The following is a 56,695-nucleotide window of genomic DNA, read 5'->3' as shown; positions in this document are numbered from 1 at the left end:
GTGCTCACATTGCCCTGGCTTCGGCGCTGGGTGGAAAAGTAACGTCCGCTCCTTGCCAGCGACTTTTTTTGAATCCAGACCGCCTCCGCTGTCGCAAAAAATTGTGTGAACGCACAAGCTCTGGCATGGAATCCTCTCCTCGCCCTCGGAGCCTGTGCTCTCCGACGAGCGCTCAAATCCCCCATGAGCCAGTCTGAACTCAACGATGAAGAACTGCTCCAGCGTGCTGGACGCAGGGACATGCGCGCGTTTGAGCAGCTCTACGACCGGCTGGCTCCACGCCTCCACGGGCTGCTGCGACAGATGCTCCATGATGAGCGTGAGGCAGAGGACGTGCTGCAAGACAGCTTCGTTCATCTGTGGGACCGCGCCCCTGCTTTTGCCCCCGCCCGCAGCAAGGCATTCACCTGGCTGGTGATGATCGTGCGCCACAAGGCCATCGACCGCATGCGCATGCTTGGTCGCCGCAACCGCCTCGTCGAAAGCGCCGCCCTGGAGCACTCAGCCATGGGCGGAGATTCCCCAGACTCCGCCGATGCCGAATTGGAAACGACCGAACGAGCCGCAGCCGTGCGCGAGGCCATGCGTGAACTGCCCAAAGACCAACGCCAGTTGATCGAGTTCGCCTTTTTGAAGGGACTCACGCATCATGTCATTGCCGAATCACTCAACCTGCCGCTCGGCACGGTGAAAACCCACATCCGCCGCGGGCTCCTGCGCCTGCGCGATCTGCTGAAAGGAGGCGACTGATGGACGAACGACAAGAAGAACTGGCCGCCCTGAACGCCCTCCACATGCTGGAAGGAGACGAACAACGCGCCCTGGACGGTGCCTGCGTGTCTGACAAGGAACTCCGCGCCCTCAACACCGAGTTGGAGCAAGTCGCCTTGGAACTGGCCCGTCTCATCACGCCCGTCGAGCCGCCCGCCGACATGAAGAAGCGCATCCGCGCCAAGATTCGCTCACGCGGCGGCCTTGGTGCGTTCGGAGTCTCGCGGGGTGTCATCCTGGGCACCGCAGGCTGGGCGTTGGCAGCCGGATTGGCCGTGGCCTCAGTCTGGCTCTGGAATGAACGCTCCAAACTCATCGAGCAGCATGCCTCTGCCGTGAGAGCCATCGCGACCGCCACCCCCTCCAGCAGCTCTGCTGAGGAGAAAAAAGAAGCACGTAGCCTTGAGGATGAACTCAAAAGTATCCGCGACGACTACGATAAGAAACAAGCGGCGCTAAACAGTGAGATCGAATCCCTCCGCAAACGTGAGGCCGAGGCTCAGACACGCATCACCCAGCTCACTGCCGAGACCGAGGCGCTCAAAAAGCAGGATTCTGAGGCTCAGTTGCAGATCGCCAAACTGCAGAGCAAGGTCTGGGAATACCGCCGCAGCGAGATGTCCATCGTGTGGGACGGCAGACGCAGCCAAGGCGTGATCATGCTCGAAAAAATGCCCCTTGCTGAGCCCGGCACGGATTACCAGCTCTGGGTCGTCGATCCGGGCAAGCCCGACCCCGTGAGCGCCGGTGTCATCACCGTGGATGACAAAGGCTCCGCCAAAACCGTCTTCAAAACCGTCGTTCCCGTCGGGGAGTCCGCCAAGTTTGCCCTCAGCGTCGAGAACAAAGGCGGCGTGCCCAAAAACAAGGGGCCGATTGTTTTCATCGGGCCGTAAACCGGATTCTTCCTCCGATTCACTTCACAAACCGGTAGTGGCTCACGATCCACTCCTCGCCCTCGCGGTAGCCCCACAGCTCCGCGCAGGCCATGAAGAAAATGCGCCAGTAGCACCACCACTTGACTGCCTGGTCCGCTCCATACGTCTCGCAAAACAGCGGCATGATCTCTGCCTTGTTCGCATCCATCTTCGCCAGCCACGCCTCCGAGGTCTTGCTGTAGTGCATCCCGCTCACACACCAGTGATCCTCGATCTTGAGGTGGTCTTGGAAGTAGAGCAGCAGATCATCGGACGGCATCTGGCCGCCAGTGAAGAAATACTTCGCCATCCAGTCGCCATCGCTCGTCACTTCATAGTGATAAGCATATTCGCGATGCGTGAAGATATGCACAAACAGCTTCCCACCCGGCTTCAGCCACGTCGAGACGCGCCGCAGCAGCTCCTGGTAGTTTTTCATGTGCTCAAACATCTCCACCGACACGCAGCGGTCGAAGATCCCCTCCCCCACGCCCTCAAAGTGAATCATGTTCGCCGTGATGACCGTCAGGTTCTTCAAACCGCGCCGCGCCGCCTCCGCGTCGATGTATTCCTTTTGGGTGCGTGAGTTTGAGACGCTCGTGATCTGCGCATTCGGGTAATGCTCCGCCATCCACAACGAAAGCGAGCCCCAGCCGCAGCCCAGCTCCAAAATGCGCTGTCCGTCCCCCAGCTCCGCCCGCTCGCAAGTCAGGCCCAGCATGATCGCTTCGGACTCATCAAAAGTGGTCGCATCCTCCGGCCAATAGCCGCTGCTGTACTTCAAATGCTTCCCCAGGCAAAGCTGATAAAACCTCGTCGGCACCTCATAATGCTGCTCATTCGCCTCCTGCGTCGCGATCGCCACCGGGCTCTCCTTCAGCCCCGCCACATGCATTAGCATAGCGGCTTTTTGCGCCGCTATGTTTGGCTGCTTGTGCCTGCGCAGCGTCTCCGCCAGACGCTGGCGGATGCCGAAACGGATGACCGCATCAGGAAGGATGTCTTTGGCGAGGAGGGCGTTCAAGTTGAGCATAAATGCAAGCCACTATGCGGCTCAGGCACTTCCTTGGATTCATTTTTGTGCGGCCTACCGATGTTTGATTCACCGAATTCCGCAGGATGATCGCCGCGTGAAACGGCAGGGGCACGAGAAACGTTCTCCTCGTCGCATGAAACGCCTCGCTCTCTTCCTCCTCGCCGCCCTCAGTTTGCATGCGCAGCAGCGTGTGGAGGTGTCGCGGGATTTGTGGATCTCGGCTTACTCAAAGGAGGTGGAGGGGAACAATGGCGGATCGCATCGGCTGAAGCTGAAGGGCATCCAGGAGTTCTTCCTCATTGACTTCGATCCAGCGCCGCTGCGTGGGAAGAAGATCACCAAAGCACAACTGCATGTGCATCTCGCGTCGCCGGAGGCACCGCTGCGGCGCACGACAGTGTCCACGATCTCGCAAGACTGGGTGGAAGGCACGGGCAGCAGCTACGCGAAGACGCCGGGCGCGAGTTCCTTCACGTGGGCGAAGACAGGCGAGCTGCGCTGGGGCAACAACGATCCTGACATCACCAGCGTCGTCTGCGGTGAAGGCGGATCGCTATGGGGCTTTGGCGACGCCTCCGCGCCGGATGCGGAAGGCTGGCAGATCATCCCGATCTTGCCGGAAGTGGCCCAGGCACGGCTCGATGGCCGTTCGCATGGCTTTTATGTCATCGACGACATCGGCAGCGAATATACGCGCGATGGCAACGCGGTGAAGTTCACGAATTTCGTGAATCGCTACGTGTCGAGCCGCGAGGACAAGCGCATCCACAAGCCCTACTTCACGCTGTGGCTCGAAGATGGAGCCTCTGAGGCTCCAAAAACCGTCAATAAGGTCAATCCGGTCGCCGCAGCCACTTTGCCGCCTGTTCCGGCCACTTCGGCCGTGAAGCCGAATTTGCCTTCGAAAGACGTTTTCGGCCGCGAACTGGCTTCGACGCACTTTTTTGCCGCGAAGGGCGAAACGATCGGTTTTTCGGTCGCGGGCAAGCCGCTCGTCAAAGCGCCTGATTTGGGCGTGAAGCTCTACTCGATGCCGAAAGTCGGTGGAATGCATGATCCGCTCGTGCCGGGCGATGATTCCAAAAGCGAAGACACCTTCATCGAGCTGCACGTGCCGAAAGACGCAACCGCAGGCATGCACGACGGCACAGTGACGGTGAATGGCACCGCGATGCCGTTCACGATCACGGTTTGGAACTTCACGCTGCCAGATCGCCTGTCATTCTTGCCGCAGATGAACGCCTACGGCCTGCCGGGGCATGCGCGTGACTACTACCGGCTCGCACATGAGCATCGCGTGGTGCTGAATCAGCTGCCGTATGGCTGGACGGGCAAGGTGGACGAGCCCGCGCCGAAGCTCGGTGGCGATGGGAAGTGGGATTGGACGAAGTTCGATGCCGAGTTCGGCCCGCTGCTCGATGGCAGCGCCTTTGCCGATCTGCCGCGCGGCGCGGTGCCTGTGGACGCGTATTACCTGCTGCTGAACGAGAACTGGCCGATGAAGCACGACGAGCACTTCAAAGGCGGTTACTGGATCGAAAGCGCGTTTGATGACGCCTACTGGACGCAGTTCCGCGCGATGGCGGCGGAGATCGCGAAGCATCTCGAAGCGAAGGGCTGGACCGAGCCGATGTTTGAGTTCTACCTCAACAACAAGGTGTACTTCAAAAAGGACGACTGGCGGAAGTGCACCGCGGCCTGGATTTTCGACGAACCGGTGCACACGCAGGACTTCTGGGCCATCCGTCACTACGGCCGTGAATTCTGGAACGCCGTCGCACCTTATCCGAAGGTGAATCTGACGTATCGCGCCGACATTTCCCGCCCGCAGTGGCAGCGCGAGCTGCTCGATCACTGCGTGAACGTGGAAGTCGTCAGCGGCGTGCTGCGCGACTACTGGCCGCGTATTCAGCGTCGCGCGGAAGCCTGCGGCAATCTTTACTACATGTATGGCAGCGCGAACGCCATCGGCACGCCAAACATCGCGAACGCCGCTTGGTGCGTCGAAGCCTGGTCGCTCGGCGCGGATGGTGTCGTGCCCTGGAACACCATCGGCGGCAAAGACGCGTGGCAGACACCCGATGAGCTATCGGTGCTTTACCCGACCGCGAACGGCCCCGTGCCAAGCCTGCGCCTGAAGACCTTCCGCGCCGGTCAGCAACTCGTCGAGTATCTCACCCAATACTGCGCCGTCAGCAGCGAGAGCCGCGAAGCCGTCATGGCCGCGCTGCGTGCCACACCAAGCCTTAGCGCCACCTTGGTGAAGAAGAACGAAGAAGACGCCGGCAAGTCGCAGTTCGGCAAAGACACGCAGGCCGCCTTTGAAGCGCTGCGGTTGCGCCTGGGAGCTTATCTCGATGCCAAAGCACCTGCACCGAAGGATCGCTGGCATGATCCACGGCCCGCGCGGCCGGATTTGAAGAAGGCGCGGGAGATCGTGCCGCTGGTGCCGTGATTACGATGCTTGCGTCTTCTTCCGCAGCGTGCGCAGATACGCGTTGTCCGGCACGGGCTTCACGGGACGCTCGGGGGTGGCGATCATGGTGCGGACGCGGGTTTCGCTGCTGGCGATGAGGTCGTGGATAATTTCGGCCTCGGGGAGGTTCTTCCAATACTTCATCGGCATCTCGGATTGCATGGCCTGCACCTTGAGTCGCGCGGGATTGAAGATGCTGCGGTAGTAGGTGCGCCAGAGGTCGTCGTGGGCATCGGTGGCGGGGGCGTCGTGACGGCTCATGCCGGGCATGAAGGTGAGTTTTTCGCCATCCCAGCTCACGCACTCGTCCGGGGTCAAAATGGACCAGTCCATGCTGGCGAAGCGTTTTTCGAAGAACGGCGCGGCGAGCCTTGTAATGCGATACTCGGGCTCAAACCAGGCGACGAACTGCTCGCGGCCGTTTTCCTCGTTCACGCCGACGAGTCGGAAGCGCACGAAGGCGTGCATCTTGTGAATGTCGCGGCTGACGGCCTTCGCCCACGCGTTGCACTGATGCAGGTCGCGGTCGGAAGGCATGCCGAGGAGGTGTTTTTCACCGCCGAGCGTGAGACGATGCAAAAGGCGATACAGGATGGCGAAGCGGCGTTCGTCGGTGTGGGCGCAGACGTTGGCCGCGAGTCGCAAAAAGTCGGCGGGGACCTTCACGGAGGTGTTATGAGCGGTTTGATAGGCGGTTGGCTCTTCGGCGAGTAAACTGGCGGTTTGCGAGGCGTCCACCCAATCGACGTTTTCCGGTGCCACACCCTGCCGTAGCAGCTCGCGAGCCTTGGAGCGCCAGGCTTCGAAGGTGGGCTGGATTTGGGCGGTGTGGGTCATGGCTGCTTTTTAAACCGCTAATATGACGCTGATTGGACGCTAATGGATGAAGCCTTTATCAGCGTCATGTTAGCGTCTCATCAGCGGTTCAAATCTGACCGCTAAGTGCCATGGCGGCATCAGCAGGCTTCGTCGGAGGTGGTGCGTTGAAGTTGAGTTCGAGCTGGCGGGGGCCGGGGAGGAAGTGCTGGCGGAGGTTGGTGCTTTCGAGCAGGGCGATGCGCGGGCGGTGATCGGCGGCGAGGATGAAGGGCATGACCTTTTTGAGGTTCACCCGCATGCGCTGGAGATCGGCGAGGGTGAGGCGTGACCAGCGTCGCGCGGCAAGGATGCGGGCGACATTCACGGTGCCGAGGCCGGGGATGCGCCAGAGCAGCTCTTGTGAGGCGCGATTGATGTCCACGGGGAAGACGGCGCGATAGCGCAGGGCCCAGGCGAGCTTCGGATCGAGGTCGAGATCGAGGTTCGGCTCTTCTTTGGGCAGCAACTCGTCAACGTCGAAGCCGTAGAAGCGCAGCAGCCAGTCGGCTTGATACAATCGATGCTCGCGCATGAGCGGCGGCGGTTTGATGGGCAGCAGCACGCTGGGTTCCGGGATGGGGCTGAAGCCGCTGTAGTAAACGCGGCGCAACCGCACCTCGCGATAGAGTTCATCGGCGCGATGCAACACGAGCGCGTCGCTGCTGTCGTCCGCGCCGACGATCATCTGCGTGCTTTGACCGGTGGCAAAGGCGGGCGCTTTGACTCGTGGGCGGTTCACGATCTGTCGCGCGGCTTTTTTGGCCTCCAGGCTTTCGTCGATGCGCTGGCGGATGCCGTGCATGGCCTGCTTCGTGTTCGTGAGGTTCTTTTCCGGCGCGAGCCGGTCGAGGCTCTGCTGCGAGGGCAGTTCGATGTTGATGCTGATGCGATCGGCGTAGCGTCCGGCCTTGTCGATGAGCGCCTGCGAGGCCTCGGGGATGGTTTTGAGATGGATGTAGCCGCGGAAGTGATGCACCTCGCGGAGCTGCCGCGCGACTTCGATGACCTGCTCCATGGTGTGGTCCGCGCTGCGCACGATGCCGCTGCTGAGGAAGAGTCCCTCGATGTAGTTGCGCTTATAAAAGTCGAGCGTGAGCTGCACGACCTCCTCTGGCGTGAAGCGTGCCCGCTGCACATTGCTGGAGCGGCGGTTGATGCAGTAATGGCAGTCGTAGAGGCAGGCGTTGGTGAGGAGCACCTTCAGCAGCGACACGCAGCGCCCGTCCGGCGTGTAGCTGTGGCAGATGCCCATGCCGCCGGTGGAGCCGATGCCTTTGCCATCGCGTGAATCCTTCCGCGCCGCGCCGGAGCTGGCGCAGGACGCGTCATACTTCGCCGCGTCGGCCAGGATTTCGAGTTTGCGCGTGAGGTCCATCAGTTCGTTCGAACAGTGCATGGAATACGCCGCTCGTCATGCCTGGAGCGCGGAATTTTTCTCCCGAAAAGCTCACCGCCGCCCGTGATTGAAATCGACGGGCTTCTTCACCGTCTTCACGCCGAGGTTGTGCTCGATGGTGCTGCGGGTGCAGGTGGGATCGACGACGACGGTGGCAGGCTTGTTTTGGAAGGTGTTGCCGGTGAAGACGAGATCGTGGCCGTTTGGAGCGAAGGTGACGGCTTCCTCGGGGCAGTGGTCGCCAAGTTGGAAGATGTTGTCCTTCACGATGATTGGGCCGTAGGTGGCGCCGGGTTCGTAGAGCGTGAAGTAGAGCTCGGGGAACTGGCCGGGCTTCGCGGTCTGGAAGGCGATGCGGCCGAGGCGCGGATCGGGGTCGTTCTTCGTGGTGTTGTTGATGAAGACGTTGCCGGTCATGATGAAGTTCGCAGGCTGGTTGATCCACGCGCCGCGTCCGCCGCCGCGGAAGGTGTTGCCAGTCATGGTGACATCGGTGCAGCTCTTCTCGACGCTGATGACGCGGCTGCCGTTGGTGCCATCGACGAGATTGCCGGTGATGGTGGCGTTTTGGCAGAACTCGGCCAAAAAGAACGCACCCATGCGGCTGCCGAGGATGTGGTTGTTCGCGAAGACGATGTTTCGGCAGCGCTGGATGTGCATCGTGTCGCCGATGGCGCTGATCTGGCAGCCGGTGACGCGCACATCGCGAGCACCGACAATGTCGAAGGCTCCTTTGCCGGGTCCGCTGCCGGTGGGGGCATAGGCGGCGAGGTAAGTGGCCTGAATGTTGTGAGCGAGTTGGCCGCTGCCGTCTCCCTCGAAGCGCATCTGCGTTCCATTGGGCTTTTCGGCGATTTTGATGTGCTCGGGCGTGGATTCGACGACGAAGTATTGGCGACCGCGGACGATGTTTTTCGGCAAATCGGCTCCAAGGAAGGTGAGCGCATCCTTTGGCTCGTCGGAGGCGCTTATGGCGATGGATCGCTTCGTGTTGTCGAACTTCACGAGGTCGCCGCTGAAAGTGACCTCACGCATCAGATCGGTGCGGAAGTATTTCTTCGCCTGCTCGACTTCCCATGGCTCGTAGGCCTCGGGAAAGGTCATGATCTGCCACAGGTAGCCGTAGTCCCACATGAACTTCCCGCTGCGTAAAAGCGTGCAGCTTTCGAGCGCGACACGCTCCGCATAGTGCTCGACCTCGCTCTCGCTGCTCTTGCCATACTTTCCATGCACGCCGATCACGGCAGCGGCCATGCCGTTCGACTTCACCTCGCGAAACATAATGTCATGCGTGCCACCCGCGATGGTGGTGTTGATCTCGATGCCTTTCGTGTTCGCATTTGGCTCCCAGGTGTTCTCCTGCTTCGCCGGATCAAACACATGCCCGATGAACTCGCCGCCATGCCAAGCGAAGTGCGCGATGTTTTCCCCGGCGAAAAGCACCACGCGAGCTTGATCCGGCAGCGCCTCTGGCAGGATGAAGCGAGCGCCATGCGCCATGACGGTCGTGTTCGAGCGCAGCATGATCGGCTTCGAGCCATCAAGATGATACTGACCCGCCGGAATGGTCACGAGACCGTCTTTGGCAAGCAGCGCGGCGAGTTTCGCTGAGTCATCGGCCAAGGAGGCGGTGGCGAGCAGGAGGAGGCAGGATAGCAACTTCATGACGCAGCATAACGCACCGCTTCCGTCATTCCGCACGACAATCGCTGAGTGAAATGCGACCTGCGGCGCAACCGGGCTACTTCGCAAACGCCTTGTCCTTCGCGTTCCCGCCGCTCACCAAGTAAGCGATGAGATCCAGCAACTCGTCCTGATTCAGCGAGTTGATGAGGCCGGGGGGCATCATGCTGACTTTGCGGGTGCCTTTTTTGGCGATGTCGGACTCGTTGATGGCCATGTGGTCGTTGGGGGCGAAGGGGTTGGTCATGAGGAAGACTTTTTCGTTCTCCTCGACGACGATGCGACCAATGAGGATGCTGCCGTCTTTCTTGGTGATCTCGTGGCTGTCGTACTGGTCGGAGATGACTTTGCTGGGGTCGATGATGTTCTCCAAGAGATCGCGCAGGGTGTAGCGGTTGCCGACGCCGGTAAGATCGGGGCCGATGCTGCCACCGTCCCCGTTGAAACGGTGGCAGGTGGCGCACATGATGCTGCGGTTCATGGCCTCGCCGTTGGCGAAATTGCGGCCTTTGAGGCCACCGGCGGTGAGGGCGAGCACTTCGTCGATGGTCCACGCTTTGCCGGGGCCTTTGGGGGCGACGTAGTTGGGCATGGCGGTCATGGCCTCGACTTTGTTGCTGAGAGCGTCGAGTTCGGCGAGTTCATTTTGCGGCACGAATGTCGCCATGGCGTCTTTGCGAATGTTTTCGATGAAGCCTTTGAAGCTGTTGCCGCCTTTCCAGGTGCGGGCGCGTGGGAACCAACTGAAGAAGGTTTTGCGGTGCTCGGGATTCCAGCCGGCGGTGGCATTGCGAAGCGCGAACATGTAGCTGATCTGCTGCGCGTTTGGACGGCTGCCAGCTGCAGCGCGAGCGGCGTTGGCGTAGCCGTCGTTGCGGCTCAAAACGGCATCGGTGGCGACTTCTTGGAAGTCGTCCTTTGCAGTGGCCATCAAAGCAAGGGTTTTGGAGACGACTTGCTTGGAGTCGATGGCGACGAGGATCTGGCAGAGTTCACGATTGATGAGGGGATCCTCGGCGGGATAGAGGGCGTCGAGTTTCTCCGCGACTTTGGCGCAGGTGTCGGCATCAGGCTTGCCCAGACGGATCAGAATGAGCTGGGTGGCACGCAGGGCGGCGAGTTGCTGACTGAGTGGAAGTTTCAGACCTTCGAGCTTGCCGAGGGATTTTAGCATGAGTCCCTGAAGCTCGATGTTTTCGGGCGCGACGCTGCCAATCGGCTCGGAGGAGGTGCCGGTGGGCTTGGCGGCGGGCCGGCCGCCTTCGTGGTTCGATTTGGCTCCGGTGACGCGAGCGAGGGCGATGATGCCTTCGATCAAAGCGACGGGATGTTTTTCATTGAGGGCTTTTTCTTTCCAAAGCTCGACGGGAAGTTTTTCAATGGCGACACGGGCAGCGTAGCGCACATGGCGGTCACTGTGGCTCAGATAACCCCAGGCGGTGTTAAGGGCCTTTTCAGCTTCGATTTTGCCGGTGTGATAGCTTTCAAGCGCGGCACGCATCTTGAACTCTTCATCGAGCGGCAGCGCTTTGGCGGGCGCGGTGGATTCATCGCCGACATAGGTCACGCGATAGACGCCGGACTGTGTTTTGCGGCCGCCGACGGCGAAGTACATCGCGCCATCCTGCGGATGGATGACGAGGTCGGTGAGCGGCAGCGGTTTGCCGAAGACGAATTCTTCTTTGGTGGCGGTGAAGCTCGCGCCCTTCGATTCGAGGTGGATGGCCCACATGGTGCCGTAGGTCCAGTCGTTGATGTAGATGGCGTGCTGGTATTTCGCGGGGAATTTCGCACCGGTGCCGGCGACGACGCCGGTGGGGCTGCCGGGGCCGATGTCGAGCGTGGTGGGCAGTGAATCAGGATAATAGTTCGGCCATTTGCCACTGCCGCTGCGCCATCCATAGTCCGCACCGCTGACGCAATGGTTCACGCGTGTGGGGCGATACCATGGGCTGCCGATGTCCCACTCCATGTCGGCGTCATAGGTGAAGAGCTCGCCTTGATCATTGAAGCAGATGTCGAACTCGTTGCGGAAGCCGTAACAGAACAATTCGAGGCCGCTGCCATCGGGATTCATGCTGCAGACATAACCGCCGGGGGCGAGGATGCCGCGCGCATGACCGTTGGCGTCCCAGAGACGCGGGAGGACGTGGTCTTCGCCCCAGATTTTCGCCGGGCGGCTCTCTTCGAGACCTTCAGGCAGTTTGGTGTGGTTGCCGCAGTTGAAGTAGATGCGTTTGCCATCGGGACTGACGACCATGCTGTGCAGGCCGTGCTCACCGCCGCCGGCCATGGTGTGCAGCTTGGTGGTTTTGTCGTATTGGTCGTCGCCATTGGTGTCCTGGAGGCGGTAGAGGCCGTTGTCCTTGCCGTTTTCATTCACCATGACGTAAAGGCTGTCGAAGGCGGCGAGAAGACCGTGCGCCTTGCCTATTTCGATGGCGAGTTTTTCAGGTTTGAGGTTTTCCGTCTTGCCGATGGCGGGAACGCTCATGCGATAGATGCTGCCATACTGATCGCAGGCAATGAGGCGGCCTTTGGGATCGACAGTGAGAGCCACCCAGGAGCCTTCCTGGTCTTTGGGCACATTGTAGAGTTTTTCCACTTTGAAGCCTTTCGGCACGGTGACTTCGTTTGCGGCGATGGTTTCACCCGGCGCGTTGTTGTTCCCGCCGCCGGGTTTGCCATCAAGCGCGATACCCCACGGGCCTTTGCCATACTCATTGATCACCAAAACGGGCTTCCATTCTTCTTTGCCAGTGGTCGTGGCCTCCCATTTGCCGCTGGTTTCGATGACAATGTTGGCGCGACCATCCGGCAGTTTGAGTGTGAGACGCGCGACGAGCGCGGCGGTGCCGCCTTTGTTCGTGGCGTTGACGATGATCTCGTTGCTCTCGCCGAGCTTGATGTCCTTGGTGACATCCGCCTTCACCGGCTCCTGCCAGTCGGCATTGGTGAGGACTCTTTTGCCATTGAGGCTGGCGACGGCACCGTTGTCACAAGTCAGCTCCAGCGTGGCGAGTTGCGCGTTCTGCGGAACTTCAAAGCGATGGCGGAAGGTGACTTTGTTGTCCTTGTTGCCGTCTTTGGAGAGCCAGATCCACTGAGGGGCGGCTTGTAGGCTGGTGGCGAGAAGCAGAGAAAGAATGAAAAAACGCATGGGCAGAACTATACGATCAACCCGGGCAGTCTTAGCAAGGAATTCCCCTTCCCCACCCACCTCAAGACTAGATATGCGTGCCGTTCCCGTTCAAAGGGTGCGTACCATTTCCGTTCAAACCATGCAGATGATGGACAGGCACCGATGCCACCCGGGATTTCAATTCCTTGCTAGGCTTGAATCGGACCACACAGCGGTCTGGAATCATGACCTCAGAATTTGGCTGCTTAGGGTTACGGCCAATTTTGCCCTTGGCAACCCGCAGGTCGAATGTGCCAAAGGTACGCATAGTGATCTCATCTCCAGCCGCCAAGTGCATGACTGCCAGTTCCATGAACGACTCCAGCATGAGCGTCACATCCGCGTGTTTAATCCCGGTGGTATCGCTCAGTTCGGCTATAAGTTCTTTTTTCGTGATGGTTGACATGATGTTTGGACTACCGAGCGGAGTACAGTGTCGCAACTAATTTCTATCCAGAAATTAAATTCTTACTTAAAAGTCACTAGTTGTTTTACCCGAAATAGTCGAGCTAAATACTTGGATGATTTCAGCGTAAGTCCGAAAGTGAACTTTACAGAGCTCCTGCAAAATACCCGCTCCATGCTCATCTACCATTTTGCGCGCCGATTGTTTCACCGATTCTGAAACTCCTTTGGGAAATTCCACGCCGTAACGAGCTCCCTGGGCTTTGAGCCAGCCGACAAACGCCTCACGCGCAAGGATCGAGGCGGCCGCCACGGCAGGATCACTTTCCGCCTTGGTGCGCTGCACCAGCTCAATGCCCCGCCCACGCTCCTGCAGAGCGCGTTGGAGCACGGCGGGATTGGCGAACTGGTCAGAAATGGCACGCGGACAGTCAGGCATGCGTTCGAGCAGGTTTTCGATGACCCGGGCATGCCCCCAGGCCAGCAGGCGGTTCAGATTGCCAAACTTCTCGTACAACTGGTTGTAGCGCTCTGGATGAATCGCGATCACCTCCCACGCGAGACCGCGAACTTGACGGATTTCAGCGGCGAGTTTGGCAATGCGCTCGTCGCTACCGATGCGCTTGCTGTCCACGGCACCGATCTCACGCAACCGACGAACGGCATCGCCATCGACATACACTCCGGCGATGACCAGCGGGCCAAAAAAATCCCCCTTGCCGCTTTCATCCACGCCAATGTGCGGCTGAAACATCTCCGGCTGATGCACCTCCTCGTAGCCGAGCTTTGCCTCGCCCAGGATTTCGGGTTCGAGCAGGTTCGTGACGAAATCCTCGGTCCCCTTCCCCTGCACGACGACTTTCGGCCCTTTTTCATACACAAGCACGTTCACCTTCGGCTTTGTGGCCGCGTACAGGCAGTAGGGCTTGGTCATGAACTCAAAACCGCGTTCCGCCAGCAAGGCGCGGAGTTTCTCTGCTTGGGCGGCGGTCAGGGCTTGCGTGTGGCTGGTGAGGGCGGGCATGCGCGCGCAGGATAACGATCATCCGCGTAAAGACTCATGGAAAATGTCCTCATCTGCATCATGTGACGTTACATGCCTGCCCGCATCAACTCACCCGATCCAACCCGGATGGCCTCCGCGCTCGTGGAGTGGTTCAGCCAGCACAGGCGTGACTACCCATGGCGGCGCACGCGTGATCCGTATGCCATTCTCGTCTCCGAGATCATGCTGCAGCAGACGCAGATCGCCACTGTGCTGGACCGTGGCTACTACGCCCGCTGGCTGGAGCGATTTCCTGATTTCCCAACACTCGCCTGCGCTGGCGAGGACGAGGTGCTGAAAGCCTGGGAAGGTCTCGGCTACTACCGCCGTGCGCGAAATTTGCAGCGGCTCGCCCAGGTGGTGCTCGAACAGCACGACGGCGTGTTTCCAAAGGATCACGCCGCCATGCTCGCCCTGCCCGGCATCGGCCCGTACACGGCGGGAGCAGTGGCGAGTTTCGCCTTTGGCCAGGCGCAGCCGATCGTGGATGGCAACATCGCCCGAGTGCTCTCGCGTGTTCACAACGACGCCACGCCAGTCGATTCCACCGCTGGCACGAAGCGGCTCTGGGAACGCGCAAAGGCACTCGTGGATGCGACGGACGATCCGCGCGCGCTCAACTCCGCGCTCATGGAGTTGGGGCAAACGCACTGCACCCCCACGAAACCCGCCTGCGACCTTTGCCCGGTGCGTGATCAATGCCGCGCCACCGAGCCGGAATCCCTGCCCGTGAAGGAGGCGCGGCAGGAAATCACCGCCGTGACGGAGCGCGTGATTTTTCTGCGCACGAGCCATGGCGTGCTGCTGGAGCAGGAGACTGGCAAACGCCGCACCGGCCTGTGGAAACTGCCAGCGCTGCCCGCCTCGCATGAGGACAAGCCGCCGCCCGTGCTGTTGAAAACGCAATACGGCATCACACGCTACAAAGTGACGCTGTGGGTGCATGCACCGCACGATCCGCAGGAGGAGTGGCCGGACACGCACCGCCTCATCGCTTTTGAGGAACTTGAAGCCATGGCCATGCCCGCGCCGTATCGCCGTGTGCTACGAGAGCTGTTGCAGCGCGGCGAGTTCAGGCTCGACGGCTGAGCCACACGCGGCACTTTATCGTTTACATCCTGCTCAATTCAGACTGCAATCCACTCACTCATGAAAATCCGCCTTTTGCTTTCCTGCCTCGCCTTCGCGCTCGCCGCCTGCAAGCCCGCTGAAGAGCCGGGGGCGACCACGCCTCCCGCCGCTCCAACACCCGTGGCCTCGCCCGCCGCGAAATCCACCAAGCCGCAGGTGCTCGTGGCCAATTACCCGCTGCAATACTTTGCCCAGCGCATCGCCGGAGATTCCGTGGAAGTGCGCTTCCTCGCGCCGAAAGATGAAGATCCTGCCTTCTGGCAGCCGGACGAAGCCGCCATCGCCGCGTTTCAAGGCGCGGACCTCATTCTCATGAACGGCGCCACCTACTCCAAGTGGGCAGACAAGATCACGCTGCCGGAATCCAAGGTCGTCGATACCTCCGCCGTTTTCGCTGTCAGCCTGATCCAAGTGAACGAAACCACCACACACAGCCACGGCCCTGGCGGAGAGCACAGCCACAGCGGCACCGCCTTCACCACCTGGATTGACTTCAAGCAGGCCTCCCTGCAGGCCAAAACCGTGCGCGACGTGCTCATCCGCCTGGTTCCCGCCGCCAAGGAGGCCATGGAAACGAACTACGAGAGCCTCAAGGACGAGCTGGACACACTCGATGACCGCATGAGCGCCCTCAGCCGCCGCTGGGTCAATCAGCCGCTCGTCGCCTCCCACCCCGTGTATCATTACCTCGCCCGCCGTTATGGCATGGGCTTGAAGGCGCTCCTCTGGGAGCCCGAAAACGTGCCGGACGACAAAGCCATGGCCGACTTGAACGCCATCCTCGCCGGCCATCGTGCCCGCTGGATGATCTGGGAGGGCGAACCCGCCAAGGAAAGCGTTGAAAAGCTGGAGGCTGTGGGCCTGAAAAGCGTCGTCTTCGATCCCTGTGGCAACGTGCCTGAAAGCGGAGACTTCCTGACCGTGATGAAGGCCAATGTCGAGGCGCTGGAGAAGGCGTTTCCGTGATGAATCACAAACCTAGTGGCTCAGAACAGCTAAGTCGAGGGGTGAGAAGCAGGGTGGTGGTGGTAAAAGAGGAGGATGGCCAAGAAATACCGCATCCACCTGAGTGTTGAGGAACGAGAACAACTGCAAACTTTTCAATCGTGTAGCCGGGCATGAGCTTTTGCAGCTCCTCAGCGGAAGGCGGCTCCCAGCGCCAGTTCCCGCCGGTGGTGCGCGGCGGCGGGGTTTCAGGCGTAGCAGAGGCGGGAGTGGATTCGTCGGCCATGCGGCGTGCTTTTTACGAAAGCCGGCGGGGGATGGCAAGCGTCGAATGCCGAGCGAAACAAACTTGCCACTTGGCAAATCGCCGGGACTCGCCAGCGTGGTCGTCCAACATCAAGGAACTCGTGCTGCATGTGCGAAGTCCTTCGTGCCGAAATTCCAAACTTAGGAGCTGTGCATGAATGAATTGTTGACCAAAACGACCGTACTGGTGCTGAACAGGCACTGGCAGGCCATCGACTCGAAAACGCCAATCGATGCCTTTAGCATGATGGCGGCTGGCAATGCCACCGCGCTGGACATCCACGACGGCGGCGACATGCGACCTGTGACCTGGGAGGACTGGCTGGAACTGGAAGTGCGCGAGGGCGACAACCGCATCGGCACCGTGCATGGCCCGGTGCGCGTGCCGTCCGTGCTGGTGCTGGCCCGCTTTGACAAGGTGCCAAAGCGCCGGCCGAAATTCTGCGCGAAGGCGATCTGGGAGCGTGACGGCGGCGTGTGCCAGTACACGGGGCGCAAGCTCAAGCCGAACGAGGGGAACATCGACCACATCGTGCCCATCTCCCGCGGCGGGGCCAGCACCTGGGAGAACTGCGTGCTGGCGGACCGCAAGATCAACAGCCGCAAAGGCAGCAAGCTGCCCGAGGAGGCCGGTTTGAAGCTGCTGCGCCGCCCCTTTGTGCCGCGTGAGCTTCCCGTGACGCATCTGATCAAGAACCACCATAAGGTGCGGGACTGGGAGGTCTTCCTGTCCGGCGGCAGCGGTGTGTTTGAAGTGTGATCACTTCAGCAGCGGCCCGACGACCTCTTTCCAGATGGCGTAGCCTTTGGCGTTCATGTGGAGCTGGTCCTTGAGGAAAATGTCCGGCTTTGGCATGCCATCGGGACCAAGCATGTGCGGATAGACGTTGATGAACTGAAGGCGCTTGTCGGTTTTCGTGAATTCCTCGATCAAGCGGCTGCACTCGCGCATCTGCTCGATCAAGGCCCAGCGTTTGGGATTCGGCGCGTTCGAGATGTAGCTGATGCGGCACTCGGGCAGCGCGGCATGCACACGAGCGACGAAGGCTTTGAAGTCGGCCAGCACGCGCTGCGGTGTTTTGCCGCCATTGATGTCGTTGCCGCCGGCATACATGACGATGTGCTTGGGCAGATACTGCAGCACGGTGAGGTGCGCGTAGTTGAAGGAGTCAAACACCTCGGAGCCGCCGAAACCACGGTTCATGACCGGCAGGCCGGGGAAATCGTCCGCCAGCGTCTTCCACATGCGAATGCTGGAGCTGCCGGTGAAGACGATGGGACTGGCGGGCGGCGCTTTTTCGGCGTCCTGCTTCGCGAAGGCGAGGATTTCCTTCTGCCAGCGGATCGCGGAGGTCACCACGTCGTAACCGGCCTCGCTGAAGTGCAGCTTGTCCTCGACATAAAGCTCAGGACGCGGTTTGCCGTCGGCACCGAGCAGCAGGGGGAAGATGTCGATGAATTCGACGCCGTTTTTCGCGCAGGAGGCGGAAATGAGGCGGTTCGTCGTTTTGACCAGCTCCACCTCTTCCCAGCGCGAGGGCGAGGTCGGGATCGAAAGGAAGGCGAGCTTGGTTTTCGGCAGGTCTTTTTGAACCTTGGCCACGAAGGCCTCGAACGAGGCGAGAACCTCCTCCGGCGCGCGTCCTGAGTGCAGATCGTTGCCACCGGCGTTGAGGTAGATCTGCTTCGGCTTGTACTTGGTGACGATGCGGTCGGCGAAATGCACCACATCGCTGATGTGCGAGCCGCCAAAGCCGCGGTTGAGCACCGGTGTTTTCTTGAAACGCTCCGGCAAGGACTGCCAGCGGCGGATGTTCGAGGCGCCGGTGAACAGCGTCACGTCCTTGGGCGGCGCCTTGGCCTGATCCTCGGCCTCGAAGGCCTGGATGGCCTTCTCAAAGCGGGCGGGATCGGCCGGGGCGAGCGCGTGACTCCAGGTGGCGCTCAGCAGGCATAAGCACAAAAATAGTCGGCGATAAATCATGGCGGCATGGCAAACGTTGTGCGTGATGGGCCTCATGCAGTCATTGCTCAAAAGCTGGAAACGAAGATTTGCCTCCCATTCGGCGCACACCTCTAATCATCGGGTGAGCCCCTCCGCCCCTGTTTCCTTCGACCCCTCAGACCAGCCGCTGAGTCCCGGCGTCACGCTGTTGAAAGGCGCGGCGCGCTTCGTGGTGCATTCACGGCATGCGAAAGCCGTGGATCTCTGCCTTTACGACCCGGCAGATCCCGCGCTTGAAACCGCCCGCGTGCGCATGCAGCGGGGCGAGTTCGACCTCTGGCATGCCACCGTGAACGGGATCAAACCGGGTGCGCTCTACGGCTACCGCGCCCACGGCCCCTGGCTGCCGCAGCACGCGATGCGGCACAACGCAAGGAAGCTGCTGCTCGACCCCTACGCTCGAGCCATTCATGGCGTTCCAGACGCGGCCACGCACATGCACACCACGCCGGGACCGCTGCACGCCCCCGGCTGCATCGACAACGGTGCCAAGGCGCTGAAAAGCGTGGTGATCGACGAGTCGTTTGAGTGGTCCGGCGACAAGCCTCCCCGCGTGCCGTGGCGGGACACGGTGATCTGCGAGATGCATGTGAAGGGCTTCACCCAGACGCATCCGAAGATCCCCGCCGCGCTGCGTGGCACCTACGCGGGCCTCGCCCATCCGGCGGCGGTCGGCTATCTGCGCGATCTCGGCATCACCAGCGTGCAACTGCTGCCGGTGCATCAGCACCTGGATGACCTGTTCCTGCTCGACAAGAAACTCACGAATTACTGGGGCTACAACACGATCGGCTTCTTCGCCCCGCACAACACCTACGCCGCCGCGAGCGACCCGCAGGAGCAGGTGCGCGAGTTCAAGGCGATGGTGAAGGCGCTGCACGCCGCCGGGATCGAGGTGATCCTGGACGTGGTTTACAATCACACCGCCGAGGGCAATGAACACGGCCCCACGCTGATGTTTCGCGGCCTGGATGACCACAGCTACTACCGGCATCAGTTCAGCGAGGACGGCGCGAGCTACCTGAACATGACCGGCTGCGGCAACTCGGTGGATTCCGCCAGCCTGCCGGTGCTGCGGCTCATCCTCGACAGCCTGCGCTACTGGGTCACGGAGATGCACGTCGATGGTTTCCGCTTTGACCTGGCGGTGACGGTGGCGCGGAACGAGACCCACGCCTTCCATGCGCGGTCGCAGTTCATCTGCGCCGTGGCGCAGGACCCGGTGCTCTCGCAGGTCAAATTGATCGCCGAGGCCTGGGACATCTCGTGCATGGACAGCTACCAGGTGGGCCAGTTCCCCGAGCCCTGGCGCGAACTCAACGGCAAGTACCGCGACACGGTGCGCAGTTGGTGGCGTGGCGACCGTGGCAACACCGCCGAGTTCGCCAAACGCTTCTGCGGCAGCCAGGACATCTACGGCTGGAACCAGCAGCGCCCGCCGCTGGCCAGCATTAATTTCCTCACCTCGCACGACGGCTTCACGCTGCAGGATCTCGTGAGCTACGAGCACAAGCACAACGAGGCCAACGGCGAGGACAACCGCGATGGCGACAGTTCCAACCACAGCTCCAACTGCGGCATCGAAGGCCCCACCGACGACCCCTTGATCCTGGACATGCGCGACAAGCTGCGCCGCGGCATGATCGCCACGATGATGTGCTCCCTTGGCGTGCCATTCCTGACCGCCGGCGATGAGCGCGGGCGCACCCAGAGAGGCAACAACAACGCCTACTGCCAGGACAGCGACATCAGTTGGCTGGACTGGAGCAAGGGCGACGAAGAAATGCTCGACTTCACACGCCGCATGATCGCCTTCCGCCGCAGTCACGGCAGGTTCCGTCGGCGCGTCTATTTCGACGGCCAGACCAATCCCTCCACCGGTCTGCGCGATGTCACCTGGCTGGAAGACGACGGCAGCCTGCTCTGCCACGAGGAGTGGCATAACCACGCGCGCTGCTGCTTCGGCGCATTGTTTGACGCTGACGAAGCGGACAGCAGTCCCCTGCTGCTGATCTTTAACAACAGCAAGGCGGCCCAGCCCTTCCTGCTGCCGGGAAGCGAGGACACCCGCTGGACACTCGTGTTCGACACCGGTCTCAGCCCGTCCTTCCCGACCAGCACGCCACGCCAGTACGCTGGCGCGGAAAGCCATCTACTCCTCGGACGCAGCATCGCCTGTCTGAAACTCACCGCGGGCCGCTGCGGTGAGATCGAGCCCAAAGCATGCTGAGGGCCGGGACTCTCACGCACTCCGCCACAGGCAGCAGAGGCTTGAAAAGCCAAAGCTGCGGTTTGCCGAAGTGTTTTATGGTGTTTATATTTATGTGAATGTCCACATCCCGCATTGCCCTGCCCAACCCCTTGCGAGCCTTTCTCGCCAGAGGGGCCAGGTCAGGCATGGTCTCGGGCTTCCTGCTGGTGGCCATCCTCACCTTGGTCGGAAAAATGGTGGCCTTCGCCAAGGACGCGGTCGTGGCCGCCAAAATGGGCACGGGGGACGACCTGGACGCGTTCATGCTGGTTTTCGGCTTTTTCTCCTTCGCCGCCACGGTGCTGGCAGGCGGCCTGCCGGAATCTTTTGTGCCCGCCTATGCCGAGCTGCGTGAGCGCCGCGGCCTGCGCCGTGCCGACCGTCTTGGCGTGCAGTGCGCTGTGTGGCATTTCGCGACGCTGCTGGTTTGCGGCCTGCTAATCCTGTTCGCCGCGCCCACCTTGGTGTCCTGGGCCACACACGGCTTCGAGCCGCAGAAGCAGGCGCTTGCGGTGGGCCTGGTACGCAGCCTGATGCCTTTCATGCTCTGTTTTGGGCTGTCGTATCATCTTTCCGCCTGGCTGCGGGTGGGTAAAACCTTTCTGCTGGCCACATCGACTCCGATGCTGGTGCCGCTGGGCATCGTGACCGCCCTGCTGCTGGCCGGAGACAAAGTCCACGCGGGCACGCTTGTGGCTGGCACCGTCTGGGGCTCGGCGGCGCACATGCTGTTGCTGTTCATCGCCGTGCTCCGCCGTCTGCCGCGCTCCCGGCGGTGGTGGCGCGTCACTTTGCGCCACACTGAGCCAGGATTTGGCGCGATTCTGCGCAACGGACTGCCCTTTCTCATCGGCGGCGTCGCTTTCGGCAGCGCCAGCGTGGTGGATCAAACGATGGCCGCCTGGCTCACCGCCGGTTCCGTGGCCGTGCTCAGCTATGCCGACAAACTGTGCGCCATCGTGCTCGCCGTCACCGCCGGACCAGCGTCGGACGTGCTGTTCCCGCATTTCGTCGAACTCGTCGCCAAGCGTGACTGGGTCGGCCTGCGCAAGCGCTTGCTGGCCAGCGCCGGCATCATCATGAGCCTGGCGCTGCCCATGACGTTGTTTTTGTGCCTCATGGCGCCGTGGATCGTCCGCGTGCTGTTTGAGCGCGGAGCTTTCGGCCCGCAGGACACCCAGCGCGTGGCCGAAGTGCTGCGCTTCGCCGCCTTCCAGATTCCCTTCTACATCCTCGGCACCGTGGCCGCCCGCGTGGTCGTGTCCCTGCAGGCCTCGCGCTTCATGCTCGTGACGTCGTTGTGCGCCCTCGTGCTCAACGCCTCCCTCAACGGGCTGTTCATGTACCGCCTCGGCGCGGCTGGCATCGCGCTCTCGACCGTCATTGTTCACTTCCTCTCGGCCACCGCCGCCTGTGTCATGTGCCTTGTGCTGATCCGCAGGAAGGAGGCGGAATGAACGCCACACCCGCCATGGCGGTGAACCCGTCGCTCATGCGGGCTGCCATGCGGCGGCGCGGGCGGCTGGAGCAGTTCCTCATCATCGCCGCGCTCGCGCTGCTCGTCCCCGCCATGACCAAGGCGCTCGTCTGGGCCGGCGAGGCCGGCATGCTGCCGGTCAAACCGCGTGACTACACGCTGCTCACGCTGGCCGGCGCGGGGCTGATGGTGATGCTGAACCGCCCCAGCTTCTGCCCGCCGGCCTTTCTCATGCTGCTCGTGCCGCTGGCGCGTGTGCTCGACGTCGCCTTCCTTCAGCGCTTCAGCGTCACAGACCTTGGGGATCACAGCGTCGTCGTGATGACCCTGATCTCGAATTTTCTCGTCACCTTCACCGCTGTGCTGCTGCTCTCGGTGGAGTCATGGCGTCGCGTGGCCCTCTGGGTCGCCGTGGTCACCGCGCTCGTCTCCGCCGGCTGCGTTTATTACGAATGGCTCGGGTTTCGCAGCTTCACGCGCATTTCAGGCCGCATGTCCGGCTTCCCCACCGACCCGAACGACCCGCCGATCATCATCACCCTGATGCTGGCCGTCGTCTTCTCCCTGAACCCGCGTTTCTGGCGCAATGTCACGCTCATCGCGCTGGTCGCCCCAGCCATCGCCCTCACGCTCAGCCGCAGCGGCATGGCCGTGTTCTCCTGCCTGCTGCTATGCTACTTCGCCGCCAATCTGCGCCGTCATTTCATGGGCATGCTGCTCATCACCGCCATCAGCATCCCGCTCGCCATCAGCGGCGTGGCCATTCTTTCCCAGACCTCCACCAAGCAGGGAGTGATGACCGACAAGAACACCACGGACCGCCTCAAGGCCATCTTCGAGCTCGACTTCGAGCGCATCAAATCACCCGAACGTGGCAAGGACCTTCAGGACGGCTGGGAGGCCGTCGGTAAAAAGCCCGTCTTCGGCCACGGCAGCGGCGCCGGCACCAGCCTGTGGAAGCCGCACAACCAGGTCGTCGCCCTCTGGATCGACATCGGGGTCTTCGGCGTGCTGTTTTTCGTCCTCGGGCTTCTTGTGCTGACCTTCCGCAGTTTCATGCTGAAGCTGAGCGGCTTCTACTGCCTGGTGCCGCTCTGGTTGTTCGTCCCTTGCAGCCAGATCCTCGTCGAATCGCCGCACTACTGGTTCACCGCTGCGGTGTGCTGCAACCTCGTCTTCACCAGACGCTTCCGCCTCGTGCTCTCCGCGCCTACTAGGAAGGCCTTTCCTCCGCAGACACCTCTGCCGCAGTCATGAGGCTCGCCTTCATCATTCGTGACCTCGGCCACGGCGGCGCACAACGCCAGCTCGTCACCCTGGCCCGAGGGCTCGTGCGCGAGGGGCTTCCGGTCAGCGTCATCCACTTTTACGACGGTGCCTTCCGGACCGAACTCGAAGCCGCGGGCGTTCATACCGTCTGCGTCGGTAAAAAAAGCCGCTGGGACCTGCTCGGCTTTTTCTTCCGCCTCGTCCAAGCCGTGCGCAGTGTGCGTCCCGAAGTCCTGCACGGCTATCTTGCCGAATCCAACCTCATGGCGCTGTGCTTGAAGCCGTTTTGCGGCTTCCCACGCGTCGTCTGGGGCGTACGCGACTCGCAAACGGACGCGCATCTCTGGGGCCTCCTCGGCAGGCTCAGTTTCCGCCTCAACTGCCTCCTCGCGCGTTTCGCCGATGTCATCATCTGCAACTCCAAGGCCGGACGGGATTACTACTCCGCCCGAGGTTATCCACAGGCGAAGATGCACGTCATTCCCAACGGCATCGACGTGGAGCGCTTCAAACCCTCGCCTCACGAGCATCCGCTCACCTTCGGACTCGTCGGCCGACTCAGTCCGATGAAGGATCTCGCGACTTTCATCAAAGCCGCCGCGCTCGTGTCCGAGGCTCGTTTTGTCATCGTTGGCAGCGGTGATGAAGCCTACGCTCGGCAAATGCGCGACCTCGCCACCGCGCTCGGCGTTTCGGTGACCTGGATGCCGGCGCAGAGCGACATGCCTTCCGTCTATGCCACCTTCGACTGCCTGGTGAACTCCAGCGCCTTCGGCGAAGGGTTTTCCAATGTCATCGGCGAGGCGATGGCCTGCGGTGTCCCCTGCATCGCCAGCGATGTCGGAGACAGCGCCTGGATCATCGGCAATCCGGCTCAAATTTTCCCCACAGGCGATCACGAGGCTCTCGCGAAGTGCATGCGCGACTTCAAGCCAAGCGAAACACGCCAGCGCATCGTCGAGGAGTTCAGCATCGAGAAACTCATCGAACGTACCCGCCGTCTGCTCGCCAAGAAAGTGCTCTGGATCACCACCGGGCTCGGCAGCGGTGGCGCGGAGATGATGCTGGCGCAGCTCGTCAACGGCCTGCCTCAGTTCCAGCACGTCGTCGTTTCGCTCACCTCGGGTGGCAAGCACGCCGCGTCACTGCCTGAGGTCCACAGCCTCGACATGCCCGCTGGCAGGCCCACGCTGCGCGCCTTATGGCGCTTGTTCAAAATCGTGCGTCAAACACAGCCCGACGTGCTCATGGGCTGGATGTATCACGGCTGCCTCGTCGCCACGCTGGCGAAATGCATGCGCATCAAACGCGTGCCGATGATCTGGAACATCCGCCAGAGCCTCTACGACCTGAAGCTCGAAAAACGCGGCTCCGCGCTCGTCATTCGTGCCCTTGCGAAGCTCTCGTGGCTGCCACAACGCATCACCTACAATTCCCAGCTCAGCGCGAAACAGCACGAGGCCGTCGGCTACCGCGCGGCGAAGACTTTGCTCATCCCAAACGGCTTTGATCTCGCCAAATGGCAGCCTGCAACGCCCACGCGTGCGCTTATCGGCCGTTTTGGCCGCAACGCGCTGATGAAGGACTACCCGACCTTCATCGAGGCCGCGAAACTCATCCACGCAAAGCATCCTGAGGCCCGATTCATCATCGTCGGAGCTGAAACCGAAAAGCTCGACGTTCCTGCCTTCATCGAAGTCCTCGGCGAACGCCATGATCTGCCTGCGCTCACCGCGTCACTGAACATCGCGGTGTCCTCCTCCGCCTATGGTGAAGGCTTCCCCAACGTCGTCGGCGAGGCCATGGCCTGCGCGGTGCCCGTCGTCGCCACCGACATCGGCGACACGCGCTGGGTCATGGGCGAGACGGGCCGCATCGTCCCGCCACATGATCCACAGGCCCTCGCTGACGCCTGCGTTCAAATCCTCGATCAAAACATCACCACCGATCTCGCCGCCCGTCGGCGCATTGAGGAGCATTTTTCGCTGACCAGCGTCCTCCGTCAGTTCGCAGATCTTCTCACGACTCCCGTCCCACCTCTCACCACTTCCTGAACCATGTGTGGCATCGCCGGTTTCTTCACACCTTCCAAATCTCGACCTGCGCACGAGATGAACGCCATCGTCACTGCGATGACCGACGCCATCATCCTGCGCGGCCCGGATGACTCAGGCGCGTGGGTGGATTCGACCAGCGGTATCGCCCTGGGGCATCGCCGCCTCTCCATCCTCGATCTCTCACCGCTCGGTCATCAGCCGATGACCAGCGCGGACGGGCGTTTCATCATCGTGTTCAACGGTGAGGTGTACAACTTCCAAGATCTCCGCGCCGAACTCGAAAAACACGGCCACTCGTGGCGCGGACACTCGGACACCGAGATCATGCTGGCCGCGTTTCGCCAATGGGGCGTCGTGCAGGCCACGAAACGCTTCAACGGCATGTTCGCCTTCGCTGTTTGGGACAAGCAGGAGCGCGTGTTGCATCTCGGACGTGACCGTCTTGGCGAAAAACCGCTCTACTACGGCTGGGTGGGCGAAACATTCGTCTTCGCCTCCGAATTGAAGGCCATCCAGCGATTCCCCGGCTTCAACGCTTCGATTGATCGCGAGGCGCTGACCTCGCTGCTGCGTTTCAATTACATCCCCGACCCGCTCTGCATCTACCGGGGATTCAAGAAGCTCCCGCCTGCCGCGATGCTTAGCTTACGTTCACCCTCAGAGCGTCCGCAGCCCGGTTGGTATTGGAGCTTGCCGCAGGTCGTTGAACGAGGTCTCGACAACCCGTTCACCGGCACTGAAGCCGAAGCCATCGACACCTTTGAAGCGATGCTCAAGAAAGCCGTGGGCATGCGCATGGTCTCGGATGTATCGCTGGGCGCATTCTTGAGCGGCGGCGTCGATTCCTCGCTCATCGTGTCGATGATGCAGAAGCAAAGCACGCGGCCCGTGCGCACATTCACGATTGGGTTTCATGAAAAGGAGCACAACGAGGCCGAGTTCGCCAAGGATGTCGCCAAGCACCTCGGCACCGATCACACTGAGATGTATGTCACTGGTGAGGACGCGCTCAATGTCATCCCGCAGCTCCCCTCGCTCTACGACGAGCCGTTTTCCGACTACTCGCAGATCCCGACGTATCTCGTGTGCAAAATGGCCCGCCAGCATGTCACGGTCGCCTTGAGCGGTGATGCCGGTGATGAACTGTTCGGCGGCTACGAGCGCTACTTCGTGGGCCGCAGTTTGTGGAATAAAATATCCTGGATGCCGCCGGCCATGAAGAAGATGACCGCATCGGCACTCACCGCGCTACCACCAAGGGTGCTGAATGGACTCGGCGCCAAAGTGCTGCCCAAACGCCTGCGCCATATCCCGCTCGGCGACAAACTGCACAAGCTCGCCGAGGTCGTAGCCGCGCCTGGCATGGAGACGCTTTACCTCAATCTCATGTCTCACTGGAAAAAGCCGCAGGAGATCGTGATCGACGGCAAGGATCCTGTCACAGCGATCACTAACACCGCCTCATGGCCGCGCGTGAGTGATTTCACGCACCGCATGATGCATCTCGACATGGAGACCTACCTGCCGGGCGATATTCTCGTCAAAGTGGACCGCGCTGCGATGGGCGTGAGCCTCGAAGGCCGCATTCCGCTGCTGGACCACGATCTGATCGAGTTCGCGTGGCGCGTGCCGTTCTCGATGAAGGTGCGCGATGGCAAAGGCAAGTGGCTGATGCGCGAGACGCTTTATCGTCATGTGCCGAAGGCGCTCATTGACCGACCGAAACGCGGCTTCGGCATCCCGCTCGATGTCTGGCTGCGCGGTCCGTTGCGTGCGTGGGCGGAGGATTTGCTCAGCGAGTCGCGCCTGAAACGCGAAGGCTTCTTCCATGCCGCGCCGATCCGGCAGAAGTGGCAGGAGCACCTCAGCGGCACGCGAAACTGGCATTTCTACCTCTGGGACGTGCTCATGTTCCAGGCCTGGCTCCAGGCAAGCAAGGTTTAGGCCGTTTTACAAACCTGAAGGCACGGCACGAACGACTTTTGAGCTCGTGCCGGGGAGCAAACTCGGCCCGTAGGACGAGTGTAGCGCAAGCCCGCTCGTCTTCAGCGGTTTCGAAATGCGAGTGCGCCTCATACCCGCCAAGAAGTTGCCTGGGGAGGCAGAAGATGGCATGAACGGATCGTACGCGGTGAAGCCGGGCGGGCTGTCGCCACACCCTGCCTACGAAAACACGGCTTAGGTGGAGCGGCGCATCTTGTCGCGAATCCAACGCATCGCCGGTCTTTCAATCGTGATGGAGATGAGCCAGGCCAGCACGATGCAGCCTGCCGTGGTGATGCTGAAGCTCAGCCAGCCTGAGTGAGTCACGTCATGCAGCTTGCCCAAGGCGATGAGACCGATGTTTTGATGGATCAAATACAGCGGATATGAGACAGCGCCCAAAAAGAGCAGTGGACGCGCGTTGAGCCAGGGCAGACGACCGGTGGTGGCGAGGTGCAGCAGCAGGCCAAAGCCCAGCACGATGGCGAGGTGCATCTGGCTTTGCGCCTTCCACAACGCCACGGCCCCGCAGGCAACGAGAACGAGTGCATGGCCGATGCTCCAGGCGCGACGACGATGCGCGTCATACAAAATCATGCCGACGCCGAAGAAGTGAATGTAATCGAGGCTGGTGACGGCCTTGATCTTCCCGGTGAGGCGGTAAACGAGTGATTCAGGGTTGCCATGTGTGAGGATGCCATGCGCCACCGCCGCAGCGGCCAGCCAAAGCAGCAGCGCGGGCACCGTCAGCTTCCGAAACGCCCCCAGCCGGTGCAGGAAGAGCATGCCGATGTAAAACAGCAGCTCATACTCTAGCGACCAGTACGCGCCGTCGATCATCTTCGCGCGAGCAAAACGCGGCAGCATGGTGATGTTCCAAAGCGCATCACGCGCGCCCACCTCCATGCCGGGGAGGCCGTAAAAACACACGACAACGAAAGTCACGAGCGCACAGGCCCAGAACGTGGGAAACAGGCGTGAAAAGCGCCCCACCGCGAAGCTGGCGGCCGATTTGGCGCGATCCAGCGTCATGAAGATGACAAAGCCGCTGATCATGAAAAACAAGTCCACGCCATCGTTCCCGTAAGGGAACGGGAAAGGCACGTCGTAGATGTGATAGCCCCAGTTTTTGGCGATGCTGCTGGTGAAGTGGAAAACGATCACCGCCATGGCGGCCAGGCCGCGCAGGGCGTCCAGCTCGGCGATGCGTGTCGTGGGCGCGGGAGTGCTCATGGCAGATGAAGCGCGGAGGCGAGTCCGCGTGTGAGGACGATGTAGCCGGCCTTGGTGAGATGTAGATGATCTTCCGTGTAGAGCTGGCGGCGTTGATTGCCGTCTGGTTCAAGAAATTCGGCCGAGAGGTCGATGAACTCGGTCTTCTGCGTGCCGTGGCGTTGTTTGAGTCGTGTGTTGATCTCGCCAATCCAGGCGCGGATGGGCGACTTGGCCTCATACACCGGCAGCAGGCCCAGCAGCAGGATGCGGGACTCGGGATGACGCTGGTGGATGCGCTCCACGATGGTTTCAATGCCACGCGCGGTGTCGGCGGCGGTGAACTCACGCCAGAAGTTGTTGATGCCGATCATGAGGACGAAGGCCTCGGGCGAAGCACCTTCGAGCAGACCGTGCTCGATGCGCCAGAGAACATGCTGAGGCCCGTCGCCGCCGATGCCGAAGTTGTGAGCGCCTGCGGAAGCGATGCGTGTTTTCCATACATCCTCATCCCAGCCCTCGATGATCGAATCGCCGATGAAGATGAGTCGGGCCGGCTTCTGCTTCATCATTTGCGCCTGCTCCTTCACGCTTTCCGGCCATGAGGCCGGCTCTGCGCGTGCCGCCGGTTTCCAGGGAACCTCCTGGCCGTTCACCGTGAGGAGAAGGCTGAAAAAGACGAGTGCGCGGCTGAAAAATGACATGTGCGGCGAAACGCTAAGCGCCTGCGCACAAGAGATCAAGCCGTGGGCTATTCTTCCTCGCTCGAATCCGCCTTGCCGCCGGGAATGATGCCGCGCTTGGTGCTAGCGACGAAATCGACGAAGGCGGCGGCCTCGGGCGTGAGCTCGGTGGCACGAAGCTCCTCGATGGCCTGGGCGTTGTTCAAACCGCTGCGGTAGATCTTGCGGAAGGCGTTGCGGATGGAGCGCATTTGATCGCGGCTAAAACCGGCGCGTTGCAGCCCGACGATGTTTAGGCCGCGCGCACGCGCCGGATTGCCGTCGGCGGTGCAGAAGGGCGGGATGTCCTGCACCACCTTGGCGCAGCCACCGGTGATGGAACGCGTGCCGATGCGGCAGAACTGATGCACAGCGGTGAGACCGCCGATGATGACGTGATCCTCGACGACCACATGCCCGGCGAGTGTGCCGTTGTTGGAGAAGATGACGTAATTGCCCACCACGCAGTCGTGCGCGATGTGGACGTAGCTGAGGAAGTGGTTGTGGCTGCCGATGACCGTCTTGTCATGCGGCGCGGTGGCGCGGTGGACACTGCAAAACTCGCGGAAGGTGTTGTTGTCCCCCACTTCGAGCCAGGTCGGCTCGGTCTTGTATTTCAAATCCTGTGTCTGCTGGCCGATGGAGCCGTAGGCGAAGAATTTGTTGTTCTTCCCGATCTTGGACGGCCCCATGATGGTGACGTGATGCTGGAGCCAGCAGCCGTCCCCCAGCTCCACGTCCGCGCCGATGATGCAGTAGGGACCGACGGTCACATCCGCGCCAAGTTTGGCCGAGGGATCAATGATGGCGGTGGGGTGGATCACGAAAAATGACGAATGTTGAAATGACGAATGAGAAAACTGACCGCAGGCGGCGGATCAGCGGTCCACGAGGCTGAACATCAGCTCGGCCTCGGAGGCGAGCTGGCCGTTGACCGTGCAGCGGCCCAGGGCGCTGGCGATGCTGCGCTTGGTTTTGAGGATCTCGGTCTCGATGACGATGGTGTCCCCAGGGAGAACCGGCCTGCGCCACTTCACTTTGTCCGCGCTCATGAAGTAGCCGATCTTGCCCTGGTTCCCTGGCATGCGCAGCAGCACGATGCTGGCGACCTGCGCCATGGCCTCAAGCTGAAGCACGCCAGGCATGATGGGATGACCGGGGAAGTGGCCCTGGAAGAACGGTTCGTTGATGGTGACGTTCTTGATGCCGGTGCATTTCGTCTCGCCCTCGAATCCGATGATGCGGTCCACCATGAGGAAGGGATAGCGGTGAGGCAGGATGTTCATCACCTCGTTGATGTCGAGCACGGCGTCGCCAGACGGAATGTTGATGACGGCGGGCATCATGCTGCGCATCGTCTCGTACTGCTTCACGATGGAGCGTGCCAGCTCGGTGTTCGGCCCATGTCCAGGACGCACGGCGATGACGTGGCCGAGGATGCGCTTCCCTGAGAGCATCAGGTCGCCGACGATGTCGAGGATCTTGTGGCGGACGAACTCGTCGGCAAAGCGCAGCGGCTGCTTGGAAAGCAGCGTGTCACCACGAATGACGACGGCGGCTTCGAGCGTGCCGCCTTTGATGAGGCCCTTTTCCATCAGCGGGGCGATGTCCTCGTAATACACAAAGGTGCGAGCGGCGGCGATTTCCTTCTCGTAGGTCTCGGGGGTGATCTCCGTGCTGAAATACTGCGTGAAGCGGCCGTTCGGGCCGACGTTGGTGCAGGAGATGCGGAATTTCTTGTCGGGAACGATGGTGAGGATGGTGCCATCACGCGTTTCCTGGTAGATCGGCTCACGCACCTCAAACACACTGCGCGCGGCGCTTTGCTCCTGCAATCCGGCGGACTTGATCAGCTCCACGAAGGGCATCGAGCTGCCGTCGGCGATGGGCGGCTCGTTGGCGTCCATCTCGATGATCGCATTGTCCACGCCCATGCCCGCGAGAGCGGAGATGACGTGCTCGACGGTGTGAACATTGACGCCGCCCTCGGCGATGGTGGTGGCGCGCTCGACTTTCTGCACTTTCTCGACCAGCGCGGGGATGAAGGGCTTGTCCTCCAGGTCGATGCGGCGGAATTTGAAGCCAAAGTTTTCAGGCGCAGGCTGCAGGGTGAGTGTGACCTGTTCGCCGGTGTGCAGCGAAGTCCCCGTCATGGAGACGGATTTGGCGAGAGTGTGCTGACGGTCGGAGGCCATAGTTCGGGGCGGGAGGCGCGTTCGTTAGCGTCTCGCCCCGGTGGGGTCAAAGGGAAATGCGGGGGGGCGGCGCGGTGTCTAGCCTCCAGCCGTCACTACCGCTTCCCAATGCACCACAGGTTCTTGTAACCACGGATGAAAAGCTGCCCGTCGCTCACGGCGATGGAGCCGATGATCTTTTCACCGAGCGTGTTGGTGGCCAGCAGTTCGAACTTGGGCGCGGCTTTAAAGACGAAACAGTCACCGCCCTGGTTCGCGGCATAGCATTTGCCATCGGCACTGAGCACGAGAGAGGACCAGTTCTGGCCTGTGGGTCCGGGGCCTTTGATGCGCTCGTTGAAGACGAGCTCCCCAGTTTTGATGTTCCGGCACTCGACGATACCGCCGTCGGTCAGGATGTAGTGATGCCCTTCATGAATCACCCCGCTGCCGATGCGCTGCTGCACGCGAGGCAGGTGCCACACGCGGTTCTTTTCCGTCACATCGCCACTGCCACCTATTTTCACCGCCATCGCCGCGCCGCCGTAGCCGCACATGAAAATGCCCAGGCCGTCCACAAACAGCGGCGAGTTATAAACCAGCGGCGTGAGTCCGCCGCAGGTCCACAGCTCCTTGCCGGACATCGGATCAAAGGCGCAGGCGCGTCCAGGATAAGACATGAGTAGCTCGTAACGGCTGCCGGCCTTGCGCAGCAGCGGATCGCTCCAGGAGCCGAGCCAGGTCTTGTTTCCGGCCTCACCCGAGGCACCGCCGGGTTCTTTGTGCTCCCAAAGCGTCTTGCCCGTCTTTTTATCAAAGGCGTAGAGCACGGTGTTTTCACCGGGGCCAAAGTTCAGGAACACGCGATCTCCGGCAATCACCGGCGAGGTGCCGCAGCCCCAGATGTGATGCAGCTTGCCCAGGTCCGTGCGCTTCCACAATTCCTTGCCGTTCAAGTCATAGCAAAACACACCCGCCGAGGCATGAAACACGATCACCCGCTCGCCATCCGTGGCCGGTGAGGCGGCGCAGTAAGGGTTCGTGGCATGCGTCAGTTCCTTCTCCTTGTAGATCGTGCCCGCGTCCCATAGTTGCTTGCCCGTTTTTTTGTCAAAGCACAGCAGCAGGCGCTTGCCTTCCTTCTCGATGGCCTGGGTGAGGAAAACCTTGTCTCCCCACACCACCGGGGTCGAATTGCCACGATCCGGCAACGCCACCTTCCAAGCCACATTCTCCTCCATGCCCCACTTCTCTGGCAGCTTGGACTCGGCGCAGGTCCCATCCCCGTTCACTCCGCGCCACATGGGCCAGTTGTCGGCGGAAGCGGGGAGCAGCGGACAAACAGCGAGGAGCAGGGTGAGCGTGCGTTTCATGGTGGTCGGGTTGGTTGCGTGATGAAACGTGCCCCGGCACCTCAAACCTTCACCACGAGTAATGCACCGTGTAGGTAAGCGTCTTTTCCTCGCCAGGCTTCAAGGCGACGCGTAACTCGATGGTCTGGGCGTCTTTTTTCTCGAAGGCGTTAGAAGGCTCGCGGATTTCCCAGTTCGTCCAGCGATAGAGATGCTCGACGACGCGGATTTCGACAGGTTCGTCCTGCTTGCGATTACGGACTTTGATCTCGAAGGATTCGTCGATCCAATGGTTGCTGGAATCTACCCTGATGTTGGTGCGCTTGCGTTCGCCGACGAGATCGAAGGCGTTGCCGGTGTAGAGGCGCAGAGTTTCGTCGCGGGCGGTGTGGTCGATGACGTCCTCGCCGACGAATTGCAGCTTCCCATCGTCGTCCTGGCGGTAGAAGCGCACTTTGCCCTTCGGCAACGGCATGCCGATCTTGTTATCCTCGCTGTTCTTGATCTCACGCATGACCCAGACCTTGGGATTGCTCTGCGTGCCGTAGCTTTCGTCGTTGCGAATGTTGTCGTACGTCCAGCCGCGATAACGGTTTTGATCAATGGTGACGCCGTCGTAGATGAACAGGCGCTGCGACTTCACTCCGGCGGCGCGTAGGAATTCGACCTGCTTCGTCTCGCGGTCATGCAGGGTGGTGGCGAGCGGCAGGGAGTAGAGATGATATTCGTCGAAGGCTTTTTCGGTGACAGCGGGGGCGTCTGCGCCCGGCTTATCGGAGTAATAGGCCTGGAAGTTGTGACGGGGTTGCATGTTTTGCTCATTCACTTTCGCCACATCGCCGGCGATCAATTGCAACTTCGCGTCCTTGAAGGTCTTGCCGCACTGGTTGTCGATGGTGACCCAGCCGGTGAGGTCCATGACATCGCCTTTTTCAGGTGAGACGACGTTGTAATCCGCCTCCCAACTCATGCCGCCGGTGACGTAGCAGAGCTCGGCGTCGAGTTTGGCGGGTTTGTCAGCGTGGATGCGCCAGTCGAGCGTGGGCTTGAGGATGGTGTCATCGGCGAGGGCAGGAAAACGCGGCTCGCCGGGCAGGGAGAACTGCAACTGGCCTCCCACCTCGATGACCGGCTGCGCGGTGCCCTGCGCCATGGCCATCTGGCTCTGGTAGTAATTGTTGCCATAGCGTTGCATGGCCGCCTGATTGTGCGGTGTGTAGCCGCTGCGGATGACCTTGCCCTTCACGACGCGGTCGGGCTTGTTCACCTCGCGCACGAAAAACTCGATCTCCTTGCCTTCGTTCAAACTCAGCAGCAGGCCGGAGGAGATGGGATCGGCGCGGTAGTTTTGTTCCAGGATGCTGAGCTTCACGCCGGACTTCGGATCGCGCAGGATGACGGAGTCTGGCTCCAGATGCGCGGTGGTGTCGGCAAAGCGCACCTGGTTGACGCCCTGCTGAAGATCCAAGGGAACGACGTCGCGCACGACGCCGAAGTTTTGATTGTAGATGGTCAGCGAGGTTTCCGCATGAGCCTGGGCAAGCAATGCGGCGAGGACGAGGCAGAATGAGGTGATTTTCATGGCTGCGCACAGCATAGCCGGGATGGCGGGGGGTCTGTCAACGCTGCGTAAAGAAACAGGCAGCCAGCGGCTCAAGGCGTGGCCGCCGAGTTGGTCACGGGCGCGGAGCCGGAGGTGATCACGCCTGCGGCGCTTTCCTTCAGCGCTCTCACGGAAGGCGCGGTCTTGAGTTTCGCCAGCTCCGCCGCCACGACCTCGGCCAGCCTGGCTGCCTCCGTTTTTCCGGCAGCGGCACGTTCTTTGGCCTTTTCCACCACGAGCGCGCACTGCGCCGCGCGCATTTTTTCGGCGGCGGCATCGGCCTGCGCCTGGATCGCGCCGATCTGCGCGTTGTAGGCTTGTCGCAGGGTGGACAGAGCGGGCGGCCAGGTATCGGCAGGCTCGTTTAAAGGCTCATGATTGGCGGCGTGGGAAATCTCGCTCAACACATGGTCGCGCTGCTCGGGCGTGAGACCGATGAGGCTGCGCTGGAGCGCGGGGATGTATTTGGCGGCCAGATCACGCCGCTCCAGCTCGGTGTCGAGCACGTCGTTGGCCGCCCATTCCTGGCCAAACGCCGCCACGAGCTGCGCCAGCTCAGGATCGCGCTCCTCCAGTCGCCGGATCGCTTCCAGCGGGGTTTCCGGTGCTGGAGCAGGCGGTTTGACGGGCGCAGGCGCGACGGTCATCGCCGGTGTGGGAGGCGTTGGCTTGGCGGCTTTTTTCTCCGGCGCCGGCGGCGGCATCACCACGACAGGCTCCGACTTTTTCTCCAGTTCTTCGACCTTCGGCGGTTCCGGCTTCGATTCAGGACGTTTTTCCTCCGTGGCTTGTTGCTGGACGATTGCATCGGGCCTTTCCGGCTCGGGTTTGGCCAACGTCCCGATCACAATCCCCAGCACGACCACCAACCCCGCGCCAATCATGGCGAAGTGCATCGGCGCAAGCGCCTTTTTCACAGGCACCGCCACCGCCTCCGCGACAACCTCCGCCACCGGCACGACCGCCACCGCTTCCGCCGCCTGCGTGATCACCTGGGAGATGCGGGCGCGCAGATCCAGCGCGTCCTGAATACGTTTGGTCGGATCTGGATGCGTGGCCTGGTCGATCAATTCATCCCACCGCTTGGACACAGGCGCGTATTCCGTCACCGAGCGGCGTGGGTTCTTCGGCACACGGCCGGTGAGCATTTCATAAAGGACCACACCGGCGGCGAAGATGTCCGCGCGTTGATCCACCGCCTGCCTGGCCATGATCTCCGGCGCGGCGTAATCCGGCGTGCCAAAGGGGTTTTCCTCCGCCTCCCCGGTGATCGGACGCGCCAGGCCGAAATCCGCCACCTTCACCTGATCATCCTGGTTGATCATGATGTTCCCCGGCTTGATGTCGCGGTGCAGGATCTTGTGGCTGTGCGCATAGGCCAGCGCGTCGCAGAGCTGCATGCCGAGGTGGGCGACCTTGCGCACGGGAATGCTGCCTTTGTGAATCAGTTCATGCAGGGTGGGGCCCTCGATCCACTCCATCACCAAATACAAATGGCCGCCCGTGGTGATCCCAAAATCATATACCCCCACCACATTCGTGTGATTGAGCTTTGCCATCGCCCGGGCCTCGCTCTTGAAGCGCTCGGCGAACGTCAGCTCCGCGCCAAACTCCGGTGGCAGGATTTTGATGGCCACCGGCCGGTCCAGGCTGCGCTGCCGCCCCTTGAACACCGCCCCCATGCCGCCATAGGCCGCCAGCTTCTCAAACGCATACTGCGGCAAAAGCGCGTTCATCTCCTCGACGCTGGGAACGTCAAACGGCGGCGGATGATGATGCGGGGTTTCTTCGCTCATGAAAAATGCGGCGGACCATTAACGATACGCCACGCTACGGCGAGTAAAATCAACGCGTTGCGGGTTCCATGCCAAAAAGCAGGTGAATCCACAGCGCCCGCAGGAGCGAAGAAGGAGGAGTCTTTCTTCCCGCATGTCTCGCCCTCGTCTCGCCATCATTGGAACCGGCATTTCCGGCCTCGGCTGTGCTCATTTCCTGCACCGCCGCTTCGACATCACCATGTTCGAGGCGAATGGCTACATCGGCGGGCACACGAACACCGTCACGGTAAAGGAGGATGGCCGCGATTTGCCCATCGACACCGGTTTCATGGTCTTCAACCACCAGACCTATCCCCTGCTCTGCCGCTTGTTCCGGGAACTCGGTGTCGAGACCAAGCGCACGGACATGTCCTTCAGCCTCGCCCATCTGGAAACCGGCTACGAGTGGAATGGTGGCAGCCTCGATCAGATCTTCGGCCAGCGCAAAAACCTCCTCAGCCCACGCTTTTGGCGCTTCATGCTCCAGATCAACCGCTTCAACCAGGAAACCATCGAGGCGATGAACGATCCGCGCTTCGAGCGCATGACGCTCGGAGAGTACGCCATCGCCCGCGACTACGGCCAGGATTTCCTCGATTTGTACGTCATCCCCATGGGCAGCGCCGTATGGTCCACGCCGCCGGAGCTCATGCTCCAGTTCCCCGCCCGCACGCTGATGCATTTTTGGTTCAACCACGGCTTCCTCGGCATGAAAACACGCCATCCGTGGTGGACCGTCGTCGATGGCGCGCGGCAATACGTCCGCAAAATCACCCCCCCCTTCCAGGACTGCATCCGCCTCAACTCACCGGTCGCCAGAATCGAGCGCGGCGCCCAGGGCGTGAAGATTTATCCGAAGGACGGCCCGCCTGAGACCTTCGACAAGGTCATCCTCGCCACGCACGCGCCCACCTCGCTCGCCCTGCTGGCCGATCCCACCCCGCTGGAGCAGGAACTCCTGCCGCACTTCAAATACCAGCCCAATCTCGCCACCCTGCACACCGACGAACGATTCATGCCGAAAACACGGCGCTGCTGGGCCGCGTGGAATTACCGAGTGAAGGTCGAGGCCGGTGGCCGCATCAATCCAAGCACGCATTACTGGATGAACCGCCTCCAGGGCGTCTCCGAAAAAACAAACTACTTTGTCTCCATCAACGGTGCCGAGGACATTGACCCCGCCAAGGTCATCCAACGCATCCGCTACGAGCACCCGCTCTTCGACCTGCCCGCCATCGACGCGCAAAAACGCCTCCCCGAGCTGAATCAAATCTACCGCGACCAGACCACCTACCACTGCGGTGCCTGGTTCCGCTACGGCTTCCACGAAGACGGCTTCATGTCCGCCGTGAACCTCTGCCGCGACCTGCTCGGGGAGGAGCCGTGGTGAGATGAACTCCGCCCTCTACGAGTGCCACGTCATGCATCACCGGCTCGCGCCGAAGGTGCATCGCTTCGAGTACGAGGTCTTTTATCTCTGGCTCGATCTCGATGAGATCGACGCGCTCTCCGAACGGCTCCGCCTCTTCAAACGCAACCGCTGGTCCCTGTTCTCCTTCTTCGACGCCGACCACATCGTCAAAGACGGCCGTGATGTGAAGGAAAACGTGCTGCAAATCCTGCGCGAGCAGCAGATCGACACCGCACCCATCACCAGCATCCGCCTGCTGACGTTTCCACGCGTTCTCGGCTACATTTTCAATCCCGTCTGCTTCTATTACTGCTTCGACGTCGAAGGAAAGCCGCTCTGCGCCGTCGCCGAGGTCACCAACACCTACAAGGAGCAGAAACCCTATGTGATTCGCGATCTGGAGGCCGATGGCCGCCTGCGCCTCACCACGCCGAAGCATTTTTATGTCTCGCCGTTTTTTGGCCTCGAACTCAGCTTTGACTTCAAGCTGCGCATCCCCGGCAAGCACCTCGAAATCCACATCGACGACCATGATGGCGACGACCGCGTGCTGCTGACCAGCCTCACCGGCAAACGGCGCAAATTAGATGACTCCGCCCTGCTGGCCTGCGCCGTAAAGTATCCGCTCCTCACGCTCCGGGTCATCTTTCTCATCCACTGGCATGCCTTGCTGCTGTGGCTGAAAAAACTGCCCGTGCACCGCAAAGCCGCCGAACCGCATCTTCAACGCGATCTCTACCGCCCGCACCGCTCCATCTCCCCCACGAAGCCATGAACACCGACTCGCTCACGCTCGACACAGACCTTGACGCCGCTCCTGCTCGCAAATCAGGCTTCTACGAGACGCTGGTGATGCGGGCCTTCAGCCAATTCAACCACGGCGGCCTGCGCATGACCTGGCCGGACGGTCACAGCCGCGTGTTCGGCGCTCCCGGAGCCGCGATCACCGCTGAAATCCGCGTGCGCGACCCCGGTTTCTTCAAACACATCGCGCTTTTTGGAAACGTCGGCTTCGGAGAATCCTATGTGCATGGAGATTGGGACACGGATGACATCGCCGCCGTCATTGCGTGGTTCATCGGGAGTCTGGTCAAAGCGCAAGGCGCCAAAGCCTCCTCCACCAAGGTCGCGGGCCTGAACCTGCTCAAAACCTGGAACCGCATCCTTCATAAACTGCGGCCCAACAGCATCACCAACAGCCGCCGCAACATTGCCGAGCACTACGACCTCGGAAACGAGTTCTACTCTCTCTGGCTAGACCAGACGATGACCTACTCCGCCGCGCGCTTTGAAAGCGAAGGCCAGAGCCTGGAAGAAGCGCAGCACTCGAAATACGACGCGCTCTGCCAGAAGCTCCATCTCAAACCCAGCGACCACGTCCTCGAAATCGGCTGCGGCTGGGGCGGTTTCTGCACGCATGCCGCAAAGCATTACGGCAGCCGCGTCACCGCCGTCACCATCTCGCAGGAGCAGCACAAGTTCGCCACCGAGCGCGTGAAGCGTGAAGGTCTTGACCACCTCGTCGAAGTTCGTCTCCAGGATTACCGCCACATTACCGGCCAGTTCGACAAAATCGCCTCCATCGAGATGCTGGAGGCCGTCGGTGACGAATACCTCGAAGTCTGGTTCGCCAAATGCCACGAAGTGCTCAAGCCCGACGGCCTGCTCGCCTTCCAGGCCATCACCACGCCCGACTGCCGGCACAAAAACCTGCGCAAAGGCGTCGATTGGATTCAAAAGCACATTTTCCCCGGCTCCCTGCTGCTCAGCGTGAACCGCCTCAACGAGGCCGCCAATCGCACCGGCGACCTGTTCATGCACGCCCTCGAAGATCTCGGCACTGGTTATGCCAAAACACTGCGCCTCTGGTTCGAGCGCTTCAACGCACGCCTGGATGAGGTGAAGGCCCTCGGCTTCGACGAGCGCTTCATCCGCAAATGGAACTTCTACCTTCAGTATTGCGAGGCCGCTTTCGCCACCCGCAACATCAGCGTCATCCAGGCCACCTACACCCGCCCAAACAACGCCACCCTGCACCGCGCCTGGTAACATGATCGTCACTCTCCGCATCTTCTTCCTCATCGTGCTCATCTCCATGCTCGCCGTCACGAGTTGGGCCAGCGTTCAATGCGCTCTGTGGAAGACGCCGCGTGAGGTCGTGACGCATCCGTGGTTCATCGCCACCTTGTTTGACACCTACTGGGCGTTTTTGACCTTCTACTGCTGGGTGGTTTACAAGGAGGTCTCCTGGATCGCCCGCACCGCGTGGCTGCTCGGCATCTTGCTGCTCGGAAACATCGCCATGGCCGTTTACATGCTCATCCAGCTCTTCCGTGTGCCGGTGAATGCGCGCATTGAGGACGTGCTACTCAGAAGGACCGCCGCATGACCGAATCCTCGCCATGGAAACGCTGGGTCGTCCAACCCATCGTCCAGCAGCTCACGCAGGGCACCAGTCCGCCGAAAATTGCTCAGGCAGTGTCTTATGGCATCACGCTGGGCATCTTTCCCATCATCGGTTCCACCACGCTGCTCTCGTTGCTCATCGGTGTGCCGATGAAGCTCAACCAGCCGGTGCTGCAGGCTTTCAAAACGCTCGCTTATCCGCTGCAATGGTCGCTCGTGCTCGGCTTCTATCGCGTGGGTGAAATGCTTTACGGCGCGCCGCATGTCTCGCTCTCGATTCCAAAGATGATCCAGCGCTTCTTTGCCGAACCCGGTCCGTTTTTTCGTGATTACGGCATGACCGCCCTCTACGGCATCACCGTCTGGTGCCTCATCGCCCCTCTGCTCATTTTTCTGCTTTATGTCAGCACCCGCCCGCTGATCCAGGGCCTGGCCGATCAAATCCAACGCCGTCGTCATGCCGCCCTTTGAACCCTGGCTCATCATCAGCGCCAGTGCCGCGCTGCTCGCGGCGCTTTTCCTGCTCACCTGGCGGCTCAGCGTCAAACTCGACAACTATTCGTTCGTCGATGTCACCTGGGCGCTTAGTTTCGCGCCTGTCGCGATTCTTCTCGCCTGCATGAGCGATGGCTGGCTCCCACGCCGCATTGCCATCGCCACGCTCGTCGGTGCCTGGAGCCTGCGACTCGGGCTTTATCTCTGGAAACGCGTCGCCAGTCATCATCCGCAGGAAGACGTGCGCTACGCCGTGCTGCGTGAAAAGTGGAAAGCCAATCCACCAAAGGCATTCCTCTATTTCTTTCTCGCTCAGGCCGTGCTGGTCTGGCTGCTCATGCTGCCGGTGTTCCTCATCACACAGCAGCCTGCCACGAACTTTCACTGGCTCGAAATCGCGGGGCTGGCGCTCTGGTTCATCGCCCTGCTCGGTGAAGGCATTGCCGATGCCCAGCTCGCCCGCTTCAAAGGGACCAACACCGATCCCAAGGCCATCTGCCAGGTCGGGCTGTGGCGTTTCAGCCGCCATCCGAACTACTTTTTCCAATCCCTCCTCTGGTGGGGCCTGTTCCTTATGGCCCTGCCCGCCCCGTGGGGCTGGACCGCGGTCATCGCGCCTGCGGCCATGCTGCACTTCCTCCTCAACGTCACCGGCATCCCGCTCACCGAAAAGCTCTCCGTCGAAAAGCGTGGCGATGTCTATCGCGAGTATCAGCGCACCACGAGCGCTTTTGTGCCGTGGTTCCGCAAGGTTTGAGCACATCACGCCCTTGCGTGCGCAAAGTTCGCGGCGAAACGATGCCGCATGTTCCGCCTAGCCTGCTTCCTCCTTCTCGTTTCTTCCCTCTCCGCCGCCGACCTCGTTTTGAAGCCCGGCAACATTGCCGCCGTGCTCGAAGAGGTTCGCAAGGCTCCGAAACCCGTGCGCATCATTGTGGAGGACGGCGTGCATCCGATCACGGAAACGATCATGCTGGGCAAAGACGACTCACAGGTGACCTGGAGCGGCAAGAAAGCCGTCTTCATGGCTGGCAAACCGATCACCGGCTGGACGAAAGCCGAGGGCGGATTGTGGAAAGCTCCGCTGCCGGACAAGGCGTGGAAGTTTGAGCAACTCTGGATCAATGGCCGCCGCGCCACGCTGGCCCGCTCGCCGAACAAAGGCTACCACCACATCACCGAGGCCGTCGGCGCGGGTGTGTTCCCGGACTTGAAGGTGAATATGAACTTCCACGCCTTCAGCATCGCTCAGCCGGAGTATGACGTGCTCAAAGCGATCCCGCAGCCCGAGCGTGACGACGTGTTGCTCACCGTGACTCATGCCTGGGCCGTGGGGCAGTGCCGCATCAAGGCACTGAATGAAGAAGTGCTCGCCGTGCAGATTAAAGGGCGGGCACGGTATCCCTTTGTCGAGTTCGAGCCGGATCAGCGCTTCTGGATGGAGAACTACCGCGCCGCGCTGGATGCGCCGGGCGAGTGGTTTCTCGACAAGGCGAGGGGTGAGGTGCTTTACCTGCCGTTACCCGGCGAGGACATGACGAAGGCAGAGGTCATCGCGCCGGTGGTGACGAAGTTCATCGTCATCAAAGGCGCTCACGACGTGCGCTTTGAAGGCATCTCGTTTCAATTCAGCCAGCATTTGTATCCAGCGGACGGTTTGCACGACGGCCAGGCAGCGACGACGAGCGATGGCTGCATCGAGATCGAGGACTCGCGCGGCATTCACTTCGAGAACTGCGAAATCGCGCACACCGGCCTGCACGCCATCTGGTTCAAAAACGGCTGCGCGGACTCGTCGGTGAAGCATTGCCACCTCCACGACCTCGGCGGCGGCGGTGTGTATGTCGGCGAGACGGGTCGGCCCAATGAAGAGCGCGTGAATCATCACCTCGTCGTCGATGACTGCATCATCCAGCACGGCGGGCGGCTGCACCCCAGCGCTTGCGGCGTGGTCTTCACGCACACGCAGCACTGCGCGGTCACGCATTGCGACATCGGCGACTTTTACTACACGGGAATCAGCGCCGGATGGAACTGGGGCTATGGCGACACCGCTTCGCGCGAGACGCTCGTCGAGAACAACCACATCCATCATCTCGGCTGGGCGTATTTGAGCGACATGGGCGGCTTTTACGGTCTCGGCACCTCGCCGGGCACGATCATTCGCGGCAATCACGTCCATCACATCGCCAGCCATCGCTACGGCGGCTGGGGGCTCTACAATGACGAAGGTGCCACGGACACGCTGATGGAAAACAACCTCGTGCACGACACCTGGAACGCGGGCTTTCACCAGCACTACGGCTACTTCAACACCGTGCGGAACAACATCTTCGCGTTTGGCAACTCCGCGCAGATACAGGCCTCGCGAAACGAGGCGCGGCTGCGTTTCCGCTACCTGAACAACATCGTCGTGTGGGAACCTGCGTCGCCGCTGCTCGATGGCGGCGAGTGGAACTGGAAGTTCTTCGACAAGATCGATCGCGGCGATCCCAAGGACAGCCTCATCTTCCGCAAAAACATCTACTGGCCTACCGACGGCAAGATCCCCGCGAAGCTCACCAAAAGCCACTTCACCTGGGATGAATGGCGCAAGATGGGCCGCGACAACGGCAGCCAGTTTGCCGATCCGATGTTCGAAGACATCGCCAAACGCGATTTCCGCCTCAAACCCGGCTCACCGGCCGAAAAGATCGGCTTCAAGCCCTGGGATCTCACTTTGGCCGGAGTCCGCAAAGCCGACGCTGCATGGCATGCACTTGCTGCGAAGGGTCACGACTATCCAAACTGGGATACCGATGCCAAACCGTGGCCCGCGCCGCCTTACCAAGTCGATCAAAGCTTCGAGCGTGCCTCTCTCGGCACGCTGGGCATTCGCAATGCCAAATACTCCACCGAAAACAAAGGCGAAAGCATCGGTGTCACCGATGAAACCGGCTCCCCCATCGGCGGAGCCTCCAAACGCAGCCTCAAAGTGCAGGACGCCCCCAGCTTGAAGCACAGCTACGATCCCGTGCTCGACATCTACCCGAAGTGGTCCGAGTCCGGCACCTACCACGTGAGCTTTGACATCATGGCGCAGCCCGGTGCCGACTGGTTCTTCGAGATGCGCAACAAAGGCGGCGAGTTCGCCGCAGGGCCTTATCTGCGCTGGCAGAAAGGCACGCTTGTGGCCAACAACACCGCCAGCCCGAAACTCGCCGACGTGAAACCCGGCGAATGGCTCCGCATCGACCTCACCGCCACTACCGGAGCCGCCAAGTATGACGTGACACTCACCCGGCAGGACGGCACCAAGACCGAATTCAAAGCCATCCCCTGCAAGCCCACGTGGGATACCGCCACCTACCTCCTCTTCAGCGCCCTCGGCACGACGAAGACCGCGTTCTTCATCGATAACGTGAAGCTGGAACAACGGTGAGGCATTGCAATGCCATCAAACAAAAGCCAGCACTTTCTTCCGCAGCACTACCTGAAGCTTTTTAGCGTTGATGGTGGCAAGAACATCGCGATCGCTCGGCTTGAGCCGTTCAAGTTCGTCACTGGTTCTATCAAAGGGCAGTGCCAAGAGGATTGGTTCTATCGGGATGATGGCCAGCTCGATGATTGGCTGAAAGAGACAGAGACGGCTTATGGCGAAATGCTTCCTGAAGTCATTAAAACAAGAAAGCTAAATGGCGAGCAGTTGGTTGGGTGTAGATTTTTGGCCGCGCTATTTAGCATACGAACCAAAAAGGCCGCAGAGATACATGGCCTCCTTTCGAGAGGGATGTTCTTTGATGTCGTCAACGAGGGCATTAAAAACGGCAAAGTTCCTCCCCCTCCGCCTGATTGGTCAATGAAAACTGTCGGCGTGACAGGTGTATCTGGCTTTCTAGTAAAGAACGGCCTGCTGCAATGCTTCTTCGAGATGGCGACGCTCCAATGTAAGCTTTTGGAGCCTACTGAGAAATCCAAATTCATTACGAGTGACCATCCGGTCATCTGTATGAATCAATTGTTTGGAGAAGAAGCAGAGACGAGCAATCGCTCATATTCCGGCTTTTCACGTTCTGGTTTTCAACTGATCCTCCCAATCACCCCTGTGTTGTGTCTGTTTTTCTATGATCCCAAAGTGTATAAAGTCGGCAATAAACGAGATAACTTGGTGGGTTTGAACGATAAAGACGTCGAGTTGGTGAACTCATTGCAGGTTCAGAATGCTGGTCAATGTCTCTATTCTTCGGAGCAAGACTCTCTGCTAATGGAGGGGCTCGTTGATCGATTCGGCCGATTGAGAAAGCCCACCTCCGATTTGTTGCAGGTGAAACAAACTAGCGATTCAGCGGACATGTATCATGTCAGATCACCAAATCCCAAACTGCAGCAGCTCTGGTCGTTCTGTCAGCTTCAAAGAAGCCCTCGTGTTCCCGACTCGCGGCGGCGCAATCCTGCATGGACCGACGTCGTTCAGGCTTTTGCTCAGCATTCAGATGGAATGAAGTCGCAAGACCTTATGGGAGACTTTGCGCGTTTCGTTGAGAATTACGTAACACGACCCTTCTGACAACGAAGTTAGTCGCAATGGCCTTGAAGACACCGATGGCGGCATCCACGTTGCGTGCTCATGAACCGCCGCACTTTTATCGCCTCAACCCTCGCCGCATCTGCTTTTCGTCCCCTCGTTGCCGCAGATGCTGCATTAGCGGCTGAAGTTGCTCACAAGGAGATCTGGCGTCGGTTCATCGACAAGTACGGCATCATGATCGACTTCGCAGACATGGATGGCAATGTCTCGCTGCCGACACCGGAGGAGTGCAAGGCGGGCAAGCCGAACGCGCTGGGCTGGTGGGCGCCGATTGAGAACGGGGCGATGTTCAACGGCCTCTACATGGACGCGGCGGTGAACCGCTGGAAGCGCACGAAGTCCGACGAAGACGCCACCAAGGCCCGCAAGCTGATGGAAGGACTGCTTTTGCTGAACTCCATCAGTGAAGTGAAGGGCTTCGTGGGGCGCGGCGTGACCACGGATGGGAAGTCACACTATCCGATGGGCTCGAATGATCAGTCGTCGCCCTGGTTCCTCGGCCTATGGCGCTATTATGATTCCGGCCTCGCTACCGAAACCGAGAAGGCTCGGATCACAAAGCATCTCGTTGATACAGCGGATGCCATTGTGGCTATGAAGTGGGCGATGCCGGCTGAGCAACCCTTCGGACGGCGTGGCGGATTTTCAGGCTTCAGCTTCGACAGCGCACCACGCATGTTGCTTGTGTGTAAGGTGCTTCATGCGGTGACGGGAGATGAGAAGTGGCACAAGATGTATCAGTCGGCTCTGGCAGAGCGTGGTGGAAAAGAGAACAAGACCCGACTGGAGATCTGTGAGCACGGGATGGTCTTTGAGTATGCGAAGTATCACACCTGGACCTCCTGCACCTGCGTCAGCGCCGTTCGGGTGCTGTGGGAGATGGAAAAGGATGAAACCATCCGCGCCGCGTATGCCAAAGGGCTACAAGCCAGCGCCGATCTCGCCTTCAAGAGCCTGCCGATGGCGCAGCAATTCGACAACGCGGACAAGAGCTACTTTGAGATGGACTGGCGTGTGATGAACAAAGACTGGAAGCCGCAGCAGACGGAGCAGGAGGCGCAGGACCTGGCGCACGTGCAGTTGAAGAACTTCATGAAGCTGGCTCCGCGTCGCGGCAAGGAGACCGCCTTTGTGCGCGAGCCCACAGCAGCCGCGTGGGTCGTCACGCTGGCACCTGACGCCGCCCTTTTGAAGCAACGCCGCGCCGAGGTGGAGAAAGTGATCTCCCACTACGACTACACGAAGCTCTACTACTCCCAGTTCTTCTGGGTAGACGCGGCGTGGGAGCGGCTGTTGCAGCTCAACCATGATTGACCATGAGCACCACACCCCTGTTCCAACCCGGTGCCAACATTGCTATGAAAGTGCCAGCGGCGGCCTTTGATGCCACGGTGGCGTTTTATAGCGAGACACTCGGATTCCGTGTCGAAAGCCGCGACGCATCAAGCATGGTGATCGACTTTGGTGGCAAGCACCTGTGGATTGATCGCGTGGAGACGATCGAAAAGTCAGAGGTGTGGCTTGAGGTTGCGACTCACGACCTTGCTTCCGCATTGTCCCATCTCGCGGCAAAGGGAGTGGAGCGCTGTGATGAGGTGGAGGCGCTGCCAGAGGGCATGGCTGCATTTTGGATCAAGAATCCGGCCGCCGCAGTGCATCTGGTCACTGAAACGGCACCATGAGCCATGCGCTACCAAGTTGTCCCACACGATCCGGTTTGGATACATCAGTATGCCTGCGAGGCGGAACTGATCTCTGGCGTGTTGAACGACATGACAGCAAGGCTGCATCACATCGGCAGCACGGCCATTCCCGACATCGCTGCCAAGCCGATCATCGACATCTTGATCGAGGTCGCTGACCTCCGCGAACTCGACGCACGCTCATCTTCGATGGAGCAGCTCGGCTACGAAGTGATGGGCGAGTTTGGCATTCCTGGCCGCCGTTATTTTCGCAAAAACGACGCCATGGGTAACCGCACGCACCAGATCCATGCGTTTGAGGCCGGAAGCTCAGGTGCTGTGCGTCATCTGGCCTTTCGCGACTACATGATCGCCCACCCCGAGGCGGCGCAGGCGTATGGCGCAATGAAGGAACAGCTTGCGGCGCAGCATCCCGACGATTTCGAAGCCTACATGGATGAAAAGGATGCCTTCATCAAAGAAAATGAGGCCAAGGCTGTGGTTTGGGTTCAGCAACGTCGTCGCGAATGATTGCGCAAACTCACGACTCATTTTTCGTCCAGGTCGGCACCGGCATTAACTCAGTCTTCAGAGCCAGTCCCTTGCCATCTCGTTCCTTTGCAAAATCCACCCTACTAACGGCACGATTTGGCTGCCTTTTTGCCCGCTTTCTTCACCGGTTTGGCCTCCTCCATGACCGGCGGAATCACCACCGTGCCCAGATCAATGCCAAAGATCGCCGACAAGTCCGCTCCAGCGAGATCGCCTTCCTTCGCCGAGAGGTCAATAATGGCGGCGCTGCTCGCATTGGAAAGCAATTCCGCCTGATCCACGCCACGCAGCGTGAACAGCAGCTCCGGCCGCGTGTCCAGCAGCACGCCCACGCCATACAGCACGGCGGACACATGCTTGCACATGTCCGCATGATCGGGACACGAGCAATCGAAGCGAATCTCCTTCGGTTTCGGAAACAAGCCGTCCTGCGGGTCGGTGAGCAGGCGCATGAGTCCGTCGCCCAGTTTCCCCGCCAGCAGGTCCAGCATCGACCCCACCTGCCCCGCGCCCGCTTTCACGATCTGCTGCCACTGCTTCTTCGGCAGCGGCTGGATGTGGATGCTCGTGTCATACAGCTCCGATCCCGCCACCACCGCGCCGAGCTGTCCCGCCTCGATTTCGAGGTTGTACACGTTCCCCTGCCGCAAATAGCTGCGCCCGCGCGGCAGCCGTGACTCATACTGCTGATACGACTCCAGATTCCGGCACCAAGCCTGTCCCCAGAACGTCGCGCAGAGCTTCTTCTGCCCTGGCGGGGCCGCTAGCGGCTCAAACTTCTCCCCACGCTTCTTCCGCTTCGCGATCTCGCGCTGCAGCCGCTCTTTTTGTTCACGCACGTCTTCGTAGGACCACCACATGCGGTGGTTTTACACGATGGCTGAATTCACATCAAGCGAGACAAAACTGAGCAACTCATCGCTGCTCATCGCGGTGAGCAGTTTTTCGGCTCCTGCTCCATCACCGATCAAATCCTGGGCCAGGAGCATCTTCTCCTCGATCAATGAGTCAATGCGCTCCTCAATCGTGCCTTGGCAGACGAATTTGTGAACAAAGACGTTCTTCTTCTGACCGATGCGGAAGGCGCGGTCGGTGGCTTGATTTTCCACCGCTGGGTTCCACCAGCGGTCGAAGTGGATGACGTGGCTGGCGGCGGTGAGGTTGAGGCCCGTGCCGCCGGCTTTGACGCTGATGACCATGAAGGGCGGGCCGCCGGGCTGCTGGAAGGCTTCGACAAGCTCGGGGCGCTTCTTCACGCTGGTGCCGCCGTGCAGGATGAGACCTTCGCGACCAAACACGGTGGCGAGGAAGCGGGCGAGCGGATCGCAGGTCTCGGCAAACTGCGTGAAGATGAGCGCGCGTTCGCGGCGCTCGGCGAGTTCGCTGCAAATCTCGGCGAGGCGCGTGAATTTGCCGCTGTCCTCGGGATGCCACGCGCCATCGCCGTTCCAATGGCTCGGATGATTGCAGATCTGCTTGAACTTGAGCAGGAAACCAAGCACGAGGCCCTGGCGCTTGATCGGCTCCATGTCTTTGTCGGCCAGCATCTTCGCGAGTTGATCGACGAGCTTGGCATAAATCGTCGCCTGGCGCTTCGTGAGGCCGCAGAAGGCTTTGGTTTCGATCTTGTCGGGCAGATCGGTGATGATGCTCTTGTCCGTCTTCATCCGGCGCAGGATGTAAGGCTTCACCAGTCGCCGCAGCGGCGCGAAGCCTTCGCTCGACTTCGCGCAGCGCTTCACGGCATCGGAGAAGGCGCCGGACCCGCCGAGCAGACCGGGATTGAGGAAGTCGAAGAGGCTCCACAGATCGCCGGGACGGTTTTCGACGGGCGTGCCGGTCAACGCGATGCGTGTGGAGGCTTGCAGACGCTTCACGGCCTTCGTGCTGGCGCTGCCAGGGTTCTTAATGGCCTGCGCTTCATCGAGAATGACAACGCTCCATGGATGCGACTGCCAAGCCTCGGTGCGTTGGAGAAATTGATACGTCGTGAGCATCGCATCACAGCCGCGCAGGGCCTCGGTGGTGTGTTTCACGGCCAGGTCTAGCTGCTCGCGTGAGGTTTGGGATGGATGCGCGATGAACAGCTTCAAATCCGGCGCAAACCTCGCGACCTCGGCCTTCCAGTTTCCAACGAGGGAGGCGGGAACGACGAGCAGCCCAGGAGCGCGGACGCCCTTGTCCGCTTTCTTTGCCAACAGCAATGCGATCACCTGAATCGTCTTCCCCAAACCCATGTCATCCGCCAGACAGGCACCGAGGCCGAGACGTGTCATGAATTGCAGCCAGGCGAAGCCTTTGAGCTGATACGGACGCATGGTGGCGCACAGATTCGGCGGCGGTGCCGCTTCAGCCGGTTCGCGCATCTGATCGAGCAGTTGCGCGAGATTTTTACCCGCCACGATGTCGCTCCAATCATGCACCCTCTCGGTGCTTTCCTCTTCCGCCGCCAGTTGGCGTGGATCGAAACCCGCGAGCAGCCGCATGCCATCAAGAAAGCCGATGCCGCCCTCTCCGGTGGCGTTCTGCACCTTTTTCCAGTGCTCCATGACCTGCTGCAACTGAGCGCCATCGACCTCGATCCACTTCCCACGCAGCGAAACGAGGCCAGTGTCGGCGCTGAGCAGTTTTTCCCATTCAGCGTCGGTCAGCGGCTCGCCTTCGAGGCTGGCGGCCATTTTAAAGCTCAGCAGCGTCCCGGCATGCAGGGAGGTTTTCTTCGGCGCGTCAATCGTCACCGACACCGCAGGGCGCGGCCCTTTGCCACTGCGCCACCAGTCCGGCAGCTTCATGACGATGCCGCTTTCCTGAAACACCGCTGTCTCCCGCAGCACGCGAAACGCTTCCTGCGGCGACATCGCCATCGGCTGAAACAAGCGCCGTGTCTCCAGCCACTCACGCAGCAGCTTCGACTTATCCGCCGCCATGCGCACCGGCTCCAAAAGCGCGTTGAGCGCGGTTTGATCCTTCTGCCCGGCATAAAGCTGCAAGGCGCGCGCCAGCGGCAGATGCTGCGGCTGGCCGGTGGCGCTGAGTTTCTCGGTGAACGTCGCGAGGAAGGCAAAAGGCCGCTGCGTGTCCGTCTTGTTCTCGGCCAGATGAAATGTCACGCGTCCGACGACATGCCACGCGGGGCATTCCTCACGCAGCCAGGCTTCGACACCGTTCGTGGCCGCCTGCGTGATGTGATCTGCCAAAGCGAGCCACCAACGTTCTAAAACTTCCGGCGTGAGGTATTCCGCACCCACAAACGGCGGCGCTGCGGCCATGAAGGCCACGCGTTCCTCCACCGACGGCACGTTGACCGCTGAAGCGTCCTTCGTCTGGCACAGGCGCGTGAAAAACTGCCGCGACCACTCGCGCAGCCAGCAAAACGGCGGATCAAGCTCCGCGGTGTGCAAACCAGCCGCCAGCAAGCACAGCAACGCCCCCGTGCCGCTAGTGGCCGCAAGCTGGCGCTCCACGGCATTCTCCGCCTGGCCTTCGAGCGTGAGGATTCCTTCGGGGGTGATAACCGGAGCGAGCATCCGCGTTGTATGCCAAGGATGCGTCACCGGGCAACGACTGAACCGTCCAAACACCGCCGCTTCTCCATTCTCGCCGCCATGAAACATCTCCTCCCATTTTTCCTCTTCGTCGCATCAGCAGCCCTCTCCCAAGACCTGGCCGCAAAGAAACAAAGCGTCGTAAAAATCGCCGCAACCAGCGAGGTCGAAGTCCGGCTCGACCAGCCCTACGCAGGCAATGATAACCCAAAGCAGCAGGTCGATCTCTACCTGCCAAACAAACGCAACAGCGACAAGCCCCTGCCCGTTGTCGCTCTCATCCACGGCGGCGGCTGGGTGAATGGCGACCGCCTCGGCTACGCGGCTGCGGCGATCCAGTTCGCCCGCACCGGCGACTACGCGGCGGTCGGAGTCGGCTACCGGCTCACCAAGGAAGCGAAGTGGCCCGCGCAGGTGTACGACTGCAAAGCCGCCATCCGTTGGATTCGGGCGCATGCGAAGGAGTTCAATCTCGATCCCGACAAGATCGCCGTCATGGGCAGCTCCGCAGGAGGCCATCTCTCCTCTCTCCTCGGCACCAGCGGCGATGTGAAAGAACTGGAGGGCGATCTCGGCCCCAACACAAGCTTCAGCAGCCGTGTGCAGTGTGTGGTGAATCTTTGCGGCCCCGAGGATTTCACAAAGGCGCTCATGTTTGACCAGGAAGGCAAACCCATCCTCAAAGACGACGCAGTCATCGGTCTGCTCGGCGGGAACTGCGAGGAGAAGCATGCCGAGGCCGTCGCCGCCTCGCCCGTGTCCCATGTCAGCAAGGACGACCCGCCGTTCATCACCTTCCATGGCACGAAGGACATGCGCGTGGCATATCTGCATGCCGAGGCCATTCACGCCGCACTGGGAAAGGCAGGCATGCCATCGCTGCTCGTCCCCATCACCGACGGCGGCCACGGCTCCGTGAGTCATCCGGAGGTCATCAAGCGTGGTCGCGAGTTCGTTGGCAAAATACTGCGCGGCATCGACTCCACCATCGACACCACGCCGATCCCCGCGCTGCCCGAGCCGAAGAAAAAGTAGCCGCGAAGGACACACTTCATCTGGAGCGTATCCCTGGCGCATGAAACTTATCCTCCCGCTCTTGCTGAGTGCCTCATTGGCCTCCGCCGCCGAAGCCCCCAAACCAAAACCCAAGCCGGAGTTTCAGTATCAGTCGGGTGACATCCGCGTGACTATTCCAAGCGCGGACGAGCCTCGCGTGGCCCAATTTGGCGCGGAGTCGGTCAAGGCGGCGGCGAAGTATCTAGAAGAGGGCGCGATCTCGTGGGTGCGGGAAAAGTCCTGCGTGAACTGCCACACCACCGGCCCCTACCTCACGGAGCGGCCCGCGTTGATCCCGCTGCTCGGCAAGGCGAACGAGGAGATCGTAGCGGACTTCATCGACTTCGTGCCAAAGGAGACCAAGGAGGTGAAGGAGACGGCGACCAAAAGCGGCCACAAGCACTATCCCGCCGCCTTCACCAGCGTGTGGCGCTCTTTGGGCCTCGCGGAATGGGACAAGCACGTCACGCGCCAAACTTCAGAGCACACGGAAAAGTCGCTGCGGGACATGTTTGAGCGCCAGTCAGCCAGCGGAGCCTTCGTGAGCCACGGCGAGGTGGAGATCCCACACATCACGACCGACTTCGAGCTCTCGCTGCAAGCCGCCCGCGCCATCACGGCAGCTCCCGGCTGGCTTTCAGACCTCAAGGACGAAAAAATCATCGCCAAGGTCGGAAAGCTCAAAGCGTGGCTGAAACAGCCCGAGCTCAAAAACGACTTTGACCGCGTGTTGCGGCTCCAACTGGCCTTTTATCTGCCTGAGCTCGTTCCTGCATCGGAACGCGAATCTGCTCTCGCGCTGCTTGCCTCCAGGCAGCATGCAGATGGCGGCTGGAGCACGCGGGACTTTTCCGCGCTGAACGACTGGCACTTCGAGATCAGCGAGACAGTCTCCAAGCTCATCACCAGCCTGCCCGACGCCCCGAAGCCGGAAAGCGATGCCTACATGACCGCCATCGCCATCGTGCTGATGCGGCAAAACAACGTGCCGGTGAAGGACGAGCGCATCCAGCGTGGCGTTGCCTGGCTCAAAAAAGAGCAGCGCGTGAGCGGCCGCTGGTGGATGCATTCGCTCTATCGCGGGAACTACCACTACATCACCTACATCGCGACGTGCCAGGCCCTGAAGGCCCTCGCGCTGTGCGATGAGCTGCAATAGTGGTCCGCACAGTCCCCTGTGCGGCGCTCCGCAAGCTCTCTGACCTCCTGATGTCAGATACACTCCTACTATCCGAGGTTTTTGTAGCTCAACACGCCCACCAGCCTTCAATGCGCCGCACAGAGGACTGTGCGGACCACTTTAAACGCGCATCCGCCGATAGGCCGCAGGCGATTCGCCCATCCGCTTGCGAAAATGCTGCGTGAAACTGCTCGCATCCACAAAGCCGCACTGCTGCGCGATCTCGCTGGCCGTGAGGCTTGTCTCCTCCAACAAGCGCACGGCCGCCAACACACGCGTCTTGAGCAAAAATTCCTGCGGTGTGATGCCAAACGCGCTCTGAAACCGCCGCTGAAGCTGCCGCAACGATTGTCCGCACGATTTGGCCACGTCTTCGATCAAAAGCGGCTTTGAGAAGTCGCGACGGATGATCTCCACAGCTTGCGCCACCGTTTGAAACACCGGCAGCCGTCGTTCTGCCTCATCCGGTCGGCGCAGCGTGCCCATCACGCCTTGCACACGGCGGCGTTTGTCAAAGAGCGGCAGCTTCGTCACCAAAAACCAGTCTGGAATGCCCTGCGAGTCCCACCACAGCTCGATGCGCTCGATCACCTCCGCCTTGCCCGCAAGCAGACGCTTGTCGTCATCCACATAGGCCTGCGCCATCGTGTCGGGATTGATGTCGAAGTCCGTGCGCCCGATGAACTCCGAGTCGTCGCGCATCTGATAGCGTTGCAGCAGGCCCTTGCCGGCAAACATGAGATGCCCCGTCTTGTTCTTGGCGAAGAAATACACGCCGGGGATGTGATCAAACAGCCGCTGAAACAGCAGCGTCGGCTCCAGCGCGGCCATCCACGCGTTGCGATCCCTGCGCCAGCGGGCAATTTCCGCCGCCGGGCGCTGTGGGCGCTCGCGGGGTTTCAGAGGTGTCGCATTTCGCATCATCTTTGTCGTGACGATGGTGCATGCTTCTGCGTTAATCTGCAACCCTCCAGCCAGTCATGAAACCCATCGTCCAAATCTCTCTCGACCTCACCAACATCGACGAAGCGCTCGAAACCGCCGCGCTCGCCATGCGCGCCGGCGTGGACTGGCTCGAAGCAGGCACCCCGCTCATCCTTGCCGAAGGTTTGCATGGCGTGCGTGCGCTGCGGAAAGCTTTTCCGAGCACGCCCATCGTCGCCGACCTCAAAACGATGGATGGCGGTTACCTGGAGGCTGAAATGATGGCCAAGGCCGGGGCCACGCATGTCGTCGTGATGGCTCGTGCGCACGCGGAGACCGTGAAATGCGTCGTGAAAGCCGGGAAGGACTTCGGCTGCAAGGTGATGGGCGACAACATGATCTGCGAGGACATGGTCGCGGGAGCGAAATGGCTCGAAGACCTTGGCTGCGACTACATCATTCATCACATCGGCTACGACGAACGCCGCGGCATCGCCGCCGCCGGCCACCGCATGCCCAGCCCGCTCGACAAGCTCCGCGAAGTCGTCCAGGCCGTGAAAGTGCCCGTGCAAGCCGTCGGCGGTTTGAGCCTGGAGCAGGCGATTCAGTGCCCGAAGTACGGTGCACCGCTCGTTGTGCTCGGAGCGCCACTCACCATCGACGCGGATGCCTTTAAAACCGCCGATGGCAATCTCGAAGCCTCGCTGCGCATGATCTGCGAGGCCGTGCATGCCCAGGACGTTCCCGCTTTCACCTGATTGAAATTCATTCTTGTCATTCGCGGATATTCGCGACCATTCGCGTTGAAATCCCAACTCTAAATCATGAACTTCAACGACTGCACCCACGACATTATCGGCTGCGCCATGCATGTTCATAACGCACTGGGGCCGGGCCTGCGCGAGAAGCCCTATGAGAATGCGCTGGTCATTGCTTTGCGGGAGAAGCGACTTCTGGCCGAAGCACAGAAGGCTTACCCGATCCGTTATCTGAACCAGATCGTAGGCGACTGCATCCCCGACATCACCGTAAATGAAAATGTGCTGGTGGATGCGAAATCAATCGACGCCATCGGCGAAAACGAAATCGCGCAAATGTTGAACTATCTGCGGATATCTTGCCTCGAAATCGGTCTTATCATCAACTTCAAGAATCCCAAGCTCGAATGGGTTCGAAAAGTGAAATCACAAACTCCCTGAATTCCTCCAACGCGAATGAGCACGAATACCCGCGAATCATCACGAATTACCGACCTCTGGCATTCGTGCAAATTTGCGGACGTTACCGGTTATTCGCGTTAAAATATCTCTACCAGCAATCACCATGAAATCCGCCGCCGTTGTCAACTTCGCGCCTGAAAAAGGCTCCGTCGAAATCCGTGAAATCGAAAAGCCGTCCATCGGAGCCGAGGATGTGCTCCTTGAAGTCGCCAATGTCGGCGTCTGCGGCTCGGATCTGCATCAATGGACTGCCGATCATTCCTGGCCGGTGAATTACCCCGTCGTACTCGGTCACGAGTTCGGTGGGAACATTATTGAGGTCGGCAAGGACGTGGAAGGCTGGAAGGAAGGCGACCGCGTCGTCTCCGAGACCGCCGCGATCATTTCCAAAGACAACCCGATGACCCGTCGCGGCCTATACAACCTCGACAACACCCGCAAAGGATTTGGCTACGGCGTGAACGGCGCGATGACGAAGTATGTGCGCGTCCCGAGCCGCATCCTGCATCACGTCCCCGATCAGCTTCCCTTTGAGCAGGCCTGCCTCACCGAACCCTGCTGCGTGGCTTACAATGCGGTGGTCAAAAATGCCCGCATCGAGCCTGGTGATCGTGTGGTCGTGCTCGGGCCCGGCACCATCGGCATCCTCTGCGCCGCCATGGCGAAACAATGCGGCGCACAAGTCGCCATCGTCGGTCTGCAACAAGACGCGCATCGTCTTGAACTCGCCCGCAAGCACTACGGCTGCGAAGTCATCATCGGCGACGCCAAACCTTGGGCGATGGAACGCGACGGCCTAGGCTGCGACGGCGTCATCGATGCCGCCGGTGCCAGCATCACGCTCAAAATCGCGCTCGAACTCGTGCGCCCCGCCGGCTGGATCTCCAAAGTCGGCTGGGGCCCGCAACCGCTCGGCTTCAACATCGACCCGCTCGTGCAGAAGAACATCACGCTGCAAGGCAGCTTCAGCCACAACTGGCCCATCTGGGAACGCGTCATCGCCCTCATGAGCAGCGGTCAGTTCGATGTGAAACCCATCATCGGCGGCGTCTGGCCCGTCACCGAATGGCACGAGGCCTTTGAAAAGATGCACAAAGGCGAAGTAGTGAAGAGCGTGCTGCGACCGGTGTGAGTTCTCTGAAGGTTTCTGGGGACTGGGGCGTTCACATCGCCTCATGAAAACACTGCTCGCCTTCGCTTTCCTCGCCACCACCGCCTTTGCCGCTGATTACCCGCGCGTCATTTTCTCCGACGATTTTAGCGCCGAGGGCTTCGGACCGCGCTGGGGGCACTACAAGAGCAGCAGCGTCGTCAAAGGCGGCGTGCTCGTCGGCATCACCGCGCCGACCTCCGACCACAGCGCCGTGGACCACATCCGCCTCGAAGGCGAGCGCGACCTCCAGGTGAAGGTGAAGTTCCGCTTCGTCAGCGACAAGGCGAAGAGCTTTAATGTGTGGTTCGACGACAAGGGCTACAAAGGCTCCCATGCCGGGCACATCTGCCAGGCGACCATTTCACCCACCGGCGTGAACCTCGCCGACGCCAAGACCGGCGGCTTCAACCTCGAAGGCGGCCTCTACGACCG

At 60.7% G+C, this 56,695-nt stretch carries 46 protein-coding genes and 1 pseudogene; 28 read left to right on the top strand and 19 right to left on the bottom strand.

Translation table 11 applies throughout. The features are described from left to right. Positions 1-183 precede the first annotated feature (183 nt). Together ACILSI_RS15925 and ACILSI_RS15920 are read left to right on the top strand one after the other, a co-directional pair. Positions 184-750: an RNA polymerase sigma factor gene (locus tag ACILSI_RS15925; RefSeq protein ID WP_395722885.1), complete on the top strand. Its 567-nt coding sequence runs from the start codon at positions 184-186 to the stop codon at positions 748-750. Beyond that, positions 750-1,667, top strand: a complete 918-nt coding sequence (locus ACILSI_RS15920; RefSeq protein ID WP_395722884.1) for an anti-sigma factor domain-containing protein — start codon at positions 750-752, stop codon at positions 1,665-1,667. The genes ACILSI_RS15925 and ACILSI_RS15920 overlap by 1 nt, the downstream gene beginning before the upstream one ends. Positions 1,668-1,686: 19 nt before the next feature. Here ACILSI_RS15920 and ACILSI_RS15915 read toward each other — a convergent pair whose 3' ends face one another. Further along, on the bottom strand, positions 1,687-2,721 hold the full coding sequence (locus tag ACILSI_RS15915; RefSeq protein WP_395722883.1) for an SAM-dependent methyltransferase: 1,035 nt from the start codon (positions 2,719-2,721) through the stop codon (positions 1,687-1,689). A 136-nt stretch (positions 2,722-2,857) separates the two neighbouring features. Between ACILSI_RS15915 and ACILSI_RS15910 the strand changes: the two genes are divergently transcribed. After that, positions 2,858-5,179: a hypothetical protein gene (locus ACILSI_RS15910; protein ID WP_395722882.1), complete on the top strand. Its 2,322-nt coding sequence runs from the start codon at positions 2,858-2,860 to the stop codon at positions 5,177-5,179. Here ACILSI_RS15910 and ACILSI_RS15905 read toward each other — a convergent pair whose 3' ends face one another. From ACILSI_RS15905 to rnhC, 6 genes are all read right to left on the bottom strand, one after another. Next, positions 5,180-6,037, bottom strand: coding sequence for a TIGR03915 family putative DNA repair protein (locus ACILSI_RS15905; protein WP_395722881.1), 858 nt, complete (start codon positions 6,035-6,037; stop codon positions 5,180-5,182). A gap of 88 nt (positions 6,038-6,125) precedes the next feature. After that, positions 6,126-7,433: a putative DNA modification/repair radical SAM protein gene (locus ACILSI_RS15900; RefSeq protein ID WP_395722886.1), complete on the bottom strand. Its 1,308-nt coding sequence runs from the start codon at positions 7,431-7,433 to the stop codon at positions 6,126-6,128. Positions 7,434-7,505: 72 nt separating this feature from the next. Next, complete coding sequence (locus tag ACILSI_RS15895) at positions 7,506-9,119, bottom strand: right-handed parallel beta-helix repeat-containing protein (protein ID WP_395722880.1); 1,614 nt, start codon at positions 9,117-9,119, stop codon at positions 7,506-7,508. Positions 9,120-9,195: 76 nt separating this feature from the next. Then, complete coding sequence (locus tag ACILSI_RS15890; RefSeq protein ID WP_395722879.1) at positions 9,196-12,297, bottom strand: c-type cytochrome; 3,102 nt, start codon at positions 12,295-12,297, stop codon at positions 9,196-9,198. 67 nt (positions 12,298-12,364) lie between these two features. Further along, entirely contained in the window at positions 12,365-12,724 is a 360-nt protein-coding gene (locus tag ACILSI_RS15885) for an HU family DNA-binding protein (protein WP_395722878.1), read from the bottom strand. A gap of 66 nt (positions 12,725-12,790) precedes the next feature. After that, positions 12,791-13,747, bottom strand: coding sequence for a ribonuclease HIII (gene rnhC / locus ACILSI_RS15880; RefSeq protein ID WP_395722877.1), 957 nt, complete (start codon positions 13,745-13,747; stop codon positions 12,791-12,793). Positions 13,748-13,819: 72 nt separating this feature from the next. Here rnhC and ACILSI_RS15875 point away from each other — a divergent pair, with 72 nt between their 5' ends. Together ACILSI_RS15875 and ACILSI_RS15870 are read left to right on the top strand one after the other, a co-directional pair. Continuing rightward, positions 13,820-14,857 (top strand): A/G-specific adenine glycosylase, encoded by a 1,038-nt coding sequence (locus ACILSI_RS15875; protein ID WP_395722876.1) that lies wholly within the window; start codon positions 13,820-13,822, stop codon positions 14,855-14,857. Positions 14,858-14,917: 60 nt separating this feature from the next. Next, a complete protein-coding gene (locus ACILSI_RS15870; RefSeq protein WP_395722875.1) occupies positions 14,918-15,865 on the top strand; it encodes a metal ABC transporter substrate-binding protein in 948 nt (315 codons plus the stop codon). Between the two features lie 4 nt (positions 15,866-15,869). Here the strand turns inward: ACILSI_RS15870 and ACILSI_RS15865 are convergent, their stop codons facing one another. Further along, positions 15,870-16,130: a hypothetical protein gene (locus tag ACILSI_RS15865; RefSeq protein ID WP_395722874.1), complete on the bottom strand. Its 261-nt coding sequence runs from the start codon at positions 16,128-16,130 to the stop codon at positions 15,870-15,872. Between the two features lie 174 nt (positions 16,131-16,304). Between ACILSI_RS15865 and ACILSI_RS15860 the strand changes: the two genes are divergently transcribed. Further along, complete coding sequence (locus tag ACILSI_RS15860; protein WP_395722873.1) at positions 16,305-16,910, top strand: HNH endonuclease; 606 nt, start codon at positions 16,305-16,307, stop codon at positions 16,908-16,910. Here the strand turns inward: ACILSI_RS15860 and ACILSI_RS15855 are convergent, their stop codons facing one another. Then, the gene (locus tag ACILSI_RS15855) at positions 16,911-18,170 is read right to left on the bottom strand and encodes a GDSL-type esterase/lipase family protein (RefSeq protein WP_395722872.1); all 1,260 of its coding nucleotides are present in this window, start codon (positions 18,168-18,170) and stop codon (positions 16,911-16,913) included. It abuts the gene before it with no gap. Between the two features lie 67 nt (positions 18,171-18,237). On the opposite strand from ACILSI_RS15855, the gene glgX reads away from it, so the two are divergent. The 5 genes from glgX to asnB all read left to right on the top strand — a co-directional run bounded on the left by glgX (position 18,238) and on the right by asnB (position 27,153). Beyond that, a complete protein-coding gene (gene glgX, locus ACILSI_RS15850) occupies positions 18,238-20,385 on the top strand; it encodes a glycogen debranching protein GlgX (RefSeq protein WP_395722871.1) in 2,148 nt (715 codons plus the stop codon). 98 nt (positions 20,386-20,483) lie between these two features. Continuing rightward, entirely contained in the window at positions 20,484-21,863 is a 1,380-nt protein-coding gene (gene murJ, locus ACILSI_RS15845; protein ID WP_395722870.1) for a murein biosynthesis integral membrane protein MurJ, read from the top strand. After that, positions 21,860-23,140 (top strand): O-antigen ligase family protein, encoded by a 1,281-nt coding sequence (locus ACILSI_RS15840; protein ID WP_395722869.1) that lies wholly within the window; start codon positions 21,860-21,862, stop codon positions 23,138-23,140. Before murJ ends, ACILSI_RS15840 begins: the two co-directional genes overlap by 4 nt. After that, positions 23,137-25,206, top strand: a complete 2,070-nt coding sequence (locus tag ACILSI_RS15835; protein ID WP_395722868.1) for a glycosyltransferase — start codon at positions 23,137-23,139, stop codon at positions 25,204-25,206. Before ACILSI_RS15840 ends, ACILSI_RS15835 begins: the two co-directional genes overlap by 4 nt. A gap of 3 nt (positions 25,207-25,209) precedes the next feature. Beyond that, positions 25,210-27,153 carry an asparagine synthase (glutamine-hydrolyzing) gene (gene asnB / locus ACILSI_RS15830; RefSeq protein WP_395722867.1) on the top strand — a complete coding sequence of 648 codons (1,944 nt, stop codon included), beginning with the start codon at positions 25,210-25,212 and terminating at the stop codon, positions 27,151-27,153. Positions 27,154-27,387: 234 nt separating this feature from the next. On the opposite strand, the gene ACILSI_RS15825 is transcribed toward asnB, so the two are convergent. The 7 genes from ACILSI_RS15825 to ACILSI_RS15795 all read right to left on the bottom strand — a co-directional run bounded on the left by ACILSI_RS15825 (position 27,388) and on the right by ACILSI_RS15795 (position 36,051). Continuing rightward, positions 27,388-28,425 (bottom strand): acyltransferase family protein, encoded by a 1,038-nt coding sequence (locus tag ACILSI_RS15825; RefSeq protein ID WP_395722866.1) that lies wholly within the window; start codon positions 28,423-28,425, stop codon positions 27,388-27,390. Next, complete coding sequence (locus ACILSI_RS15820) at positions 28,422-29,108, bottom strand: GDSL-type esterase/lipase family protein (RefSeq protein WP_395722865.1); 687 nt, start codon at positions 29,106-29,108, stop codon at positions 28,422-28,424. The genes ACILSI_RS15825 and ACILSI_RS15820 overlap by 4 nt, the downstream gene beginning before the upstream one ends. Before the next feature lie 47 nt (positions 29,109-29,155). Next, the gene (gene lpxA, locus ACILSI_RS15815) at positions 29,156-29,950 is read right to left on the bottom strand and encodes an acyl-ACP--UDP-N-acetylglucosamine O-acyltransferase (protein WP_395722864.1); all 795 of its coding nucleotides are present in this window, start codon (positions 29,948-29,950) and stop codon (positions 29,156-29,158) included. 54 nt (positions 29,951-30,004) lie between these two features. After that, complete coding sequence (locus ACILSI_RS15810; protein WP_395722863.1) at positions 30,005-31,321, bottom strand: bifunctional UDP-3-O-[3-hydroxymyristoyl] N-acetylglucosamine deacetylase/3-hydroxyacyl-ACP dehydratase; 1,317 nt, start codon at positions 31,319-31,321, stop codon at positions 30,005-30,007. A 95-nt stretch (positions 31,322-31,416) separates the two neighbouring features. After that, complete coding sequence (locus ACILSI_RS15805; RefSeq protein ID WP_395722862.1) at positions 31,417-32,673, bottom strand: PQQ-binding-like beta-propeller repeat protein; 1,257 nt, start codon at positions 32,671-32,673, stop codon at positions 31,417-31,419. A 49-nt stretch (positions 32,674-32,722) separates the two neighbouring features. Beyond that, positions 32,723-34,234: a DUF4139 domain-containing protein gene (locus tag ACILSI_RS15800; RefSeq protein WP_395722861.1), complete on the bottom strand. Its 1,512-nt coding sequence runs from the start codon at positions 34,232-34,234 to the stop codon at positions 32,723-32,725. Positions 34,235-34,305: 71 nt separating this feature from the next. Beyond that, a complete protein-coding gene (locus tag ACILSI_RS15795) occupies positions 34,306-36,051 on the bottom strand; it encodes a serine/threonine-protein kinase (protein WP_395722860.1) in 1,746 nt (581 codons plus the stop codon). A gap of 133 nt (positions 36,052-36,184) precedes the next feature. Between ACILSI_RS15795 and ACILSI_RS15790 the strand changes: the two genes are divergently transcribed. The 11 genes from ACILSI_RS15790 to ACILSI_RS15740 are packed head-to-tail and all read left to right on the top strand — an operon-like array spanning position 36,185 to position 47,164. Further along, the gene (locus ACILSI_RS15790) at positions 36,185-37,462 is read left to right on the top strand and encodes an NAD(P)/FAD-dependent oxidoreductase (protein WP_395722859.1); all 1,278 of its coding nucleotides are present in this window, start codon (positions 36,185-36,187) and stop codon (positions 37,460-37,462) included. Position 37,463: 1 nt separating this feature from the next. Next, positions 37,464-38,258, top strand: a complete 795-nt coding sequence (locus ACILSI_RS15785) for a DUF1365 domain-containing protein (RefSeq protein WP_395722858.1) — start codon at positions 37,464-37,466, stop codon at positions 38,256-38,258. Further along, positions 38,255-39,532 carry a class I SAM-dependent methyltransferase gene (locus ACILSI_RS15780; RefSeq protein ID WP_395722857.1) on the top strand — a complete coding sequence of 426 codons (1,278 nt, stop codon included), beginning with the start codon at positions 38,255-38,257 and terminating at the stop codon, positions 39,530-39,532. The genes ACILSI_RS15785 and ACILSI_RS15780 overlap by 4 nt, the downstream gene beginning before the upstream one ends. A 1-nt stretch (position 39,533) precedes the next feature. Then, positions 39,534-39,872, top strand: a complete 339-nt coding sequence (locus ACILSI_RS15775) for a DUF1475 family protein (protein ID WP_395722856.1) — start codon at positions 39,534-39,536, stop codon at positions 39,870-39,872. Next, positions 39,869-40,360: a DUF2062 domain-containing protein gene (locus tag ACILSI_RS15770; protein ID WP_395722855.1), complete on the top strand. Its 492-nt coding sequence runs from the start codon at positions 39,869-39,871 to the stop codon at positions 40,358-40,360. The genes ACILSI_RS15775 and ACILSI_RS15770 overlap by 4 nt, the downstream gene beginning before the upstream one ends. Then, positions 40,347-41,141, top strand: a complete 795-nt coding sequence (locus ACILSI_RS15765; protein WP_395722854.1) for a DUF1295 domain-containing protein — start codon at positions 40,347-40,349, stop codon at positions 41,139-41,141. Before ACILSI_RS15770 ends, ACILSI_RS15765 begins: the two co-directional genes overlap by 14 nt. Positions 41,142-41,189: 48 nt before the next feature. Then, the gene (locus ACILSI_RS15760) at positions 41,190-43,805 is read left to right on the top strand and encodes a right-handed parallel beta-helix repeat-containing protein (protein WP_395722853.1); all 2,616 of its coding nucleotides are present in this window, start codon (positions 41,190-41,192) and stop codon (positions 43,803-43,805) included. Positions 43,806-43,814: 9 nt separating this feature from the next. Further along, a complete protein-coding gene (locus ACILSI_RS15755; RefSeq protein WP_395722852.1) occupies positions 43,815-44,930 on the top strand; it encodes a DUF4238 domain-containing protein in 1,116 nt (371 codons plus the stop codon). A gap of 60 nt (positions 44,931-44,990) precedes the next feature. Beyond that, on the top strand, positions 44,991-46,265 hold the full coding sequence (locus tag ACILSI_RS15750) for a hypothetical protein (protein WP_395722851.1): 1,275 nt from the start codon (positions 44,991-44,993) through the stop codon (positions 46,263-46,265). Positions 46,266-46,267: 2 nt separating this feature from the next. Continuing rightward, positions 46,268-46,633, top strand: coding sequence for a VOC family protein (locus ACILSI_RS15745; RefSeq protein WP_395722850.1), 366 nt, complete (start codon positions 46,268-46,270; stop codon positions 46,631-46,633). A 3-nt stretch (positions 46,634-46,636) separates the two neighbouring features. Beyond that, entirely contained in the window at positions 46,637-47,164 is a 528-nt protein-coding gene (locus ACILSI_RS15740) for a GrpB family protein (protein ID WP_395722849.1), read from the top strand. A 104-nt stretch (positions 47,165-47,268) separates the two neighbouring features. Here the strand turns inward: ACILSI_RS15740 and ACILSI_RS15735 are convergent, their stop codons facing one another. Together ACILSI_RS15735 and ACILSI_RS15730 are read right to left on the bottom strand one after the other, a co-directional pair. Beyond that, entirely contained in the window at positions 47,269-48,045 is a 777-nt protein-coding gene (locus ACILSI_RS15735; RefSeq protein WP_395722848.1) for an SWIM zinc finger family protein, read from the bottom strand. Positions 48,046-48,054: 9 nt separating this feature from the next. Further along, the gene (locus ACILSI_RS15730; RefSeq protein ID WP_395722847.1) at positions 48,055-50,712 is read right to left on the bottom strand and encodes a DEAD/DEAH box helicase; all 2,658 of its coding nucleotides are present in this window, start codon (positions 50,710-50,712) and stop codon (positions 48,055-48,057) included. A gap of 78 nt (positions 50,713-50,790) precedes the next feature. On the opposite strand from ACILSI_RS15730, the gene ACILSI_RS15725 reads away from it, so the two are divergent. Next, the gene (locus tag ACILSI_RS15725; RefSeq protein ID WP_395722846.1) at positions 50,791-51,765 is read left to right on the top strand and encodes an alpha/beta hydrolase fold domain-containing protein; all 975 of its coding nucleotides are present in this window, start codon (positions 50,791-50,793) and stop codon (positions 51,763-51,765) included. A gap of 40 nt (positions 51,766-51,805) precedes the next feature. Then, a complete protein-coding gene (locus tag ACILSI_RS15720; RefSeq protein WP_395722845.1) occupies positions 51,806-52,945 on the top strand; it encodes a hypothetical protein in 1,140 nt (379 codons plus the stop codon). A gap of 141 nt (positions 52,946-53,086) precedes the next feature. Here ACILSI_RS15720 and ACILSI_RS15715 read toward each other — a convergent pair whose 3' ends face one another. Further along, positions 53,087-53,890 (bottom strand): helix-turn-helix domain-containing protein, encoded by an 804-nt coding sequence (locus ACILSI_RS15715; RefSeq protein WP_395722844.1) that lies wholly within the window; start codon positions 53,888-53,890, stop codon positions 53,087-53,089. A 56-nt stretch (positions 53,891-53,946) separates the two neighbouring features. On the opposite strand from ACILSI_RS15715, the gene ACILSI_RS15710 reads away from it, so the two are divergent. The 4 genes and pseudogenes from ACILSI_RS15710 to ACILSI_RS15695 all read left to right on the top strand — a co-directional run. Then, positions 53,947-54,648 carry an orotidine 5'-phosphate decarboxylase / HUMPS family protein gene (locus tag ACILSI_RS15710; RefSeq protein WP_395722843.1) on the top strand — a complete coding sequence of 234 codons (702 nt, stop codon included), beginning with the start codon at positions 53,947-53,949 and terminating at the stop codon, positions 54,646-54,648. Between the two features lie 66 nt (positions 54,649-54,714). Continuing rightward, positions 54,715-55,089 (top strand): GxxExxY protein, encoded by a 375-nt coding sequence (locus ACILSI_RS15705; RefSeq protein ID WP_395722842.1) that lies wholly within the window; start codon positions 54,715-54,717, stop codon positions 55,087-55,089. Positions 55,090-55,213: 124 nt separating this feature from the next. After that, positions 55,214-56,242: a zinc-binding dehydrogenase gene (locus ACILSI_RS15700; protein ID WP_395722841.1), complete on the top strand. Its 1,029-nt coding sequence runs from the start codon at positions 55,214-55,216 to the stop codon at positions 56,240-56,242. Between the two features lie 43 nt (positions 56,243-56,285). Continuing rightward, positions 56,286-56,695 (top strand): annotated as a pseudogene (locus tag ACILSI_RS15695) (hypothetical protein); the annotation flags it as partial.

Source organism: Prosthecobacter sp., assembly GCF_044232965.1.
Classification (GTDB): domain Bacteria; phylum Verrucomicrobiota; class Verrucomicrobiia; order Verrucomicrobiales; family Verrucomicrobiaceae; genus Prosthecobacter.
This window is presented reverse-complemented; position numbering and strand designations above follow the sequence as displayed.

Excerpts from the sequence above, each read along its gene's own strand:
- ACILSI_RS15920 (WP_395722884.1), top strand. The coding sequence starts at position 750 with ATGGACGAACGACAAGAAGAACTGGCCGCCCTGAACGCCCTCCACATG.
- ACILSI_RS15725 (WP_395722846.1), top strand. The coding sequence starts at position 50,791 with ATGAAACATCTCCTCCCATTTTTCCTCTTCGTCGCATCAGCAGCCCTC.
- ACILSI_RS15835 (WP_395722868.1), top strand. The coding sequence starts at position 23,137 with ATGAGGCTCGCCTTCATCATTCGTGACCTCGGCCACGGCGGCGCACAA.
- ACILSI_RS15870 (WP_395722875.1), top strand. The coding sequence starts at position 14,918 with ATGAAAATCCGCCTTTTGCTTTCCTGCCTCGCCTTCGCGCTCGCCGCC.
- ACILSI_RS15910 (WP_395722882.1), top strand. The coding sequence starts at position 2,858 with ATGAAACGCCTCGCTCTCTTCCTCCTCGCCGCCCTCAGTTTGCATGCG.
- ACILSI_RS15905 (WP_395722881.1), bottom strand. The coding sequence starts at position 6,037 with ATGACCCACACCGCCCAAATCCAGCCCACCTTCGAAGCCTGGCGCTCC.
- ACILSI_RS15740 (WP_395722849.1), top strand. The coding sequence starts at position 46,637 with ATGCGCTACCAAGTTGTCCCACACGATCCGGTTTGGATACATCAGTAT.
- ACILSI_RS15840 (WP_395722869.1), top strand. The coding sequence starts at position 21,860 with ATGAACGCCACACCCGCCATGGCGGTGAACCCGTCGCTCATGCGGGCT.
- ACILSI_RS15700 (WP_395722841.1), top strand. The coding sequence starts at position 55,214 with ATGAAATCCGCCGCCGTTGTCAACTTCGCGCCTGAAAAAGGCTCCGTC.
- murJ (WP_395722870.1), top strand. The coding sequence starts at position 20,484 with ATGTCCACATCCCGCATTGCCCTGCCCAACCCCTTGCGAGCCTTTCTC.
- ACILSI_RS15890 (WP_395722879.1), bottom strand. The coding sequence starts at position 12,297 with ATGCGTTTTTTCATTCTTTCTCTGCTTCTCGCCACCAGCCTACAAGCC.
- ACILSI_RS15915 (WP_395722883.1), bottom strand. The coding sequence starts at position 2,721 with ATGCTCAACTTGAACGCCCTCCTCGCCAAAGACATCCTTCCTGATGCG.
- ACILSI_RS15775 (WP_395722856.1), top strand. The coding sequence starts at position 39,534 with ATGATCGTCACTCTCCGCATCTTCTTCCTCATCGTGCTCATCTCCATG.
- ACILSI_RS15765 (WP_395722854.1), top strand. The coding sequence starts at position 40,347 with ATGCCGCCCTTTGAACCCTGGCTCATCATCAGCGCCAGTGCCGCGCTG.
- ACILSI_RS15805 (WP_395722862.1), bottom strand. The coding sequence starts at position 32,673 with ATGAAACGCACGCTCACCCTGCTCCTCGCTGTTTGTCCGCTGCTCCCC.
- ACILSI_RS15895 (WP_395722880.1), bottom strand. The coding sequence starts at position 9,119 with ATGAAGTTGCTATCCTGCCTCCTCCTGCTCGCCACCGCCTCCTTGGCC.
- ACILSI_RS15860 (WP_395722873.1), top strand. The coding sequence starts at position 16,305 with ATGAATGAATTGTTGACCAAAACGACCGTACTGGTGCTGAACAGGCAC.
- ACILSI_RS15925 (WP_395722885.1), top strand. The coding sequence starts at position 184 with ATGAGCCAGTCTGAACTCAACGATGAAGAACTGCTCCAGCGTGCTGGA.
- ACILSI_RS15825 (WP_395722866.1), bottom strand. The coding sequence starts at position 28,425 with ATGAGCACTCCCGCGCCCACGACACGCATCGCCGAGCTGGACGCCCTG.
- ACILSI_RS15710 (WP_395722843.1), top strand. The coding sequence starts at position 53,947 with ATGAAACCCATCGTCCAAATCTCTCTCGACCTCACCAACATCGACGAA.
- ACILSI_RS15760 (WP_395722853.1), top strand. The coding sequence starts at position 41,190 with ATGTTCCGCCTAGCCTGCTTCCTCCTTCTCGTTTCTTCCCTCTCCGCC.
- ACILSI_RS15855 (WP_395722872.1), bottom strand. The coding sequence starts at position 18,170 with ATGAGGCCCATCACGCACAACGTTTGCCATGCCGCCATGATTTATCGC.
- ACILSI_RS15735 (WP_395722848.1), bottom strand. The coding sequence starts at position 48,045 with ATGTGGTGGTCCTACGAAGACGTGCGTGAACAAAAAGAGCGGCTGCAG.
- ACILSI_RS15900 (WP_395722886.1), bottom strand. The coding sequence starts at position 7,433 with ATGGACCTCACGCGCAAACTCGAAATCCTGGCCGACGCGGCGAAGTAT.
- ACILSI_RS15875 (WP_395722876.1), top strand. The coding sequence starts at position 13,820 with ATGCCTGCCCGCATCAACTCACCCGATCCAACCCGGATGGCCTCCGCG.
- ACILSI_RS15885 (WP_395722878.1), bottom strand. The coding sequence starts at position 12,724 with ATGTCAACCATCACGAAAAAAGAACTTATAGCCGAACTGAGCGATACC.
- ACILSI_RS15705 (WP_395722842.1), top strand. The coding sequence starts at position 54,715 with ATGAACTTCAACGACTGCACCCACGACATTATCGGCTGCGCCATGCAT.
- ACILSI_RS15745 (WP_395722850.1), top strand. The coding sequence starts at position 46,268 with ATGAGCACCACACCCCTGTTCCAACCCGGTGCCAACATTGCTATGAAA.
- rnhC (WP_395722877.1), bottom strand. The coding sequence starts at position 13,747 with ATGCCCGCCCTCACCAGCCACACGCAAGCCCTGACCGCCGCCCAAGCA.
- ACILSI_RS15810 (WP_395722863.1), bottom strand. The coding sequence starts at position 31,321 with ATGGCCTCCGACCGTCAGCACACTCTCGCCAAATCCGTCTCCATGACG.
- ACILSI_RS15790 (WP_395722859.1), top strand. The coding sequence starts at position 36,185 with ATGTCTCGCCCTCGTCTCGCCATCATTGGAACCGGCATTTCCGGCCTC.
- ACILSI_RS15780 (WP_395722857.1), top strand. The coding sequence starts at position 38,255 with ATGAACACCGACTCGCTCACGCTCGACACAGACCTTGACGCCGCTCCT.
- ACILSI_RS15770 (WP_395722855.1), top strand. The coding sequence starts at position 39,869 with ATGACCGAATCCTCGCCATGGAAACGCTGGGTCGTCCAACCCATCGTC.
- ACILSI_RS15800 (WP_395722861.1), bottom strand. The coding sequence starts at position 34,234 with ATGAAAATCACCTCATTCTGCCTCGTCCTCGCCGCATTGCTTGCCCAG.
- ACILSI_RS15750 (WP_395722851.1), top strand. The coding sequence starts at position 44,991 with ATGAACCGCCGCACTTTTATCGCCTCAACCCTCGCCGCATCTGCTTTT.
- ACILSI_RS15715 (WP_395722844.1), bottom strand. The coding sequence starts at position 53,890 with ATGATGCGAAATGCGACACCTCTGAAACCCCGCGAGCGCCCACAGCGC.
- ACILSI_RS15730 (WP_395722847.1), bottom strand. The coding sequence starts at position 50,712 with ATGCTCGCTCCGGTTATCACCCCCGAAGGAATCCTCACGCTCGAAGGC.
- ACILSI_RS15865 (WP_395722874.1), bottom strand. The coding sequence starts at position 16,130 with ATGGCCGACGAATCCACTCCCGCCTCTGCTACGCCTGAAACCCCGCCG.
- asnB (WP_395722867.1), top strand. The coding sequence starts at position 25,210 with ATGTGTGGCATCGCCGGTTTCTTCACACCTTCCAAATCTCGACCTGCG.
- ACILSI_RS15820 (WP_395722865.1), bottom strand. The coding sequence starts at position 29,108 with ATGTCATTTTTCAGCCGCGCACTCGTCTTTTTCAGCCTTCTCCTCACG.
- ACILSI_RS15785 (WP_395722858.1), top strand. The coding sequence starts at position 37,464 with ATGAACTCCGCCCTCTACGAGTGCCACGTCATGCATCACCGGCTCGCG.
- ACILSI_RS15795 (WP_395722860.1), bottom strand. The coding sequence starts at position 36,051 with ATGAGCGAAGAAACCCCGCATCATCATCCGCCGCCGTTTGACGTTCCC.
- ACILSI_RS15755 (WP_395722852.1), top strand. The coding sequence starts at position 43,815 with ATGCCATCAAACAAAAGCCAGCACTTTCTTCCGCAGCACTACCTGAAG.
- ACILSI_RS15720 (WP_395722845.1), top strand. The coding sequence starts at position 51,806 with ATGAAACTTATCCTCCCGCTCTTGCTGAGTGCCTCATTGGCCTCCGCC.